Raw genomic sequence first — 57671 nt, 5'->3', positions numbered from 1 at the left:
GTCTCCTTCGCATCGGTGTAGGTAGAGTGTGGGTCAAGCTTCTCCAACATACCTTTAATAGCATCCTCCACCAGCTTCTGCTCATTCACAGAATCGACATAGAAGTTCGTGATTGCTAACTCTGCCAACTGCAACTTCCGTAATGGAGACTCTTTTATCTGCTGAGCAGACAAAGGTAAAAAGGTAAAAAGGTAAAAAAGTAAAAGATAAATATACTTTCTCATATCCTAATTTTATATTTTAATAGTTTTGTTATATGCTTGAAGAAAGCGATAAAAAGAACCTTTAAAGACTACTTTTTGCTCTTCAATTTTATTGATATTATTGACAGATGTACCGACAATCGTACAGACATCATTTGAAAATGCTATCCCTTTTATCGACTTTCTTTATTATTCTTCCACATCAGGAAGGTCTTCTTCGATAACGAGGTTGTCAATAATGAAGTTCTGGCGTTCCATTGTGTTCTTACCCATATAATACTCCAAGAGCTTAGCTACCTGGTCATTCTTATGTAAGGTAACTTGTTCCAGACGCATATCAGGACCGATGAAATGGGCAAATTCGTCAGGTGATATTTCACCAAGACCTTTGAATCGGGTGATTTCCGGGTCTGGACCAAGCTCAGTGATAGCAGCTATACGCTCCTCCTCTGAATAGCAGTAACGTGTAATAAAATCGTTCTTCTTCTCCCCTTTCACGCGACGTGCATCAGCCTCAGCAATCACTTCCTTGTTCTTAATCTTTGTGCGACGATTTCGAACACGGAACAATGGTGTCTGAAGGACATATACGTGTCCCTTCTTAATCAGCTCAGGGAAGAACTGTAAGAAGAAAGTTATAATCAGCAAACGGATATGCATACCGTCAACATCGGCATCCGTTGCAACAATCACCTTGTTATAACGCAGAGAGTCAAGTCCATCTTCAATGTCAAGTGCAGCCTGAAGGAGGTTAAACTCCTCATTCTCATACACAACCTTCTTCGTCAATCCGAAGCAATTCAGCGGCTTTCCACGCAATGAGAAGACAGCCTGTGTGTTCACGTCACGACTCTTCGTGATGCTTCCGCTGGCTGAATCGCCCTCCGTAATAAAGATAGAACTCTCCTCTTTTCGGTTGTCCTTAACGTCACAATAGTGTACACGACAGTCACGCAACTTGCGGTTATGTAGGTTCGCTTTCTTCGCTCGCTCGCGTGCCAGTTTCGTAACACCAGCCATCGCCTTACGCTCCCGTTCGGTCTCCTTGATTTTATTCTCAAGTATATCCGTAAAGTCTTCTTTATGTATATGGAGATAGTTATCAACATTTGTCTTGATGAAGTCGCCTACATACTTATTAATTGACTCGCCATCAGGTGACATCTGTGTAGAACCCAGCTTAATCTTTGTCTGTGATTCAAAGACTGGTTCCTCAACGTTTACAGCGATGGCAGCCACCAATCCATTACGAATATCACCATATTCATACTTCCCAAAGAACTCTTTTATTGTCTTTGCAATATGCTCTTTGAAAGCTGTTTGATGCGTTCCGCCCTGTGTTGTGTGCTGACCATTCACGAAAGAGTAGTACTCTTCACCATACTGATTGGTATGTGTAAATGCTATCTCTATATCCTCTCCCTTCATGTGAACGATAGGATACAATGGATCAACGGTCATATTATCCGTCAGGAGGTCTTTCAAACCATGACGACTAAGAATACGACGGCCATTGTACATTATCGTCAAGCCCGTATTGAGATAGGTATAGTTGCGAAGCATTTCCTCCACGATATCATCATGGAAACTATAATGCTTGAAGAGCGTTGCATCTGGCTCAAAGTAGATATAGGTACCATTCTCATCGTCAGACTTCTTTGTTTTATCACTCTGAAGATTGCCTTTCTCAAACGAGAGTTCACGCACCTTCCCATCACGGAAACTCTTCACTTCAAAATGAGAACTTAGTGCATTAACAGCTTTCACACCGACACCATTCAATCCAACGCTCTTCTTAAAAGCTTTAGAATCATACTTACCACCCGTATTCAGTACTGACACTGCTTCAACAAGCTTACCTTGCGGAATACCACGACCATAGTCGCGCACACTAACACGAAGATTTTCTTCCACATCAATCTCGATGCGGTCACCAGCATTCATCTTGAACTCATCGATAGAGTTATCAATCACCTCCTTTAAGAGTACATATATACCATCTTCCGGCAACTTTCCATCACCTAAACGACCAATATACATACCGGGACGGGTACGTACATGCTCCATATCCGAAAGGTGTCGGATATTATCGTCGGTGTAAGATACGGGTGTCGGCTGTTGGGTGTTGGGTGTTGATGAATTGTCCATGTGTTGGGTGGTGAGTGTTGGGTGTTAATGAATTGTTAATATGGTGGGTGGTGACGGGGGTGTGATGATACTAATTGAAAGATATCATATGTGTTCTTTCTTTACTACTATAGCGACCAAATCCTTCTGCAATATTAAACATAACTGATGTAGAGGCACGCTGTAATTGACTTGTCAATGCGTATCTTTCTTCTTTAGGAAATGATTTTAAGGCTTCATTGACATTAATAGCCAACTGCTTAGCGTCCTTATAAACATCTAAACGCCTATAATAAAACAATTCCATAGCAACATCCTTTTACATTCAAATGGTCTTTAAGTGTCTTAACGTTAGATGTTAATATAGAAGAAACACGTGAAAATATAGAAAGAACACATGATAAAACTATTCATCAACACCCAACATTCAACACCCATCACCCAATAGCTTTCCTATAGCACCTACGCTTCTTGTGCATAGTTGGGTCTAATGGTCCCCACTGGCTCTGTACGCTTTCGTTTGTTTCCATCTCAACATGCGTTTCACCCCACTTAAATCCATACTTCACATAACGTGGAATAAGGTCAGCAAAAACAAGAGAGTTGGCTCCCTTTGAACGATACTCTGGTAGGACACCAATAAGGAGGAGATCTACAACCTCCGTCTTATGGAACTTTATTGCACGAAGTAAATGCCACCATCCGAATGGGAAAAGACGTCCACGATGACATTTCTGCAAAGCACGTGTCAATGATGGGATTGTAATAGCAAGACCAACTAACTGGTTATCCTTGTTGCCATCCTCAATAACCGTAATAAGGTCAAGGTCAGCAAATGGGAAGTACATCTTGACATACTGGTCTATCTGACGTTCACTCAGTTCAGAGAAGCCATAAAGATGAGAGTAAGTAACATTGATTAAATCAAAGAGTTTCTTACCATAACCACCCTCGAAGACTTCCTTCTTGGTCAACTTACGCGCATGGAGATTATATCGTTTCTCCACCATCTCTGCAATTTTTGTGTATTTCTCTGGAGCTGCCTCTGGAACATCAAGACGGTATTCTACATAGTCATTATCCTTCTCCCAGCCACCAAGTTTCTCCATGTGCTTTGGATAATAATCGTAGTTGTAGATAGTTGCCATTGTACCGAGCTGATCAAAGCCCCATGTCAACATACCTTCTGGGTCCATATCTGTGAAACCAAGTGGACCAACAACAGAGGTCATACCCTTCTCTCTGCCGTAGTCTTCAACAGCCTTCAACAGAGCTTTTGAAACTTCTATATCGTCAATAAAGTCTATCCAACCGAAGCGAACATCCTTCTTGTCCCACTTTTCGTTTGCTTTATTATTGATGATGGCAGCCACGCGCCCCACCACCTTCCCCTCCTTCAAGGCAAGGAAATACTCAGCTTCGCAGAAGTCAAATGCTGCATTCTTATTTCTTGACAGCGTATTTAACTCATCACTATAAAGGTTAGGGGCATCATATTGATTACCCTCATAGAGATCATAATGAAACTCTATAAAAGCCTTAAGATCTTTCTTCGTTTCTACCTTCTTAATTTGAATTGAAGACATTTATTATTATTTATTTCGTTATTTTTCTAATCTTAAACGTGCAAAAGTACTAAAAAAAAGATAGAATGACAAATTTAGGATATAATTTGTTGATAATCTTGCATTCAACTCGTAAGATAGAGGCATGATACACATCCTCAACACACTTCGTGCTCATGCTCCGCACCATCTGTGCTAAGCCTCCGCACCATTCGTGTTCATGCTCCGCACCATTCGTGCTAAGCCTCCGCACTATTCATGCTTATCATAAGCTGTATTTGCTCACATCGCTAGCTGCATCAGTAGTTATGCTTTGCACGATTCCATACTAGTATTCATGGTTGACAAAAAGAAGACTTCATTATTCCCGACTTTGCAATAAGGAATAATGAAGTCTTCAGAATCTCGAAAGTTCAATAACGAGTATTGATTATCTCACAATAAATTTCTTACCATTTCGTAAATAGATACCTGGAGCAAGCTGGGTGTCAGCTGGCATGCGAACGCCCTGTAAATTATAAACCGCATCGTCAGTGATTGTAATGTTCCATATCGTTTCAACGCTTGCTGTCGGATCCTCTACATAGAGCATTGGATAAATACCGGCGGCAGAAGCTGGCTTATAAGCACCTAACGTCTTATAATCAGTATCATACTGAAGCACATGACCAGTAGAAGAAGTAATCGTGAAAGTACCATCAGCATTTGGTTCGAAAGTCCATTCAACAGCCTTATCTTTAGTCATAAACTGAACAGTTTTGTACTCATCTTTCTGCCCGAAGTATTTGCCGTTAGCATCTTTAATATAGAATCCTGTTATTCCCTGTTCCAAAGTGAGAACAGACTGGTTATCAGCATCTCTCACTTTACCATTATCATCAGTAATGTTCTTTGTTGGCAGATAGCCATACTTCTTGTTCTTCACTGTAGATGCTGCAAGAAAACTGCTACCAGTATTGACAACAAGGACATAACGCTTATCAGCAACAGGTGCTATTGTTGTCTTCACGAAGATTGTTCCTTGTGGTGTCACTTGTGGATTGTCTGGCGTCACAGGCTCTTCAGGAACAATCACACTAGTATAACGATTATCATCAGAAGCCGTAGTGATAGCATTATAAGGGTCAAACGCAACATCCATACTGTCACCCCAAACATATTCTGCAAGTTCAGGATAGTCGATAAAGAGGTTACGATTGTGCTGAATCCTATAAATAGCTTCGTTGCGTTTGATTTCAATTTGATCTACACGATCTTTCTTATTCCATTGTAGATATAATTTATAAGCCCACTGTTTAAGCGTTGGCCATTCCTTATTCTCAAGACTTTGCAAACCATCTTTTTCCCACTTAAGGTCCTGATAAGTGGTAGCCATATACATATAGCTACGTGAGAACTCACCTTTGAAAGCATCGCCTGGTTCCCACATCCTTGTAAGCTGACCATCAGCATAGCCATCACCTACCTTATCATAGCCTTCGCCTGCTAGCTCTTTTACATTAACGACGACACCCATTGGGTAATTGCTTTTAGAGCTATTAGCCTTTTCATCAGAAGGATAGAGGTTATAAAGGTCACACCATGCATCGTTTTTCGTCTTTCCCCACCAACTTTTCGGGAAAGAGTGTTCAATATTCATACCTGCAATGGACTTGCCTGTATTCGTACTTTCAAAATAGAATTTTTTATCGCTATAACGATTGTAGCACTCATTCGTTTGCGGATTACGATCAGAATACCAGAAGCCCCACCAAGTGCCATGTCCACCTCCACCGTATGGTAAGACATCCTTCTTGCTCATCAGCTTGTGTAAAGCAGTTTTTAACTGTTCTTTCTTCAATCCTGTTAACGAAGAAGCATACTGTGCTAGTGTCTTTCGATCAATAGCATTAGCAGATGTTGTTACACTAATCAACGCAGTCGCAATGACTATCTTAAAATACCTGTTCATTGTTTTAATAGGTTTTTATCGGTAAATATATATCATATATTATTGTTTAAAAGTCATCATGCTTATTGTCAAACAATGTCTGACCAGTCGTTTTCTGTGAGCTAAAGACATTGTGTAAAATGCACAACCATGTGTTTGCAACATTTAATCAAAAATAATGAAATCAATAAGGTGATGACGTTGTTTTCTTACAAACGATGAGAAGATGATTGTTTTCTGCATCTGTCGTTGCAAAGAGGTAAACATCTCCTCCTTCCTTTATCTTCAATCGTTTACGCAAATCGGCAACACTCATCGGGAAGTTGCGTACAGCAAGATTGGCCTTGTCTATCCATGAAAGGGTGCGTCGTAGATCCTTCTTATTAAATGATGAAACGGCTGTTATTTCAAACCATCGACCTGGAAGACTTTCAATAGCCTCATCAGAGACAAAAAGATGAGAATTCAGACTTAAGGCTGATATAGGATAACGCGCTGTGAGCAGTGCGAAGCAACCCGCCTTCATCAATGAAGCATTAGGCTCATAGAGGTACTGACCGCTCGTAGGAAGAGTTGAGCCGATGCGCTGTGATATGTTTAAAGTCTCATTCAGAGAATAAGAAACCATACTATCATCATTCACGCAAAACACTTGTAAGGCTTTTTCGTCAGTTGTTTTATCCCCTGTCGCACAAACTGACTTCTGCAAAACAAGCAGTAACTCCTTACATTCATTGCGTACAGAAACGATATGTACCTCACGGACCACATTGCCCAAACCATTGAGTTCGTCAACAGCACGATGCCAATCAAGCATTGGTGAGAGTTTAATAACCACCGTGTCAGCCTTTATTAAGAGTTCATCTTCCAAAGCCAAGACGTCAGGTGTACAATCACTTATCAGTATCGTCTTACCTCCTTGCTCGTTACGACGCGCAGGATCGAGGAAAAGAACTGACACTTGGTTGAGTTGACGGAGATAAGCCGTACCATCACCATTAACCACTTCAGCTTGTGATAAGCCTAAGGCATGGAAGTTATGACGTGCTAACGCACATAAGTTCTCTTGCTGTTCTACATAGATTGCACGTTTGAAACCCTGCGCCATAAAGGAGAAATCAACGCCAAAGCCACCCGTGAGGTCGCAAAGACAAGAAGAAGCCGATGTCCCTGTTCCAACGAGGCGTGTAACAAGTCGTGCCTTGTATTCCGCTGTCGGCTCACTTGAGCACTGCTCCATCGATAGATGAGGTGGATAGATGATATCCTCGTTTGCCGCCCACGATGGCAGTTTCGTGCGTGCTATCTGCCATCCAGCGATTTGATTGAGCAAGAAAGGCATGTCAATATCCGGATAGCGGTGGGATTGGAGGGCAAGAAGCCTCACCCCCGCCCCCTCTCCGATTGGAGAGGGGAGTGAAATGTTATGTTTGCTTAGGACGTCCCGCACATATCTTGGCAGTGGTAGTTCCGAATGACTTATATCGTTTTTTTGCTTCATCTAATCCTATTGTTGTATTACCTTAATAGTCCTTAGAATATTATTCTTATCATGCTAATACTGTAGCAAAGTCGGTAATCACTCCCCTCTCCATTCGGAGAGGGGGCGGGAGTGAGGCTTTTTCTCACCTTACCACCTTCAATTTCTTCTTTGCCCAAGCACGCGTACAAAGGTTGAAATGCCACCACTCCGTACGTAAAGGCATGAATCCTGCGGCACGCATCACCTCACGAAGTAGTCGGCGGTTGGCTAATGCCTCACGAGAGATAAGATGACGGGAGACGAGTTCTGACTCCTTATCAATATGACTGGCTATTCCCATGTGATCAACCTTCACACCCATTGGGATCGTATCAATAATACAACGTGTTGCGCCATCGCGCCATGTAGCTTCATTCCATGATGCCTTGCAGATACTGATATCTACCGCCATTCCATAGTTGTGCATACCACCTCCGTGGGTAGGATTGGAAACATAGAAGTACTTTGGCGTATCTTTTACAGCGTCCCACATCGTTTGCTGCACACTCATCGGTCGTGTAGCATCAAAGATGCAAAGACTCAAGTCGGGACGACGACGCTTCAACTCCGCCTGCGCCTTACGTAAGGCCTCAGCACAAACAGGCAATACATAGGCATCACGTAAGTCATGATAGAGTACACGATTGCAGAAGTTATCCGCGCGAGCATACATCAAAGCCACCTTGATTGAAGGAACCACTTGCTTAAGATTCACCAGTCCTTGCTGTTCCATTGACCGAGCAGCAGCCTGCCAACGAGCCACTGTCGTCTGTGCTTGTCCACTACTAGCACATAACAAACCTGCAAAGAGCATTAAAAAGATTTGTTTCATTCCTCTTGTTTATTAGAAATCCTACGATTAGCAACGAAGTGCAGCTATTTCCGTTGTCACTTCTTTGTCAATCAGAAAGCATATTGCTACTTACTAAAAACGAACAAGGGCAGACACTGTCTTCCTCTCACGCTTTCTTAAGGTTCTGAAAGAAAACACAGACTCTGCCTTTGCCTTCTAAAACACTACATCCGAGTAGGTAGCTTATCACATCTAGGTGACGTAGCCTTCATCTCTGTTGTGTCAATAATTTATTTATTTAATGCAGCCTTCTTCTGCTTTACATAATCACCAAATACGCGATCAACCTCAGCTCGCTGTTCATTGTTGAGTGTATCGTTAGCATGAATCAGTCCACGATAGTAAGTCTTAATGGCCTTATTTAACGCCGCCTTATCCGCAGAATTCTTCTCAAAGATACCATCAAGATCCTTATAAAGGGCTGGCTTCATCCTATTCATAAAGGCAAGTTTACCTGTAGCAGGAGCCTCAGCCTCAGCTGAGAGACTATCCGCCTGCTCTGTAGGAGCTACTTTCACAGTGTCTTCTGGTGCTGTCTCAGCATCCGACTTGAAGAGAGATGTCACATCCACCTTTCCAATCTGATTGACCAACGTACCGCCGTAATTATAGATTAAAACGCCAACGATACCCAAAACAACAACTAACAAAGCTACCATTACAGCACCTTTACCAATCTTTGGCATCTTAAATGATGTTCCTTCATTATTTAAATCAGCCAAGAATTCATCGATGTTTGAATAACGGTCGCTACGCTTAAAGGCACAACAACGCTTGATAATTTCACTATAAGCCAATGTAAGTCCCATGACCTTCATGATGGTGCCGAGTGAATAGATATCTGCCGTACCATCAGCTGCCATCGTCTCATCCTTCAACTCTGGTGCCATAAAACGAGTTGTGTCAGGAGTTATCTTCACATCTTCAGGTGAGAGAGCACTGAAATCTATCAGCTTCACATAATTACCTTGCGTTGTAACGAGGATGTTAGAGGGTTTCAAATAACGGTGTGCGATACCCTGACTATGCGCATAACGCAATGCATCAGCAATCTGATTAATGATTGCGATCTTCTCATCATCTGTATGCGACTCCTTGAGATAAGCCTGTAAGGTGCGGCCTTCGACATACTCCTCCTCAATACAAAGTCTGTAACCATCAACCTCAACCAGCCCTTGATAGCGTACAATACCAGAGTGATTGAGTCGTTGACACTGCTTAAACTCACGCTTCAAAGCATTACGAAGCAGCTGACGCTCACGATATTCCTCCTTAAGTGCCTTCAAAACAACCGTTTGGTCGCCTTTACGACACTTCACAATCATACAATATCCATGTGATGGAATAACCTGATAATCAGTATAACTTGCCTTTACTGGTGCATCTGCAGTCTGTACAGACTCGTTAGTGGGGACTTTGTTTTCACTCATTAATAATCGTAGGTTTAATTAACATGCATGTTTGGTGTACAAAAGTAGTAAAAAAAAACGAGACTATAGAGAAAAGAAACACTTAAAATAGATTCTTACGAAGTTTGGACTGATAACCTTATAGAATTAGAAGAGAAACATAGAACAAGTCACAAGGTAATTTTCAATTCGTTTGTTGTCATTTTACTTTCCACACAGACATTATAAATTTTTGTTACACTAAGACTCATGAAAGGTGATACCAAGACAAACTCAACTGGCAGTAAGCACTTTATCGAGATGCCGATAATCTTAAGCAATACACCAACTTTACAACAATTAAATAATGCAAAAAAGAACAAATACCTTGCAATTTTCAACCTTAATTTATAACTTTGAAATCCAATCTATATCAAACACGTTGACAATTCTTTATAAAAGAAAATACAATTGTAATATCGTGACAAGGTCACATATAACCTAAACAAGAACTCATCACCTTTAAACATTAAGCTCATGAAAAAGAGTCTTTTCGTAGCATTGCTCATATAGCAGTAGCATCCGTATCTTCAAAAGGTACATAGGAAATAAACAACTCATGTTGTAAAAAATCATATATCGACACGAATAAAACGACTACAGAAGAAATAAAAAAGAAGATACGAACAATCGATAAATCATAAAACCTATTTATATCAAGACCTGCTCTTGAATTATTCATTAACAAACCATTCAAATGAAGAAAAACATCATTCTACATATCCTCATCGTCTGCACAACATGCCTATCTGCTCAGACGCTGGATTTCTCTCAATTAAAAGGGAGATGGGATTCAACCAAAACAGTTCAATATGAACCTGCACAGTATCAAGTGGTTTATGAGTACAAGTATGCAAAAGACGCAAAGTATCCTGATGCAAAACGTACGGCAACCACAATCTTAAGAATAGGACAGCAGCATAATATGTTCATCGACTATGGACAACTCACTTTTGATTCTATTTCCGCATCTATTGCCAAAGGAAAATCTCAAGTAACTTCATCGGGTCCTAAACTTCTCGTAGCATTGAAGAACAAAGGCTTACGAGAACTAATCCTGCTGAATAGAGCGGCTAAAAAAGAGTTTATTCAATGCAATACAGGAGGTATTCAAAAATATCAATACGAGGAAGGTATCCCTCAACTGGAATGGGAACTACTACAAGGGGATAGTACAATTGCTGGATATCGATGTCAGAAAGCCAAGACAAGACTCTTCGGGCGTAATTACATAGCTTGGTATGCACCTGAAGTAGAACTGCCGTATGGTCCCTATAAATTTAACGGACTACCGGGTCTTATCTTTCAAGTACAAGACACTGAGAACAATTTTATCTTCACTTTGACAGGATTACAGAAAGTGAAGGGATATGCTCCTATTTATATGCACGATAAAAGTGACGTGATAAAGAGTTCCCGAAAAGCTGTCAGACAAATGTATAAGAACTATTGTGCTGATCCAGTAAAAGCCTTGACGGGCGACGGAAGTATTAGCGTGTCAGCCGATGTTGCAGCAACAGTTAACGCAAAGCCTTATAACCCAATAGAATTGGAATAAGCTCTTGCGACGAATACTCCTTTTACTCTGTTTCTTTACCAGTTGCTTCGCCCTCTTTGCACAGCAGGAGGGAGCATTGGTAAACCTGATGATTGAGGTCAGGGACTCTGCCAGCCTCCAACCATTAGCGGATGTGATGTGCCGTGTGGTGAACTCAAAGGGGAAGTTACTGAGCTATAAGATTGCTGACGAAAAGGGACATCTCAGTCTTACAGCGCACAATGAGGATATCTTGACTTTCACACTCATAGGCTATGGGAAGCGGAAAATCAACGTTCATGACATCCGTCAGCAAGCCAAGCAGCCAACCGTCATCTTACTTTCTCCAAAGCAAGTTGAACTAAAAGAAGTTGTCGTAAAGCTCTCCCCTATAAGGGAGCAAGGTGACACATTGGTATATAACGTTAGTTCTTTTCTTCAGAAAGGCGACCGACACCTTGAAGATATCCTTAAGAAACTACCAGGAGTCAAGGTCGCAGAGAATGGTTCAGTATCTTATCAGGGACGTGCCATCAACAGATTTTATATTGAAGGACAGGACCTGATGGGAAACAACTATAATCAAGCAACACGTAATATGCCCATCACTGCAGTACGTAACGTTGAAGTATTGGAGAATCACCAACCTGTAAAGATGCTACGGGGGCGTAAGCCATCAGAGTCGGCAGCTCTGAACATTCGCCTTGATAAGAACTATAAAGCACGTCCCTTTGGTGAGATAGCAGGCGGCTTAGGTATCAAACCAACTGTTTGGGACAATCAACTCTTTCTTACACAAGTGATGAAACACTCGCAAATACTTGTTTCAGCAAAGATGACCAACACAGGGAAAGACCTTTCCGAAGAAACCAGAGAACATATTGAGGTCAATAACCTAGATGCCTACGAGCCACTTCCACAAGGTGTCCTGTCTGAAGACATCAGCCAAGAGGCTCTCCCACAAGAAAGATATCTGCAAAATAAGTCGTACAGTGCAGGCCTTAATAATATCGTTACATTATCGAAAGATGCAACACTACGTAGTAACGTACTTCTCTATGAGGACCACGCAGGATACCATCAATCAACCGCTAACTATTATGGAGGACTAACCCCTACCACGTTAGAAACCACAGAAGGAACGAAGTTGCGCACATTACGCATCGTCCCTACTCTGAAATACGAAGAAAATGGCACAGAAAGATTTATTTCAAACGAATTAAAATATTCTTTTGAACAACAAATCATAGAAAATGAAGTTGTTACGAATGGCATCGGAATTACAGAACGAAGCCGCATCATACCATCTTTTATAAAGAATTATCTGTCTTCTTCTTTCAAATTAGGAAAGACTATGTTGCAAATCAACTCTCTCTTACGATACGCTAATCGGAGAGAAGAGCTCACAACAACCGCTGATTCCCTTCTATTATACAATAGTACAGAGAACTTAGCAACACATTCAATGATGACTCGAAATGTTCTCACGACATCAATTCCTATGTTTGGAAATGATTTAGACTTATCCTTACAAGCTTATTACAAGAACAATTCCTACAACTACCAAGAGGATATATGGCATCGCACCTTCAAGTTACAAGGTGAACCTGGTTACACTTGGAAATACTATAAACAAAGTTACGTGACCTTCGGACTTCCCTTTGAATGGACAAAAGTCAGCCTTTCAACAAAGGATAAAAGACTATCCGCCCGTGACTTCGTAACTTTCAAACCTTACTTCAACTTACAACAAGTATTGACAAGTAATCTGTCCTTAAATATTTCTTCCTCCATCTCAGCTAACGACAATGCGCTTGACTTCTATGCTCTAAAACCTTTAAGAGAAGGATACAGAGACTTACAGATTACAGGAAACGACATCTATAAGTCAACCCACATGCACGCCTCCTTCCATCTTCGTTATCGCAACATTGCAACAATGCTCTTTGCAAACCTGTCCTTTGCTTATTCGGACACGAAGCGAGAGGCTTATAGTCATTATGAATACAATGATTCTATGACAATAATGACATGGGTAAAAGGCAAGAATCACCGATACAACACGGCTGTGAATGCGATGGTTGATAAGACTTTTATCCCCATAGGACTATCCTTAAAGCTGGATGCGACGTATAACAGAAGTAGTTACCTTGTTTCACAATCGGGCATTATGGTCAACAACTATTCCCATCATGCTTCAGGGACGCTGACTACAAGTTTCCAAAAGTTGTCATGGTTGCGGTTATCCGCAGCGTTTACGGCTAATTATTTCTGGGAGAGGAGTCAAATTATGAGGCTAAGTGTTCTTTCTTCCTATACAACGAACATCGCTCTTTACGTCTTCCCTACCAAGAAGATGGAGCTGAAGATGAAATTTTATAACCTCACCAATGAGATTACAGACGGACATTATCATACTTGCGGATTGTTGGATGGTGATTTCAACTATAAGATTAACAATGTATGGGAACTAGGGCTATCAGGTACTAACCTGCTAAACAGTAAGTCATATACGATTACACAGAACATGGGCATCAACATTTTCAACACATCCCTACCCTTACGAGGACGGGAAATAATCCTCCGTTTACAATTGAGGTTATAAAAAGGGATTATGAAGTTTAGTATCGTTGACTTTGTCCGATTTTTTCACATATAGATTTTGTAATGACCATCAATTGGCTTGGCTCTATAACGAATCGTGTGGGTAATTCGTCATAGAGCCTAAAATATTGTCAAAAAGTATAGCCTTCAACGAAACACAACTCCAAATTGACCTTCGTTTTAATACGCTTAACGCACATTAAATCCCTACCCTTCCATATACAGCGATGGTGTTAATCCTCCGCACATGTGGTGCATACCATCCGCACCACATGTGCTAAGCATCCGCACCACATGTGCTGAGCACCCGCACCACTCGTGCGGAATATCAACACACAACCCACACGATTCGTTATAGAACCAATGTGGTTCTTCCAGAATTTGGAGTGATATCATTTAATATCTGATTATCAATAACTTTTGTGAGTTCTGTTCTTCCAAATCCCTTTGTTTACTGAATATTAAAGAATATAAAGTGCTAAAATAAAGGCTACAAAATCTACACTTATCTTACATGGGTTATTCACACAACAAAAAGCTTATATTTAAGGGTTTACAATACTTTTTTATCAACAAGGAAGCCTGAAAAGTATAATACCATCACTCCAAATTCCGGAAGACCCATAAATGTTTCATAAGGCAGATTTAATTATTCAATAAAATGTGCTACAAAGATAAGAAAAATAGTTAGATATGTAGAAATATTACATTGCAAGTTCTTTTAATACCACTTCCTGCTCTCTATAAAAGCTTTTTTCGTCTGCATCGGTCACGGGAGTAACCTCCTTTAAACTTGCTGCGAGGTTCTGCATCTCCCACGTAATGGAATAACCCAACTGCTTACGCATGGCAATACATTTGTCTAATTCATAGCGTGCACGTGCTTTATCCTTACTGAACAACAAGTAAGCAAGAGTGAAACGCATACGTTGTCGGAACTTTTCCTCTCGTTGTGCGGAGATAGCTTTACAAAGAAGTGCTATCTTATAACGCTCGTCATCAACGAGTTCGGATAGTTCATGGAAAATGTAGGATTGTCGGTGCTTCTTTATCAGGTGCACGTAAATATTGATGGCCTTATCCTTTTTGCCCATGATTCGATAAATCATCGCTTTGTAACGTTGGTTCTGCATATTGTAAGGACTATGCTTCAGAGCTTCAGCCAGCAAGGGAGCCGCTTTCAAAGCGATTTCAACCGTAGGCTTACTCTCCACCTCCTTAAACACTTTTCCTACAATACGCATACCTATAGAAGGGATGGGATGTCCGTCACCTTGCTCTATGGTCCAATCTTCATCGGTCAACCGGGTAATACCCCATTGTGTGATAAAGTCGAGCATAGAGAATCCTGGATGGTGGTCGAAGACCAATAGGGCAGCACGCATTAAGGCACTCTGTCCCTTGAGATCCGTGTCGTCCATTGTAGTATAGAGTCGCAACAAACTCCTGAATATCTTATAAGCTTCCTCCAATTGTCGTTGCTGATAGCGCAGTTTCATCATGTCCACACCAACCCAGAACATTGCAATAGTCGTGTAATGCCCTTTATGGACAGCATACATAGGCAAGATAGCTGCATAGGCCTCCTCTGTTCGTCCTTCCTTACGAAGCTTAAAGATATCTCTTATCTCCATCTTTCCAAAATTAAAGAAAGCAGACGCCAAAGCCGAAACAATAGGTTCGTCTTTTAGCGTCTGCTTTTTATTTAATAATTTTCCTTTTCAACCTCAGTTATTACTGATTTGTGACCGTCAAACTTCCAGATGTATCAGGGTTTGGTTTACATGCCACATTATTATGTGTCTCGTATTCAAGAATAAAGAAGTTCATCCATGGACAGACATATCCTTCTTTGGAATTGATGCGAGCAAAAGCTTCATAGTTGGTATTGTCCTTTCTTCGAATCTGTAATCCGAGTCGCTTATAATCGAAGTAGTTAATGCCTTCACCCCAGAACTCTATTCGTTTCTGTACCATCAATTCTTTCATAAACTCCTCCATCGTGCTAGCATTAGCAGCATCATAGGAGTTATCAGTATAACGATAAGTGTTAATAAAGTCCTTCAGTGCCGTAACACCAGCTGCAACACCATCAAGGTGAGCTGTTGCCTCAAAATCAATAAACTTCATTTCCTCCATACGCATCAATGGAAGGCTGATGAATTGTCCTTCATAAGGATCAGAGATATTACCCTTTGCAGGACGGAATTTGATATTAGCATAAGCTGGCAACTGCTTCCAAGCCTCCTCATCAAAAAGCGTCAATTTTTCTTTCTTATTACCAATAGTGAGTGAGTCATATTTCTCATATCCCTCATGCGTACCCGCAGCATTAGGGTCAATCCAAGAGTAATGACGCCAGTCACCTTCCGGCATCTTGTTATATAGCGCACTACCAATCATACGTGTAGCACCATACGTACCAGCAAGACCCCAATTCGTTTCTGATGTCATACAACTGGTGAAGGTGAAATAAAGATAGCTGATTTGCTCACGGGTGGTATAACCCAGTTTCCACATCCATGCTTGGTTTTCCTTATTAAATCCGTCTTGTGTGTTATGCCATTGTGCTTCAGTGATAGGGCTATAACCATTGATAGCCTTGCGAGCATAGGTACGTGCCTTTTCATAGCACTCACGCGCTGTTGTAATTCCTAACTTGTCATACTCAATGCTTGCAGAATCTTCTGCAGCAATGGCTGCATTAAGGTCACTACTACTCTGGTCGAAGCGGCTTGCCATTTCGAGCCATAAACGAGCCTTGAGTCCATAAACAACACTAAGATTTGGCAAGGTCTTGTCAGCACGGGCATAATCAGCGAGATAATCCTCAGCATGGTTAAGATCAGTGAGGATGAAACGATACATTTTATAGAACGGAGCACGTGGGTTGTGACGTTGCATCTCCTTCGTAGTCTTCTCAGTAACGATAGGAACTGTCAGGCCCCAAATGCCATCTTTTGTCGCTTTATCATCCAAACTAGCTATGCCTGTCTTCTTAAATTCGAACAAACGAGCTATGTCAAGATAGGCCATAGCTCGATAAGCTAAGGCTATACCTAAATAGTTTTTAGAGGTAGTAGAAGCATTAGCAGGATCTACCACACTTGTCATATTGTTACAAGTAGCAATGAAATCATAGTAGAAACGATAGGTATAATAGGCTTTGGTGCGCATGCCGACACCACTCTCAACTGCGGTCCAATAACTATAATTACTACTATAAACAGGGAAGTCATCACCTAACACCTCTCTGTAGTACATCTGACAAGGATAACCCCAGTCGTTAAGTGGATTACCAGAACCCCAAGAGTCAAAGGTAATCATATAAGAGATAATACCATTGATCAATCCTTCTTGAGAGGATGGTATCTGCTTAACTTGATCAGAAGTCAAAACATCTGTTGGCGCTATGCTGTCCATACATGACACGAGGCCGAAGCTTGTTGCAATGATTGCTAACAATATGTTGCGAATTGATATTAAGTGTTTCATAATTATGTATGATTAATGTATGGAGAGGGTTAGAATGTTAATTTAATACCACCAGAGACTGTTCTCGTTGGGCTGTAAATAGTAGTGCTACTACTACCTGAGAAAGAACCACGCGGATCGAAGCCCTTACGCTTACTCCAGAAGTAAACGTTGTCAGCAGCTACATAGAGGCGTACATTTTCCAACCCTATTCTGCTTACCCAGAGCTTAGGAAGGGTATAACCGAGGTTGATATTCTGTAAGGTCAGATAGCTACCACTGGTAAGGAAACGGTCAGATTGAGAGGTGACACTTGGGTCATCATATTGCCAACGTGGGATATTGCTGTTTGGATTGTCTGCTGACCATGCTTTCAGAACGTCTTGATGGAGTGAAGTTCCTCCTAAAGTTCCTGAAGGCACATCCATTGTCCCAGCATAACCATAGTCGTATGACTTTCCTCCAAGTGAGTAAGCAAAGGAGATAGAGAAATCGAAACCATATGCATTGAACGTTGTTCCAAAACCACCATAGACATCTGGATGTGGACTACCACATGAATAGTAAGATGCATTACCATAGACATCAGTTGTCTTCAGTATTCCATCCGTATCTGTATAGTACCATAATGATTTTCCTTTATCTGATACACCGGCATAACGAGGTATATACCAATTGTAAATAGGAAGTCCCTCCGCATAGAGTTTATCGCCGCTACTATACCCAGGGTGTCCGTCAACTATGAGGTCAGCTTTGAGCGGATCTGCCAGTTTGATGATTTTATTCTTATAAGTAGTTGCGTTAACATTGACATCCCATGATATATTCTTCGTTTTTAGGACAGTCGCAGAGAGGTCGATCTCGACACCTTGGTTCACCATATCACCGATATTATCGTACATTCCCTTGTAACCTGCAGAGTAAGGTGCGAAGACGAAGCATAGCATATCAGTTGTCTTCTTATAGAAGTATTCAACACTACCACGCAGACGGCTATTTAACAATTCAAAGTCGAAACCTGCATTGAAGTTATTGTTGGTCTCCCAAGTAATGTTAGGGTTACCCTTTTCAGACAATACCAAGCCCACCTTGTTATTCGTATTCACGATGCTATAGGTATCAATATAGTGGAAATCACCAATCTTGTCGTTTCCTTGCTGACCGAAAGAAGCCTTCAGTTTCAACATATTCAACCAATGGTAAGGCTTCATGAACTTCTCCTTCGTGATAGTCCATGCACCTCCGAAAGAATAGAAGTTACCCCAACGATGGTCTGGATCGAAGCAACTAGAAGCGTCACGACGATAAGAAAGACTACCAAAATACTTCTGGTCATAGTCATACTGACCACGGAAAAAGAAGCCTTCAGATTCATATTCGCTATTATCAGTCTCGCCAGTGCTGTCCATCTTTATAGCACCAGACAGCGTCTGATTGGTGAAGTAGGATGCCATACCAATCTTATTTCCCCACAGGTTTTCATAACGATAACGATAGAACTCATGACCAAAGAGCAATTCCATGTGATGATGGCCGAAGTCATGGTTGTAATTAATGAGTTGTTGGAAGTTATAAGAGTAGGTCTGATCGCTTGTACGTGACACGAAACCCGTTGGGTAAGCCGTATGACTATATCCATAGAAAGGTTGTTTGGTTTCCGTTCCACGTGAGTTGTTGGTTGTAACAGTTCCATTAAGCGTAATCTTCAGTCCTTCAAGTGGCATAATATTCGCATAACCATAGAGCGAATACATATTAACCTGAGAGCTATTTGTATTCAATGTATTCTCTTGCAGAGGGTTGATGTTTGAAAGGATAGGTCGTCTTAGTCCAATAACAGAACCATTACCATAATCGTACATCACTCCATTATCGTCCGTCATAATGTTGCCTTGACCATCACGGATAAAGGCTGGATATATTGGTGCCACGGCATTGAGCTGATAGAAAAGACCACTATCATCCGATGGAATAACATGGTATTTTGAACGAGCAAAGTTGATATTCGTACCCACCTTCAACCATTTCTTTGCCTCATAATCAGCTTTGGCACGTACGGTGATACGATCAAAGTCAGAGTTATAAACAACACCCTCATTACTCAGATAACCCAAAGAAAGATAATATTGCATCTTATCACTACCACCAGTGAGGTTAAGGTTGTACTCTTTACGCAATCCGGTACGGAAGCCAAGACCCTGCCAATCGTCTGGTAAAATAGTATATTGTTTACCATCATGTTCTATGACACGTCCCAATGTAGCATGTGGATTCATGCGACCATCTTCGCCAATCAGCTGTTCTCCATTTGGAACTGTAAATATTGGATAACCCAATCCACCTGCTGAACCTGGAGAGATGAGTTGTTCGTTGGCTGCAGCAACAGCTTGTGCAGGAGTAAGACCAAGACCATTCAACTGATAGTTGTAAAGTGCTTTGTAGTAGGTTTCATAATAGAGTTTAGGGTCCTTGATTGTTTCATAATCGCGCTTAATACGACTATTAGCACCCCATCTCATATCAACAGAGATACGTGCATTGCCCATTTGTGCATGTTTTGTCGTCACCATAATAACACCATTGGCTCCTCGTGCTCCGTAAAGTGCAGTTGAAGATGCATCTTTCAATACTGTCACAGAGGCAACATCGGCAGGATTAAGGTTATTCCATCCACCGTCGTAAGGTGCACCATCCACAATAATCAATGGACTTTGTCCGGCACTAATACTACTAAATCCACGTACACGGATAGATGGTGTTGAGCCAGGCTCTCCACTGTTGTCAACAATCTGCACACCAGCGGCCTCACCTTTCAAACTACTCATTACGTTATTGACTTGCTTATGCTCAATCTTCTTAGAATCAACAATAGCAGCAGAACCCGTAAACGCAGAACGCTTCTGTTCACCGAAGGCTGTCACAACGACCTCATCCAAGGCAGAGTTGTCATTAATCAAAGTAATCTTCATTGTTGGTTTAGCAACACCAACAAAAGTCTTCATACCGACATAAGAAACTTCCAACTTAGAACCCTCTTTGACTTTGTCAAGAGAGAAGTTTCCTTCTGTATCAGTTGCTGTTATCAGCTTGCTATCACCAATAACTTTCACAGTTGCACCAATGACGGTTTCTCCTGTTTCATCAACAACGACACCTTTAGCAGTAAATACTTGCTGAGCAAAGCTAACAAGCGCCGACAGCATAAAAAAGGTAGATAAAAAAAGTCTTTTCATATTCATAAGGATGGTCATAAAGTTTTTATCAAGTAAGGTTATATGTAATAGATATTTATGTCGCAAATATAATTAAAAGTTTCAAATAATCAAATAAAATCAGGATAATAATTTAAAAAACAACATTTACTTCCTCTTACATTTGTAAGTGTCGCAAACACAAGGATATAACCAGATTCATGTGTCATCCTTTTATATAGTTGTCTAAAAACTAGTAGTGTTACAAATATTTTCTCTTTTAACCCTATACATATAAAAGGAATATCATCTAGACAAACAGCAAATTGTTAGTAGGTCTTAAATTGAAACGTTATATGAGAAAATAACACTATCTTTGCCAAAGAAACAATAAATCAAAGTAATATGAAATATCTATTGGTATCAGACATCCACGGGTGTTTGCCAACACTGGAGAAGGTGCTACAATTCTATGATCGTGAGCATTGCGATATGCTTTGTGTGCTAGGAGACATACTGAATTATGGTCCACGCAACTCTATTCCTGAGGGAATAGATGCTAAGGGAATTGTGGAGGCACTGAACAAGCGTGCTAAAAACATTATAGCCATACGTGGAAATTGTGATGCAGAGGTTGACCAGATGTTGCTTGATTTCCCAATGATGTCAGACTATATAATGTTGGTAGATGAGGGGAAAAAACTTTTCTTGACGCACGGACATATTTATAATAAGTCATCAATGCCAAAAGGTGACATTGACGCAATTGTTTATGGCCATACGCATCTTTGGGAAATTACCCAGCAAGAGGATACGCTTGTCTGCAATCTTGGCTCTATTACCTTTCCAAAAGGTGGGAATGTACCAACCTTCATGACCTATGAGCATGGTGTCTTCACAGCTTATTCGCTTGACGGGACACCGCTGAAACAGGAGAGAATTTAAGGGGATTTATTGGGCTAATAAGCGTCAAATTAGCCCTTTCTTCCCAAAGAAAAGCTTCGATATCCCCGAAATATCCATCAACCACGTTATGCCATACGAGCCAGCAATGGCAAGAATAACGCTAACGACCATAAAAAAAATTCCCGTCGGTTCAGCCCGAAGTAGTAAAGCCTGATAGTATTTGGCTAGTATCGTGAAGATTGGGGAGAAAAGCAACAGTGGCAAAGTGTTACGCCCGATAAAGAGGAAGAGCTTCCGCAGCGATTGCGGAATCCCTAACTGATAAATCCATAACAGTGAACCAATGACTAAGAATACCAAACAGGCACCAGCAAAAGACGCCCTATCATAATGTGACGGGTCGATACACCAAACTAATAAAAGTCCTAATGTCCACCAGCGAGCAGGGAAAGCCAGACGGAAATTGCCCACTGCTTGACGCACTATTGCTCCTACAAGGAAGTAGGCAGCATTGGCTATAGAGAGTAGTCCACAGCCGTAAGAGAGCAACAAAAGAAACAAAGCAAGAAGGGTAAACCTACCTAATAGTACCTGATTTTCCAAACTCAGCATTTTGATAGGCAGTAATGGTTTCTCTTGTTTCAATACCGATGAAAAACGTCCTTCTGGTTTCTTGAATGCAATATAATAGCAGATACCACAAATCATTAATGTATGTAGGTACCAATAAGGTCCCATCGGATGCAGGAAGATATGATCAACGAGTACTCCTACTGTCAGTCGATCAATATGCTCACGAATCGGTAATAGTGATGCCATCATGGTATAGCCACTTTCCATTATAGTATAAGGGACGAATATCCAAAGCATTGTTTTCCAAAAGCTTTCCCACGACTTATTCACATTAAACAAATAACCAGACACCAAGAGGAAACCTGGCATGTGAAAGGTATATACTAAACGCTTAGCAACAGGATAGGCGTCACCGATATAAACCAAGTGGAAAGCAATCATCAACGTGATGAAGACGAACTTAAGAAAGTCAAGTTCGTCTATTCTTGGTTTGGGTTTATGCATCTGAATAATCATGACGACAAAGTTAGGCAATTAGAAAGATATTACAAAGATAAGCGTATCCAAAAAGCGTACAATCACTTTATTTTCCCATCAAGAACACTCGGCTAACTGCGGACAGATGTTAATAGATAAAGAATATACTTATCATCTCCAAGTTTAGAAGGACTTTTTATCATTTGCTTTTGTTTACCCATTCCCCTATCATTTACCTACCAAGCCGACATGAGTCGTTATAGAACCAATAAAAAATCCATTGCATCCGTTCCGTATGAACTTGTGCAATGGAGTCTTTTTAATCGAATAATCCTGGTTGAAAAGAATTATCTTGATAAACGTTTCGTCCAAGATGTTCGTAAGCAAGTCGTGTTGCGACACGTCCACGAGGAGTTCGTTTAATGAAACCTTCCATGATAAGGAATGGTTCATAAACCTCCTCCACCGTACCAGAATCCTCACCGATAGCAGTAGCAATGGTGGAGACGCCGACAGGTCCACCATGGAACTTATCAATGATTGTAAGCAAAATCTTGTTGTCTATCTCATCCAAACCATATTTATCTATGTTCAGCGACTGCAATGACATCGTTGCGATTTCAGGTGTGATAGTACCATTACCCTTCACCTGTGCGAAGTCGCGTACACGGCGGAGTAGAGAGTTACAGATACGTGGCGTACCACGTGAACGGCGTGCAATCTCGTCAGCCGCATCATTCACAATAGGAACTTTCAATAAGGCTGCTGAACGCTTGATGATACGATTTAATGTCTCAGGATCATAATATTCCAAATGGAGATTGATACCAAAGCGAGCACGGAGTGGGGCCGTTAGCAGTCCGCTTCGCGTCGTTGCACCAACGAGGGTGAATGGGTTGAGGTCAATTTGGATAGATCGTGCTGACGGACCTTTATCAATCATTATATCGATACGATAGTCTTCCATAGCAGAGTAAAGATACTCTTCTACGACAGGAGAAAGGCGATGTATCTCGTCAATGAATAAAACATCATTAGGCTCTAAGGACGTGAGGATACCTGCAAGGTCGCCTGGTTTGTCGAGCACTGGCCCTGACGTAATCTTAAAACCAACGCCCAATTCGTTGGCAATGATATTGCTCAAGGTCGTCTTACCCAATCCTGGAGGACCATGCAAGAGGGTGTGGTCGAGCGGTTCGCCACGAAATTTAGCAGCCTCAACAAAGACGCTGAGATTTTCAACAACCTTCTGCTGTCCACTGAAATCATCAAATTTCAGCGGTCGCAGGGCATTCTCGAAATCCTTCTCAACGGAGTTCAGCCTTTCTTCATGTATATCAAAATCTTCTGACATATAGCTAATTTATTGCAAAAGGTGCAAGTGCGTAAGGATGTAAACAAAGTGATGGAGCATTATCTATATATCCGTGAAAAGCAGTCCTTTATGGATACATTGTCTGTGCTTCCCTATGAATTGTCGTGTGAGGTTCATCTTCTACATCCTCAAGGAAAAATATTATTTTTTGCAAAGGTACTCTATTTTTTCTGTGCAAGTGCTTTGTTTCGAAAATTTTCTCTAAATTTGTAGCATCATTCACTCATATCCTTAAATATATGATTAACAAAATTAATAAGAAAGTCCTTTATCGGGAAATTTTAGACTATGTGATGATATCCGTGGGTATGTTGTCCTATGGTATCGGTTGGATGGTTTTCCTTCTTCCTAATCACATTGGCAATGGTGGCGTAGCGGGTTTCGCTTCCATTTTGAACTGGGGACAAGGTATTCCTGTCAGCACCACTTATTTCATCCTGAACGCTATTCTCCTAGCAATTGCTTTGAAAGTATTAGGTTTGAAGTTCTGTATCCGCACTATCTTTGGCGTAATGATGCTGACGATTATCACAAAGGTCATGGGTACCTGTTTCCCACATCCAGGACTCTTACATAATCAACCTTTTATGGCAACCATCATTGGTGCGGCATTTTGTGGCGTTGGCTTAGCTTTCGGACTATCTTATAATGGTAGCTCAGGTGGTTCGGATATCGTCGCAGCGATTGTCAATAAGTACCGTGACATCTCCCTTGGACGTGTTATCTTATTAGTCGATATGACCATTGTAACGGGTAGTTACCTTGTTCTTCATAGCTGGGAGATGGTGATTTATGGATATGTAAACTTGATTATCACCTCTTTTGTACTTGATCAGGTTATCAGCTCGAGATGCCGTTCAGTACAATTCCTCATCATTTCCGAGCATTACAAAGAGATTTGTGAAATGATATCAAAGGATCAGCCACACCGCAGTAGTACGATTATTGATGCAAAGGGATATTATTCTGGTAGTAACATCAAGATTGTTATTGTTGTGACACGTCAGCGTGAAGCGTCCTATGTTTATCGAATGATTGATGACATTGACCCAGATGCTTTCGTAACACAGAGCCAGGTTATGGGTGTGTTTGGTAAGGGCTTTGATAAGTTTAAGGTGAAGAAGAAATCTTCTAAGAATAAGCTAAATACAAATAAGCTCCCTACCGAATAAAAACAGAAATCCGGCTGACACCTAGTTGCGTGTCAGCCGGATTTTTGGTTATTAGGCTAATTGCCTAATAGCCTTATTTCATCTTCAGCGCAGCCTTGATGCCAGCCTCAACATCCTTCATATCAGCCGTTGGCTCGAAGCGATCGATGACGTGCCCCTGTCGGTCGATGAGGAACTTTGTGAAGTTCCATTTGATACTTGGGTCCTTGGCATAATCTGGATTCTCAGCACGGAACTTCTCATCAAGGAACTTACCAATTTTATTATTCACATCGAAGCCTTTGAAAGGCTGTTGTGCTTTCAGATAAGTATAAAGTGGTGACTCGTTACGTCCGTTGACAGTAACCTTTGCAAACTGTGGAAAAGTTATACCATAATTGCCTGTACAGAAAGCATGAATGTCGTGGAATGAGCCAGGAGCCTGTGCGCCAAACTGATTGCATGGGAAGTCAAGGATGACGAAGCCTTGATTCTTGTAAGTCTCATAGAGCTTTTGTAATTCCTCATACTGTGGCGTAAATCCACATTTTGTCGCTGTATTGACAATGAGGAGTACCTTACCCTTATAGTCTTTCAACTTGATGGTATGTTCATTGCCATCTTTTACACTAAACTTGTAAATGTTCTTCTGAGCCATAATTGGCAGTACCATAAGGGCTAAGAAGAGGAGTGAGAATAGTTTCTTCATTTGATTAATCAATGATAACCACATTTGTTTTTTGTGCTAAAAGTAGAAAGCACATAAACATTTTGTGGCTTATTCGTTTTGAGATGTTTATAAATCAGTGTATGCCTACACACTTTTTACAGATTGTTATAATCGTTTCATCAGTTCCTTCATACCTTCACTCGCACCCTTTTTGATATGAGTTAATCGTCCCGAAGCGTGTGCAGGCGTATCGTCTGGATCGATTAGATAAATAGGCGTTCTAGGTCGGGCATATTGCACAAGACCTGCAGCAGGATAGACGACCAGCGATGTCCCGATGATAACAAGGATGTCAGCTTGTGCCACTATCTCAGCAGCGGGCTCTATCATTGGGACTGATTCACCAAAAAAGACAATGAAAGGACGAAGCAGACTACCATCGCCGGCACATGCTCCAGGGGCAACATCGCAGTTGTCTTCAGTTAGTTGTTCTATGTATCGACTATCGTAGGGGTCCTTACTTGAACATACCTTCGTCAGTTCTCCATGAAGATGAATCACGTTTGCAGAACCAGCCTTCTCGTGGAGGTCATCAACATTCTGCGTAATCACCATTACCTCATAGTCATTCTCAAGCTCCTTGATCAGGCAATGCCCCTCATTAGGTTTGGCAGTAAATAGCTTTTTACGAAGGATATTGTAGAAGTTATTGACAAGTAATGGGTTCGTTACCCAGCCTTCGTGTGTAGCCACCTGCTCAACAGGATAATCTTCCCATAATCCATCATTGCCACGGAAAGTCTTGAAGCCACTCTCCACGGACATTCCAGCACCTGTTAAGAATACGATTTTCTTCATACGTTTTACATTAATGAGTTGCGAATGGAAGGAGATTGATGAAATAAGGTTTTTTATCCAAACATTTACGATTAATGTTTTGAATAAAAGCAATACTTTCTTTCAGACTTTTGGTATTGACTTCTGCCAATGACTTGCATCGTATTCCTCCATTCTCTATGACAAATTTAGTAATTTTAATTCGATTAATGCACAACTATACCTTAAAAATAGTATCTTTGCACATTAATTATTAATAATATTAAGAACGATAATGGACAAATTAAGCTACGCACTGGGAATCGGTATCGGTTCACAGCTCGCTGGAATGGGCGCAAAGGAATTGAATATTGACGACTTCGCACAGGCTATTAAGGATGTTATTTCTGGTTCAGAACTGAAAGTTGACAATGCAGAGGCACAGACTCTCGTACAAAACTTCTTCCAAGAGCAAGAGGCTAAGCAGCAGGCTGCTGCCGCTGAGGCTGGTAAGGCAGCAAAGGAAGCTGGTGAGACTTTCCTTGCAGAGAATGGTAAGAAGGAAGGCGTTGTAACCTTACCATCAGGCTTGCAGTATCAGGTATTGAAGGAAGGCAATGGTAAGAAGCCTTCTGCAACAGACCAGGTAGTATGTCACTATGAGGGAACCCTCATCGATGGTACAATCTTTGATAGCTCATACAAGCGTAACGAGCCAGCTACATTTGGCTTGAATCAGGTTATCCCAGGTTGGACAGAGGGCGTACAACTCATGCAGGAAGGTGCTAAATATCGCTTCTTCATCCCTTATAAGCTTGCTTATGGTGAGCGTGGTGCGGGTGCACAGATTCCTCCATTCGCTGCTCTTGTCTTCGACGTAGAGTTGATCGAGGTAAAATAAAGAAACAAGTGTAGGCGGTTTTAGATTGTGATAATCGTCTTTCATCGCCTACTTAAATAATATTGCTTTAGAAACTAAACAAATAAAATAATGAAGAAAACGTATTTATTAGCCGCTACGGCTATTGTAGCTGCAGGCTTCACAGCTTGTGGCAATTCAGCTCCAAAGGAGGATTTGAAGTCTGATGTTGACTCTTTGAGCTATGCTTTCGGTATCGATCAGGGTCAGAGTGTAAAGCAGTATCTCCAGCAGATGCAGATTGATACAGCATACATCGATGAGTTTATCAAGGGTATGAACGACGGTGCACAGAACGCTGATGACAAGAAGCGTGCTGCTTACAATGCAGGTATCGGCGTAGGTATGCAGATGAACATGATTATCAAGAATCAGATCAATCGCCAGATCTTCGGTGAAGACTCTACAAAGACTATTTCTTTGAACAACTTCCTCTCTGGTTTCGCTGCAAGTGCAAAGGGTAAAGGTCAGAAGATGACCGTTGAGAAGGCTCGTGAGGTTGAGCAGAAGACTTCAAAGACCATTCAGATGAAGGCTGCTGAGAAGACTTATGGTGCAAACAAGAAGAAGAGTGATGCTTACATGGCAGCTAACGCTAAGAAGCCAGGCGTGAAGACACTCGGTCAGGGCGTACAGGTGAAGGAGTTAAAGGCTGGCTCTGGCGCTACTCCAAAGGCTTCTGACGTTGTTAAGATTAACTATGTAGGTAAGACTATCGAAGGTAAAGTTTTCGATCAGCGTAATGATGCAACAATGCCTGTAAGTGGTGTTATCCCAGGTTTCACAGAGGCTTTGTCAAAGATGCCTGTTGGTGCTAAGTGGGAAATTACTATCCCTTACACTGCAGGTTATGGTGCTGAGCAGCCAAGTCCTGATATCAAGCCATTCTCAACACTCGTATTTACTGTTGAGTTGCTCGGTATTGAAAAGGCTCCACAGGGCACGCCAGCTATGCCTCAGGGTCATCCAGGTAAGTAATTATTGAGGCTTAATAAAGGTTCGATGGGTCTTCCTTTCTTATTTGGAAGAGCATCAATTGCAATTCACTTTCACGATGATTGAAGATTTCTTTTCATGAACGAAAATTCTTTTTATCGTGAATAAAAATATTTATTCTCATGAAGATAATTTTTTATTTTCATGAGAATAATTCAATATTGATACGCTTATCTTATAAGAAAGGAAGACACATACATACTTCTAAGTATTTATAAAGCATTGAATCTAAAGCCTTATTTGATTAGAAAAACCATTCTTTTAAAAACGACAAAACAATGAAGAAACTTATCATATTGGCACTGCTCGTTGCAGCAGGTTCTGTCTTCAACACTGCAAGCGCACAAAACAAGAAGAAAGAAAAGAAAGGAAAGCAGCATACAGAGTGTAAGGAAGAATGTACAATGACACCTGTTTCATTGAGCACACCATCCGATACGTTGAGTTATGCTGCAGGTATGGCTATAACTCGTGGTTTGAATGAATACCTTGCCAATCAGTTTGGTGTGAAAGAAGCACAGATGCCTGACTTCCTCAAAGGCTTGCGTGAGGGTATTAAGAATCGTAAGGACTCTGCCTTTGCTGCTTATGTAGCAGGATTAGTTATCAGCTCACAGATTGAAAAGACAATGTTGCCTAATATCAAAGCTAAGTTTGAGGGCACAACAGCTTCAATCAATCCAGACTTGCTCTACAAAGGCTTTATTGCTGCTTTAGCAAAGGATTCTACTCTTCTTAAGCCAGCAGCTGCAGAACAAATCTTCGAGAAGAAGGAATTAGAGTTGAAAGCCAAGAAAGAGGCTGAATTAAAGGCAAAAAATGAAGCTTACTTGGAGGAGAACAAGAAGAAGCAGGGAGTTGTAACACTTCCTGATGGTCTTCAGTATCGCATCCTAAAGAAAGGCGACGGCGCTTTACCAAAGGCAACTGACCGCATTCAGGTTGTTTATGAGGGAAAGACTGTTGACGGAAATGTTTTCGATGCAACTTCACGTCATGGCGTAGAGTTTGATACCTTCAATGTTGGTGGGCTTATCAAGGGTTGGACAGAAGCATTGCAGATGATGCCTGTTGGTTCAAAGTGGGAGATTGTTATTCCACAGCATCTCGCCTATGGTGAGCGTGGCGCAGGTCGTGACATCGGTCCTTTCTCAACACTTATCTTCACACTTGAGCTGAAAGGAATCGAGGCTGCACCTGAGAAGGAGACAAAGGTTGTTGATGCAGCAAAGCTTGTACCTGCCAAAAAGGCTCCAGCAAAGAAAACAAAGAGCAATATAAAAAAGTAAGCTAAAAGCCGTAAAATACTGTTCTTTTGCTTAAAATAAAAACAAAATGCGCTCAAGTGGCGCATTTTTTATGTCATTTTGTTGCTTGTTCCATATTAATTCTCTACTTTTGCTTGGCTTCAAACGAAGACATAAAATTATAGACTTAGTCAAGAACATCAACGATAGAAAATGGAAAAAGTAGATCATTTAGACAAGAAGATCTTGGGTATCCTCTCACAGAATGCTCGCATGCCTTTCAAGGATGTGGCTACCCAATGTGGTGTGTCGCGTGCTGCAATACATCAACGTGTACAACATCTTATTGAAAATGGTGTCATTACAGGCAGTGGCTTCTATGTTAATCCAAAAAGTCTAGGTTATACCACCTGCACATACATCGGTCTGAACCTTGAGCGTGCGTCAATGTATAAGAAGGTAGTAGAACGCATCAGTAGCATACCAGAGGTCGTAGAGTGCCATTTTACGACAGGCCCTTACACTATGCTTGTGAAGCTATATGCAAAAGACAATGAGCAATTGATGGATCTTCTCAATAATCAACTACAAGGTATTCCAGGTGTCGTTTCAACCGAGACGCTTATCTCTCTTGAACAGAGTATTAAGCGTGAGATACCTATTTCGGAAGAATAGGTCAAGAATTATTTGTTAATAATCAACGACAAACAAACATCTCAAAAAAGAACAAGAATGCAATACAATCTTCAATCGCATCTCAATGAGGTATATGCAACCTTCCCTGAAGCAAAACGTAAGCCTATCATCGGTATCACTACGAACTTTATCGATGGCGATGCTGCGATAAGAGACGTCTATTATAAACAGGTAGTGGCAGCGGGTGGAGTCCCAATGCTTATCCCTCCCATAGCTGATAAGGATGTCCTTATCAATACCCTCGACCATATCGATGGTCTGATTCTTACAGGTGGCGCTGATATTAACCCACTTTGGGCAGGCGAAGAGCCATCAACAAAACTTCATAATATCAATGCTGAGCGTGATTTAGCAGAACTCATGATTATCCGCTTAGCCTTTAATCGTCAGTTGCCCATCCTCGGTATCTGCCGTGGTATGCAGACATTAGCTGTTGCCTTAGAAGGAAAGGTGCAGCAAGATATTTATGAAGATTATATAAGAACAGATGAAACTGTTGGAAAGAAGCTGAGTAAAGACAAGACAATAACGACCTTTCATGGGGCTACACTGAAGCATTCTCAGGATGCTCATCGTAGTGAAGTAACCCACAGCGTGACTATTACGAAGTCATCCGTCCTCTACGCACTCTATAAGGAGGAGCGTATATTGGTCAACAGCTTCCACCATCAAGCAGTAAAAGACACTGGACAGCATTTCCGGGTAACGGCTCTTTCGCCTGATGGCGTTATAGAAGCCATGGAGAGTAGTGAGTTCAAACCTATCATGGGTGTACAATGGCATCCAGAATGCATGAATGAAGAAGGTGGGAAAATCTTCCAGTGGTTAGTTGGTCAATCTAATAATTTCTATCTTGCTAAACAGGTACAACAGCGTATATTAACACTTGACACACACTGCGACACACCGATGTTCTTCCCACAGGGTGTTAAGTTCGACCAACGTGACCCACGTATCCTTTACGATCTCCATAAGATGACGGAAGGCAGACAGGATGCAGTGATGATGGCTGCTTATCTGCCACAACCCAAAATTGGTGAATCGTTCTCGTCAAAGATTGACGTTGAAGGTTTGAAACGCTTTAATCCGCATCTTGCTGAGACATTAGATCATCTTACGCCTACAGTATATGCCGACCTTATCTTCGACAAAATCGAGGAAATTGTTAAGCAGAACCAACGTTATCTCAGTATTGCCCGCACCCCATCCGACCTTTATGAGGACAAGCGCAAGGGACGTAAGAGCATCATGTTCGCTATTGAGAATGGTCTTGCCTTAGAACATAAACTTGAAAATATCAAGCACTTTGCACAACGTGGTGTTACCTATATCACCCTCTGTCACAACGGAGACAACGATATATGTGACTCAGCACGAGGCTGCAGCACACATGGTGGTGTGAGTAAGTTTGGCGAAGAGGTTATCAATGAAATGAATCGTAATGGCATTATGGTTGACTTAAGCCATGGTAGCGAAAAGAGTTTCTATGACGCATTGGAACTGAGCAAGATGCCTATCGTATGTAGTCATTCTAATAGTAAAGCACTCTGTGACGTTCCTCGCAACCTTACTGACGAGCAAATGCATGCGCTGGCAAAGAAAGGCGGTGTAGCACATATCACCATGTACCAAGGCTTCTTGAAGAAGAGCGGTGAGGCTACGATTATGGATGCGCTTGCTCATTTGGAACATGCAATCAACGTTATGGGTATTGACCACGTTGGTATTGGTACCGATTTTGATGGTGATGGAACTATCCGTGGTATGGCTGATGCCAGCGAAATGATTAACTTCACCCTTCATCTTTTGCGTCGCAAGTATAGCGAAAGGGATATTGAGAAGATTTGGGGTGGCAACTGGCTACGTGTAATGGCACAGGTACAGAGCGTAAGGAAGTAGTTTCCGATTATCTTATAGTATAACACAAATTATTATCAACAATGAAAAATAATATGAAACTCTTTGTCGGTTGTCTCTTGGCAGTGTCCTTAACAACCATAGCCTATGGTTGTAAGGGGAAAGCAAGTAACACAGATAATGCTGCTGACACAGTGGCAACAGTAAAGCCAGTCGGTCCTACGTTTAATGTTGACTCTGCATACGCTTTTACAGCAGCACAATGTGACTTCGGGCCACGCGTGATGAATTCGACAGCACATGATAAATGCGGTAAGTGGATCATTGATAAATTTAAACAGTACGGCTGTGAGGTACAGGAGCAGAAAGCAGACCTTAAGGGTTATGATGGTACGCTATTAAAGTCAATGAACATCATTGCACGCTTTAATCCTAAGGCAGAGAAACGCATCTTAATCTGCGCACATTGGGATAGTCGTCCTTGGGCGGATAACGATCCTGACTCAACGAATCATAAGAAGCCTGTCATGGCTGCTAATGATGGCGCCAGCGGTGTGGCAGTAATGCTCGAGATAGCCCGTCAGCTGCAGGCTGACAAGAAGTTGAATATAGGTGTCGATTTCGTTTGCTTTGATGCAGAAGACTGGGGAGTACCACGTTGGGAGACACGCTATCCGAATGCTGACGACTCGTGGGCATTGGGTGCACAATACTATGCAAAAAACTTCCCAACGCCTGTAAAGCCTGAATTTGGTATATTGTTGGATATGGTAGGTGGCGAAGGAGCACAATTCTATCGTGAAGGAATGTCCGTACAGTTTGCACCCGATATCGTCAACCGTGTATGGGAAGCTGCTAAGGATGCTGGATATGGTTCTTACTTCCCTGATGAAATTGGTGGAATGATTACTGACGATCATGTGCCAGTCAACCAGTTTGCAGCGATTCCTACCATTGACATCATTCCTTACTATCCTGATTGTCAGCAAAGCACTTTCGGGCCAACATGGCATACCATTCATGACACGATGGAGCATATCGATAAGAACACGTTACAAGCCGTTGGTCAGACCGTCATACAGGTCTTGTACACACAACAAAAATAATTACTGAAGGCAAATCAAAACCTTCTATCACAGCTATTTTTTAGCCTCATCTCCCCTACCACTCTCATGAGTGATGAAGAGATGAGGCTTTATTTTTGCTTTATGACGACAAAACAAGGGATAGACGCCCAACTTTGAATCTGTAAAAGAAGGTGGAGGAAATAGTTACAGAGAAAGTTAATCATAAAAAAACTTCCAACATTCGGAAAGAAAAGTATTCTCAAAGAAAAAAGATATTACTACATAAAAAACACACAAGTTTTATTCTAATTTGCTATCACTTTTAACATTTAAAGTATCTCATTGTAAAACAACAAGTTAGCTTCAACATAAGAATGACAGGAAATCAAGTTTAGAGAGGTATAAAGAAGAAACGGGACACTTCAGAAGATTACATTATCACCTAACATTCACCCCCCAACACAAGCAACCATCAACCCCCAACACCCATCACAGGTAACAGGTGATAAAAACCGCCAGCCATAGCCCCTGACTTCATCATTGCGTCACCCCTAAAACTTCCAAAAAATCAAAAATGGGTTTTAGTAACCGTTGTGTTAGTGTCAGCATCATTGTTTTGGTGATGGTTTTGTCGTTCAAAGGTAGTCTGAGCCTTATGGTTGTGATGGTGTTCGCAATTTTTAGTACACTATCCACGCTCATGTCTAAGTTTAGTAAATTGACAATTCGTTCGATTTCCTTATACACTTTATAAGCAATGAAGCATAAGCATACATGTGCTTCAATGCGGCGTTCCGTGAAGTGAAAAATAGGGCGCGTCTCCAATGTCCCTTTTGATATGCGAAAAGCTCGTTCAACCATCCATAGTCCTCTATATTGAGCGACTACTTCAGAAGAAGGAAGTTTGATGTTAGTGACATATCCTTTCAATCCATCCCACTTCTCATCCTCTTTAATTTTGTCCTCGTCGATACTTACTCGAACATCGTTTTCTATTTTCAGAAACTTAGCATACCCCCGCTTGTTGAGTTTCTCCTTGGTAATCTTTCCTGAGGCATAGCTTGCTTTGAGCCTTTCCACTCCCTTCATCCTATTGAATGTATCTTTAGCAGCACGCTTGGAACTATAGGTCACGATAAGCCTGTCACCATTGTCGAGCAGTCGCTCATGGTACAAACCATCCTCGTGCGGAAGAGACTTCATCCATGATTGTACCTCGCCTTTCATCTTCTTAATCCTACTACCTACAATGAATTGATACCCTTCGCTCCTCAATAGGTCTATGTTACGACTAATCATGAAACCTGAATCTGCAACCACAACGAAGTCATCAATCTTGAAACGCTGCTTGAAGTCATCAATCATCGGTATCATGGTGTAGTTCTCACATTGTGCTCCATTGAAGATGGAGTATGATAGGGGATAGCCGTTCTCACAGACAAGCAGGCCAAGGATAATCTGAGTCTCTGATGTTTTGCCGTCCTTGGAAAAACCAAGAGAGCGTAAGACGTCCTCTCGAAAACTTTCAAAATAAAGTGACGTGACATCATAGAATAACATCTCAATGCGACCGACAAGCACGGAGAATGTGTGTTCCACGCTTATGCGTTGCGCCGTCTCTTGCTGGGTGTTGTAGAGTTTGTCAAGGTAGCGATAAATCTTATTCAGCGACACGTCTTCATCAAAGTGTGACTTCAGATACTCTACTGTTGCCATCTTGCTTAGAGGTTGGCACAGCCTCGCAACCACCAACTGCCGTAGCACTTCATCCTCTATTTGGTTGAAGCCTATTGAGTCGTACACCTTATCTATTATCAGCTTCGCACCATTCAGGAGTATAGAATCAATGTTGTCTAGCATTGATTTTGCCGTATCCATCTCTTACTTTTTGTCCTCTGGTCCGTCAAAGTCTATCTCCTGTATACCTAAATATCTATTGATCCATCGTCTTCCTTGTAAACAAAGTATATCTATCTCGCTTTCATCACGAGCAATTCCGACGGTATGCAGTTCCTTAAACTTACCTCCGTGCTTATCAACAACCACTATACTAGTAGTACCTGAACGATTTTTCTTTTTGCGGACAAACATACTACAAATATAGCAAAAAATCCCCGTGCGTCACCATAAGTCACCCTTTAAAACAGATAACTGACTAATTTTCAGGTGCCACTATTTTTGAACAGCAAAAAGTGATGAAGTCAGGAAAAGGTGCTTAATAGGACTTCAAAAGGGCGTTAGTAAGGGCATCTTTTGCAAGCCATTTAGGCGTCTTTTTAAAGCCAAAAGAGCATGTTTTGGTTTTGAACTGCATGAAAATAGTTTACATGTATTGGTTGAAAAGGAATAAGTGGTGTTGTCTTAAAACAGTGTATAAGCCTTTACTCTCATTCTGAATACTAATCCTTTTGTAACCAGTCTACAATCTTTCGGCAGAGAAGAATGGGAAAACAATAAGGGCTGAAACCCAAAGTAGGATTTCAGCCCTTTTGTCTCTTACGTGTGGGTGTCTACTAAAGTAGAATGAACCGCTTATTATTCGCCACTCATCTCCTTTAATAGAGTGAGTGCTTTGTTCTCGTTTTCTTCCATAATCTCACGTTCTCCAGGACCCTTGTCATTGATACCACAGAGGTGAAGGATACCATGAATGATAACCCGATTAAGCTCGTCCTCATACGACTTCTTGAAAAGTTCGGCATTAGAGCGGACTATGTCAAGTGAGATAACAAGGTCGCCATTAAGCACATCATCTTCATCATAGTCGAAAGTAATGATGTCCGTGTAGTAATCATGTCCAAGATACTCGTTGTTTACTTCGAGAATCTTCTCATCATCTACGAACATACAACACTTATCTCACTGGTAGCAAAATCTTTCTTATTTCTTGTGACAATGATATCAGCATTTGCATTAAGAGCAGCAAAGTATTGCATTGCATCTTCAAAATCATTCCAATTAGCAGTGAGCGCAGAATCTATCGCAGGTGCTCCCATGCCGATAATTTCAAAGTAATCTCTAATAGCAGAGAATGTTGCTATAAAGCCCCTATTTCCTAAGGATTTTCTTTCGATATAACAAGCATTTACAACTGATAGGTCACTCAACAAAAGTTCGTCTCCATTGTTAATAACCATACTTGCCACTTTCAGTGCATTCTGTGTGAACTCACCTCTTGCCTCAAGAAGATCTATGAGGATATTGGTATCTAAGAAGATTCTCATAAGTGTTTTGTTCTTAGATAATCTTCTTTTGCTTGTTTCCAGCTTTCTAAATGACTGTTTGGCAGTTTACCAGCGATGGATTGAAGCAACTCTATTGCTTTTTTCCTTTTCTCTGGTGTGTTTAAGTCTGGCTTTTTATACTTCTCTGTATGAGAGTTGATTTGACTTATAGTCCATCCCATCTTTTGTGCTAACATCTCCAAGAAGGCGTTGTCTGCACTTGGAATATTTATGGTCCTATTCATAATTATACCTCCTTATTTTATGCAAAAGTACTCTATTTCTATTATATAACCAAAAAAGCTGGTGGATTATTTTCCACCAGCTATTCCTTGAATATCCTGTAGAGAGATATTACCAAGTAGGTTGATAATTGTTATCTCGTTGCGTTCTATGGAGAGTAGGGCAAACTCTTTCTTTCCATTCGGGTAATGCCGCTCGTAGATAGTAGTATGTTCGCCCCCCTCATTGACTTGCATTACAATCGAATACTTTTGTTGATTGAAGATACTTTGGGCAGACTTCTTGATAGAAGGAATTAGTGAAGGACGTTCGCAGGAGAGTATCTGCAGATAGTCGAGACGGCCTGCAACCTTGCTGATATCCTTGTTACCTGCTTTCACATTGCCCATCATTCGCATCATATTACGCGATATGTAGACAGTGGAGACACCATCTGTTTCGCTGTATTTATCGAACAATGCCTTTTGAGCGAATGCCGTTATACAGGCTATCATAGTCATACAAAGCGTTAAAATAATTCTCTTCATAATCTAATCCCTTGTTTTATTAGTGATGTTCTCGGTAGCGTCAATACCCTTATTGAGCGTCTTTGAGAATTTCATCAGTGCTTTTGACGTTTCGGCGTAAGCGTCTTTAGCGTTAGTATAGGTATCCTGTTCAGTTTGTGGAGACTTATTCTCGTTTTGGTAAACGATAGCTCCAGTAGCAAAGAGAAGCAACAAGCTGGCTGCTATCCCTACTATCCAGCGCAGGTTAATATGCCTTATCGCACGACGATTAGTGACTTCTAAGGTGTTCCACTGGTTAATCTGTCGACTGAGTCGCTCTTCCATCCCTGCTGGTGTAGGGCATTCTGATGACTGAAGAGCCGTGAAGAAGATGCTTTCATCCTTCAAACTGGCATCAATGTCATTGCCATTGAAGTAAGTACGCAGCGTGTTCTCCTCCTCTTCGGTGGTCAGTCCATCGTAGTATTGGGCAAGCAAGCGCTTAATGTCTTCAGTCTTTGTCATACTTCATTGTTTTTATCTGTTCTCTAATCTTCTTACGGGCACGGCTGAGAATACTTCTTATATTCACCTCTGTAAGCCCTGTTTCGATGCTGATTTCCTCAAAACTGCGGTCTTCAACATCACGCATTAACATGATTCTTCCTTGCGGCTCGGGCAAATGGGAAATCAACTGTCTTACTCGTTGGTATTCGTCGGCAGCCTCTAACTGTCTACTGATATTCTGCGAGGAAGTAACCTGTAAACTTCCCACATCTTTGTCGACTTCTTGTAGATGCTCTGTTCTCATTCTGTCATAGAATAGTCGGCGCAGCACCGTGATGCTATAAGCCTCAGGATTATCAATCCTTTCAATCTTATCACGCTGCATCCAGAGTTTTAGGAAGGTCTCTTGTACCATATCCTCAGCAGCTTGCGTGTTGCTCATCAGCCTATATGCCACCGAAAAGAGTTTCCGATGGCAGGGTAGGAATAGCTGTTTAAAATCGCTTGCTTGCATAGGCAGATGTGCGCTTTAGACAATAATCGGCTATGATGTAAGGTTGTCAGTCCTATAACTTATAGCTTTTCAGATTCTTCTTGTTGGTACTTTCTTTCACAACAGAGTCGACATCGTTAGGACTTATCTTACCTTTAATCCGTACAATGGCGCCATCTTGTTTGTCAATAGCAAGGATGAGCACTTCACGAATGCACCCTTTCTTTTCTTTGAGGTAAACATAATTAGTCTCACCTGCCTGCTTATTGTAGATGATTGGCGTATATCCCTTAGGATGGAAGGTCTGAACCGTGTTTCTAAAACGACTTTTTACAATCGAATCGCAGTCGTCAAAGACAAGTATACGAAAGGAAGATACGGCTTTCAGAGCCTTGGAATCGTCCGAATGGCTTTTAGCAAGCACCTTCAAGAACGACATTAAGGCAGGTGTTATATGAAGGTGAATAACGTTTTTCTCGTGCCTATATTGCTCAATCAGCCCTTTTACGCTCTGCGCTGAGGCTGATAATGTACAGAGAGCAAGGATGCCTATGATGATAAACCGTTTCATAATGTGTCTTTGTTTACTTGGTCTGTGACTTTACGATATCATCAATGTTAGAAGGATTGATATGTCCTACGATATTGATGAGTGAGCAGTCTTCTTTGTCCATAGCGAAGACAACAAGGCTCTGCACTTCCTTCTCGTTGCCTTTAATGAAGATTCTGACCTTTTCGCCGTCCTCATTTGCCTTCACCATAGGCTCATATCCCTGTGATTCCAACTTACTGATACGGTTGTATAAGTTGTCTTTTAGCCTTTGATCAGCCTTCTCAAAAGTTAAAATTTGCAGTCCGTCGATTTGCTCAGCGAGTGCATTAGCAGTCTCGTCATCGGCAGCCTTCAATCCAAGCTTTATGAGAGTCTTAGGCAAGTTGACGTAAGTGACGTTATTTCCACTCTTAAACTCTTTGAAAATAGACCCTATCTCATCATTCTTAGGTTGTGTGATGAGACTCGTTGGGTTGGCTTTTACGGTACAGCTTGAGCATAGAATAGCTACAGCGAATGCGATAGAAAAGATTGTTGTTCTCATTGTCTTGATAATTAATTAGGTTGGTGATTCAGTTTTCGTTCACATCTATAGAGACGGAAGATAGGAAAGGTTTGTGGCAAAGAAATGTCTTTTTTTTCAGTATTATCTACTTTTATGGTATTAAGATCCTATGCTAAAAGATGATAACAACCGCCAGCCATAGCCCTAATTACCCCTTTCATTTCTAGTGTAAAGAGGAGTCCTGTGAGCCTTGAGATAGGAATATTCGCTTGAATCGACAAGAGATTAATCTGCAAGTCATTGTTTTTAGCGAGCACGCGAACGATAGCTTCCTCTTCTGAAGACAAATCAGGGAAAAGCGTTCGTTCAATTCCTCGTTGTTGTGCCTGCCCCAATTTGATATCCTCATCCCATCCCATCGTCTTCACAAAGTCTGTAGCTGATGTGATGAGGGCTGCCCCATTGTCACGAATAAGGTTATTACAGCCCTCGCTATAATCCGAATGAACAGAGCCAGGGAAGGCAAATACTTCTCGTCCATAGCTACGAGCGATACTGCAGGTGATAAGTCCTCCACCCTTCGCAGCCGATTCTACGAGGATTGTTGCATCTGCACAACCTGCCACGATACGGTTGCGCTGTACGAAGTTGCGGGCAACGGGCTGCGTATGCGTGGTATATTCCGACAGCAATCCACCTTGTTCAATCATTTTTAGGGCCGTATCTCTGTGTCCACGTGGATAGATATCATCAAGGCCGTGTGCCAATACACCGATGGTTTCAAAGCCATTCTCTAAGGCTGATCGATGTGCATGGATGTCCACACCGTATGCTAATCCGCTGAAGATGAGTACATCAGGGCAAAGAGCTTTCAGTTCTCTGACAAACGAACGGATAATATCTTGCCCGTAGGTGGTGCAGTGTCGTGTGCCGATAATATTGATAACGTGTCGATTGTTGAGGTCAGCATTACCGAGATAATAGAGTTGGATAGGTGCATCTGGGCACTCTTTGAGCCGTTGCGGATAGCGTTCATCATTCATACAGATAGGCTCAATGTGATGCAGACGGTCGTATTCTAATTCTTGTTCAGCCCATTCTCTCAGGCTATCAATGTCTTTCAAGGCTTGTATGAGATGCGTTGAGGCTTCAGGAAGAATCTCTCTGATGTCTCTTTTATGTTCTATGACAGCCGTAGCAGAGCCTGCTCGCTTGTAAAGTTCAGCCAATTCGCTGAGGTTAAAGCGAGTAAGTCGGGTCAGTAGGATTGAGTTTAAGGCTTCCATGGTGTAGGTAATGGTAGGTAGTGGCTCCCTACCTCCCCCGAAAGAGGGGAAGACTTTGGGAGTAAATAAATTTTTACAATACTCTTGCAAACGCTTCATCGTATTCCTTGCTACTGCCCAATCTACCATTGATGAGCGTCACAAGGTCTACATCTGCATGGAAACAGAGGCGTTCATCACTGGCACGGAAGAGGTCGTGAGAGAACACCCAGCGCAGTCCGTTCTTCTTTAATGACATACGTGAGATAATCTCATCGTCACATGTAAACGGCACTTTATAAGTGAGTTGCATACGTGCTACAACAGCATCAACGCCCTTTGCGTGTAGTTCAGAGAAACTAACACCCAATGATTTGAGGAATCTATGGCGTGTATGCTCGGTGTAATGCAGATAGTTTGCATTGTTAACGATACCTTGGATGTCGCACTCATAGTCGCGAACATCTAGTCTTGTCTCAAAAATGTATTTCTTCTTTTCCATAATCTATTTTGTTTTTAGGCTTTTATTGGGCTTATTAGGTCTATTAGCCTTATATGCCCCATTAGCCTAATTATCCCAATTCTCTTAACCCTTTAATGATGAGTTCCCCCTTCAGATACTCATAACCTATCCTACAGCGGAGGCAATCTTTTCGGTCACAATACGCTTTTTTAAGCTGTATGAGTGCCTGTGAATCGCCCGCAGTTTCTACCATTAACCCCACTTCCTTCCACATCCTTACGATGTGATTATCCTCTGCTTTTAATGCTTCGAGGAAGTCGAAGGCACGTTCACAGTACTTCTCTGCGTTCTTGTGTTTGCCGTATGCGAAGAGGATCGGTGCAACAGTGTTGATAATCTGCAGATTTAACGATGCTGCTGAAAGTTTCTTCTCACTCTTTATACTATCTTCTCCAAAGACATAATGCGTCTCCCAGTAGTGTGTCACCTGTGTTGCCAACAGTTCTCTGACCTGCTTAACGCTCTCACACTCCAATAACTGTGACAATCCTGCCCGCTGTTCATAGTAGAGTCGAGCAAGTTGTGCGATACGGATATGCGGAAAGTTCTGTGGTCGTAAGCGGAGGAACCGCCATTGATTAGCGTCCATCGCTTGTAGTCCAAACTTATGTGCTAAGTACTGATATTCACTTTTCAACTCTGTGAAATAGCTGTCGTTCAGTGACTGCTGTTGATATCTTTCGGGGATAGCTGCTGTATCTAACAATCCAGCTTGCCCCAAGAAGAAGGCTTCAATCTGCATGAGATTGTCCCGATGATGAGCCACACTCTGCAAAGGAATCAACTTAGCCCATGTCTCGAAAGCGTCTCCATTGATGCCGAAACCATAGTTGCGGGCAAGTGTTACGAAGTAGGCTGCTTCCCAAGAGCCGTCACAATCCTTCACTCGTTGGGCTATCGCCTCTGTCTTCTGTTCCAACCTTTCTGTCTGTAAGGCACTCATCCACGAATGAATCATTAGTTTTGACAGACTTGGAATGATACGATAACAAGCAGGATATTCGTCAGTTGTGAGCAGTTCTTCGTAATGTTCTCGCACAGCCGTTGGCACTTGCAGTCGCATCTGTGGCGGATAATCGCCCCTTCGTGTCTTAACATCAACGTCGATAGACTCAGCCACGTGAAGGATAACATTGTTATAGTTTGGGTCGCGATCGTGTCGGTGTAGAAACCAGTCAGACGCACGGTCGTGTATCTCCACATTACCCACCCACAATGTTCCGCCAATCTTTACTTTCGCATTGAAGAAGTCAGGGCCAGCGTTGTGATTATGTAACCCAGGGTCAATGACCTCCACCTCCTGTCCGTCAGTGGTTTTAAGCCCTGTCAACGGAAACAGCTTGTGTTTCCATACGTAATGGATGAGTTGTTCCATAAAAGATTCTTGGTTTGTATCAGTACGCAAATATACAAAGTTTTTAAGAAAAATAGAAGTCTTATCTATGTATTTTTCTTATGATTATGCACCATAGTTTCACTCATCTTCGCACTTCGCACTATTGGTGTTAAGCCCCAGCACGATGCGTGTTTACCATTAGCACCATACGTGCGGGGCGTCAACACGATGATTGAAAATGGCAAGTGAGGAAGAAACTTATCTGTTGTTTTATCAGTAAAAGGCAACTCCCAACTTGTCTATACCTTATTTAAAAATACGTAAACTTATTTTGTTTTATGCCGTAAATCAGCTACCTTTGCAATGTTTTAATTCAGATTAATTATGAAAATAGCATTGATAGGCTACGGCAAGATGGGGCATATGATAGAACAGATAGCCCTTGAGCGTGGCCACGAAATCGTAAGTATTATTGATGTTGACAATATAGAGGACTTCGATTCTCCTGCCTTTGCATCGGCTGATGTAGCCATTGAATTTACAAATCCTACGGCTGCCTTTGCTAATTATCAGCGTGCTTTTGCGCATAATGTGAAAGTTGTCAGTGGCTCTACGGGCTGGATGCAAGAGCATAAGGCTGAGGTTGAGCGTATGTGTACCGAAGGAGGGCAGACTTTGTTCTGGGCAAGTAACTTCTCTATTGGCGTTGCTATTTTCTCAGCTGTCAACCGTTATTTGGCAAAGATAATGAATGGTTTCCCACAGTATAACGTTGAGATGGAGGAAGTACACCATGTTCACAAACTTGATGCACCATCAGGAACAGCCATAACCCTTGCAGAAGAGATTCTTAACAACCTTGACCGCAAAGATAAGTGGGTGAAGGGCTTCCAGCACGCAGCTGATGGTACGGAGTCGGGTAGCAATGAGGTTGCAGCCAACGAGTTGCCTATCGCGTCTATCCGTCGCGACGAAGTGCCCGGTATTCATAGCATCAGTTATGACTCTGAGGCTGATAAGATCACCATTACTCACGATGCTCACAGCCGTAAGGGCTTTGCCCTCGGTGCAGTCTTGGCAGCTGAATATACCAAAGACCATACTGGCTTGCTTACAACGAGCGATTTATTTAAGTTTTAATCTTGGGTGTTGAGTGCTGGGTGTTGGGTGTTGATGATTACTGATAGTTTTCAAAACTAAAAGTTATTTATCATGCACAATCATATATCTCATTATCCAGTATTTGAACTTCCAACATTTCATCACCACCCATCACTCACCATCCACCACCTATCACCATCATGATTGATAAAGAAAAAGCAGCCCTGAATCCAAAGAAGCAATGGGCAAAGTTTATTTGTGTTCTTGTACTCTACCTCCTTTTCCTGTTCTGGGTAAAGAGTTGGTGGGGATTGTTAGTAGTTCCATTTATCTTTGATGTGTATATCACAAAGAAGATTCGTTGGCAGTGGTGGAAGGATTCTGAAGGACCTATCCGCTTCATTATGGGATGGGTAGATGCACTGGTCTTCGCATTGGTAGCAGTGTATTTCATCAATCTTTTCTTCTTCCAGAACTACGTTATTCCTTCTTCTTCGCTTGAGAAGTCGCTCCTTACGGGCGATTACCTCTTTGTGTCGAAGGTAAGCTATGGTCCTCGTATTCCTGAGACACCATTGACAATGCCGCTGACACAGCACACCTTGCCTATTATTAATACTAAGAGTTACATCTCTTGGCCACATTGGGACTACCGTCGTGTGAAGGGTTTGGGTAAGGTACAGCTCAATGATATCGTTGTATTCAACTTCCCTGCAGGTGATACGATCATGAGTGAACCTGCTTATCAGGGCAATGATTACTATTATGATGTCTATACAATGGGTACGAACTTCCTTGCACAACAGAACCCAAATATCAATCTGTCAGCGATGAATACACTCCAACAGCGTGCTTTCTTCGATAAGGCATACGCTACGGGTAGAGCTTATATTGTGAGAAATATAGGTACCTACGGAGCGTTGGAATGGCGTCCTACTGACCGTCGTGAGAACTATGTGAAGCGTTGTGTAGGTCTTCCTGGACAGACCTTGCAGATTAAGGACAAGATTGTTTATGTCGACGGAAAGGCAAATAAGGAGCCAGAGAAAGTCGAATATACCTATTTTATAAAGTTTAAAAACATCTCCGTTTCTGATTTCATTGGAGAACGTTATGACGAACTTCGTAAGGATTTAGAAATCAGTGATGAGGATGTACAGACGCTCAGTCGTCTGAAAGGATATGACTTGAGCCAAGGTAACGTGCTTAATAAGGATATTCTGTCTTATGATGGTTATATGCCATTGACCAAGAGAGCGGTTGCTGAGCTGAAGCGTCAGGGTATTGTACAGTCTATCCGTCCTGTAACAGACAAGGATCTCTACTCTGGGCTTATCTATCCGCTCAATGGTTTTACTGGCTGGACACGCGATAACTATGGTCCTATTTGGATTCCAGCAAAGGGCAAGTCGATTAAGTTGACATTAGAGAACCTCCCTGTTTATGAGCGTTGTATCAAGGTTTATGAGGGCAACGACTTACAGGTTAAGAACGGAAAGATATATATTAATGGTAAGCCAGCTAATAGTTATACCTTTAAGATGGACTACTATTGGATGATGGGTGACAACCGTCACAACTCTGCCGACAGTCGTTTCTGGGGCTTTGTACCAGAGGATCACGTTGTAGGTAAGCCTATCTTTATCTGGTGGTCAAGCGATCCAGATCGTAAGGGCTTTGGTGGAATCCGCTGGCACAGACTGTTTAACTGGGTGGATAATATAAAGTAGGTTCCAACAACCTCCCCAAGCCCCTCCGAAGGAGGGGATGTGAGATTAGTAAAGTTGGGAGAGGTAGGGGAGAAAAATTCCCATACTTTTCTGAAGGAGGGGATGTGCGCATTACCAATCTCTGGTAAGTATTCCACATCCTCTCCTTTTTATTATCTTATAATCGTATATTTATCGTCATCAACAAAGTTTATGGCATATCTTGATAATAGTAACATCGGTAACTTAACACCCCCTCCTTCGGAGGGGCTTGGGGAGGTCTTGCTCTCCTCTGCTTACTTTGCGCCTATTCAATGGTATCAGAAGTTGAACCGCTATGACAGCTGTCTGATAGAGCAACATGATAACTTTGTTAAGCAGACTTACCGCAATCGTTGTGTAATCGCTTCTGCAAATGGTCCACAAACCCTCTCTATTCCTGTCGAGAAGTTTGAGACTTTGAAGTGTCCGATGAAGGATGTGCGTATCAGCGACCATGACAATTGGCGTCACCAGCACTGGAATGCGCTGTTGTCGTCTTATGGTGAGAGTCCGTTCTTTGAGTATTATGAGGATGATATACGCCCGTTCTTTGAGCGGAAATGGAAGTATCTCTATGATTTCAATTGGGAGATAACTCTGAAAATGTGCGAACTCATCGATATTATGCCCTGTATGCGTCGCACAGATACCTATCAGAAGGATGTTGCCGATGGAACCGATGATTTCAGAGAGGTAATTCGTCCGAAACATCCAGGTGTCGATACCGACTTCGTTCCTCGTCGTTACTATCAAGTTTATCAACAGAAGTTTGGCTTCCTGCCCAACCTTAGTATTCTTGACTTGCTTTTTAATGAGGGTAATGAGAGTGTACTATACTTATAAGAGACCATAAATGCAGTGTCTTTTAGGCTGTAATAATCCTCTATTATTTATCTTCTCAATTCATTAAAAGGTATGTCTTGCGAATTATTTCCATGAAAAAAAGAAATTATTTACGTGAAAAGAAATATTTATTTTCATGAAGAAAAATATTTATTTTCATGAAAATAATTTGAAAAAGGCGTAGAGCTGTTATAAGACAACAACTCTACGCCTTTTTTATTTAGCCTTTTCAGCGTTTTACTTTGTACCTTCTTAAAACAAAATAGAAGGGAGATAGGATTACAATTGTCCAGCCTCAACCTGCAATACAATGCGCTCTACAAGTCTGTCTGCTCCATTTGGCTCGTAGCGTTTCTTCAAACTACTACCGAAAGCCCAAGCAAAGGCTTGATAGAAACCTGCTCGCACAGGACCGAGGAAAGCTTGTACAAGTTCGTATGAAGTTGAATTACACTCACGATCGATGAGCTTGATAAGCAGTTTTCCTTGCGTGAAGGTCAGTTTTTTCATACGTGGCTTATAGGTGTTCCAGATTTCTTTCTCCACCTTCTTCATGTGTTCGTCACGCTCTTTCTTAGTAGGAATCGTCTCAAGATAAGCACCCGTTTCGAGAATAATCTGGTTACACTCCTTGGCTATTGGCAATACCTTTTTGATGTTATAAACCAATCGATAGTAGGCTGTTTCTTGTGCCTTATTCTTGAATTCCAGAGGCGGAAAGACATAAATCTTGTTTGTTTTCACATATTGAATGCTATCAGCTCCTACCTTCGCTTTCCCTATATGAACCATAGGTACAAACGTAGGAGAGTCCATATCTACCATACGATCTTCGGGATTGATATGGTCTTGGGCTGTTGCAGCTGTAGAAAGCAACAGAAGTGTTCCAAGTGTGAAAAGCAATCGTTTACTCATAACTGATTCATTACCCAGTTCTTTCGGTGGGTGCAGTTTACCTTCTGCAAAAGTAGCGATTATTTCTGAAGTGTGTTAAGAAATTCATAATAATTTGTCATTTCCCACTATTTATCGCCTTTATAACCAATGTTTTTACTGATAAAAGCAATCATTTTGAGACAACTCAGTGCTATTTGACAGAGTTGATAAAGTATAGTTTTTGTCATCTTCATAAGGTCTTAGCATATAGCTTTACTTGTCATAATGTCACCTTAGTTCCGCCTATATTCACGATAACTATATCTTTGGCTTGCGATATGATACTAAAGAAAGTTAAACGCCTTGTTTTTGTTTATGGTATTTGTAAAATCTATCAATATTTTTTCTACTTTTGTGATACAAACCATTACGTAGAACATAACGCTCACGGAATAGGCTTATAGCCTTAGTTTTAGCAGGGTTACTTCGGTTTTTCCAGCTATATGAAGTTTGGTGAGTGTGACTGTGGGTTGAGTCAGCCCATTTTATTATTTGAGTTTATCCTTAAAAAAGAACGAAATAAAACATATATCAAGATGAAGAAGACGCTGTTGTGTACCTGTTTGCTTGCTCTTTCTCTTGGTGCAAACGCACAGGACAACCACGGTTATGGTATCAATGATAGTCGGTTTAAGTCGCTTGCTGAAGAGGTAGCGCACCTAAAGAAAAGCAATGATATGTTTAATGTCTACATCAACTATGCTGCTAATGCGCAGGTAGTATCGGATGCAGACCACCAGTGGAGTACAGGTTTCACGAATAAGCACCTCCGTTTAGAAGTCAAAGGTAACCTAACCGATAAGCTCTACTATCGTTTGTGTCATCGTCTGAACAATACAACAGAGGCGAGAAGTGAGGATAATCTTGCTAAGGCAACCGATATCATGATGATTGGTTATAAGTTCTCTGATAAGTTCCGCCTTGAAGCTGGAAAGGTTTGTCAGAGTCTTGGCGGTTTTGAAGTGGATGAAAATCCTGTCTATATCTATCAGTTCTCTGATATGACGGGCTCTATGGATTGTTATATGGCAGGTGTTACAGCCGTATATAAGCCTGTTCCGTCACAGGAGTTTGTACTTGGTATTACCAATTCTCACAACGAAAAGTTCAGTGAGGTATATGGTAATAATGCCGTATCCATCGAGGGTGATGGCACATATAGCAGACTGTTGGAGAAGCCACGTAACCCACTTGCTTACTGTCTGAACTGGAATGGAAGTTTTCTGAACGACAGATTGCATACACGTTGGTCATGGGGAATACAAGGAGAGGCGAAACATAAGTATAGTCGTATTCTCATCTTAGGACAGAAACTACAGTTAGACAGACTGCAATGTTACTTTGATTACATGGCTCAAAACGATGGAATCGACCGTTTGGGCATAGCGACAAACGAATTGGGGAGTTCATTCTCTGGATATACTGGTAATGTATGGATGAGTGATATACATTATAATTCCTTCGTAACAAAGCTCAACTGGCAGTTTGTCTCACGCTGGAATCTGATGCTGAAAGGAATGTATGAGACAGCAAGTGTCACAAAGATTGACCGCTTCAAGGACTTCCGCAAGAGCTATGGCTATGTGGGTAGTGTGGAGTATTACCCTGTCAAGAGTCAAGACCTCCGTGTCTTCTTAGCCTATGTGGGTAAGAAAGTAACCTATAAGGATGGTGTAGGCTTGGATAAGTACAATACTAATCGCATCGAATTGGGCTTTATGTACAGAATCAAGGCCTATTAAAACAAGAAAAGAAAAGAGATAGGAAAGATACTGAAAGGTATTCTTATCAATAAAAGAAACAATCCATTCTCTTCCCGTTAGTGAAAGAGAACAACGCTAACTTTATCAAAATCAAATCATGGAAGAAAAGAAATTTCGTGTAGAAAGCGACCTCTTAGGTGAACTTCAAGTTCCAGAAGAGGCTTATTATGGTGTGCAGACTCAGCGTGCTATCAACAACTATCACATCTCGCGTAAGCGTATGTGTGATTATCCAGACTATGTTGTTGCGATTGCTTACGTCAAATTGGCTGCCGTAGAAACTAACCGTCAGCTCGGTGAAATCAGTGACGAGGTGGCTGATGCGATGGCTCAGGCATGCCGTGAGTTGATTGATGGCAAGATGCACGAGAACTTTGTGACCGATATGGTACAAGGAGGTGCGGGCACATCTGTCAACATGAATGCCAATGAAGTAATTGCTAACCGTGCTTGTGAGATTATGGGTCACAAGAAAGGTGAGTTCCAGTACTGTTCTCCTAACGACCATGCTAACTGTGGTCAGTCAACGAATGATGTCTATCCAACTACTATTCGTCTGACAATGATCCTTCTAAACAAGAAACTTGTGGCTTCTTTGAGCGAACTCATTGCTGCTTTCCGCAGAAAGGGTGAGGAGTTTAAGCACGTCATCAAGATGGGTCGTACACAGCTTCAGGATGCTGTTCCTATGACAAGCGGTCAGGAGTTCAATGCCTTTGCCAATACTTTGGAGGAGGAGATAGCGAACCTTAATCGTAATGCAGCTCTCTTGCACGAAATTAATATGGGTGGTACTGCTATCGGAACGGGTCTGAACGCTGCTCCTGGTTTCCCAAGGATTTGTGCAGAGAAACTCAGCGAATTGACAGGAATGGAGTTCGTTGCAGGTGCTGACCTTGTTGAGGCTACCCCTGACACAGGTGCTTATGTAAGCTATTCAAGTGCTTTGAAGCGTCTGGCTGTTAAGCTTTCTAAGATTTGTAATGACCTTCGTTTGTTGGCTTCTGGTCCTCGTTGCGGTCTGAATGAAATCAATCTGCCACCAATGGCACCGGGTTCAAGTATTATGCCGGGTAAGGTGAACCCAGTTATTCCAGAAGTAACCAACCAGACTTGCTTTAAGGTTATCGGTAATGACACTACCATTATGATTGCTGCAGAGGCTGGACAATTGCAGTTGAACGTGATGGAGCCTATCATCACAGAGTGCCTAATTGAGGATCTTACTTGGTTGCCAAATGCAATGGATACCTTACGTGAGAAATGTATCGATGGTATCACAGTGAATAAGGAGCGTTGTCTTGATATGGTTAAGCACTCTATTGGTATCGTAACAGCACTTAACCCTTACATCGGTTATAAGAACAGCACGAAGATTGCCAAGGAAGCACTTGCAACAGGTGGCTCTGTTTACGACCTAGTACTCGAGCATAAGATTCTCTCAAAGGAGAAACTTGATGCTATCCTATCACCTGAACACATGCTTAAACAAGAGGAGCGAATCAAGTAAATAACTTCTTTATGGGATTGTAGATTACACCTACACCCAATATTTATATTGAAGATGCTGTATCCTTACTCAGGTTACAGCATCTTCTTTATAATCAGAGCCTCATCCCTTCTTCTGCAGCGAGAAGGAGTACTGGGAACAATAAGTTTGTAAAGAGGGCAAGCAACAAAACAAATAACTTGTTTACCCGTTAACTTGTTTACTTGTTTACTCGTCAACTGACACAAAAAAAACCATAACTCTTTATATCGAGTTATGGGATTTCTATTTAAGAATAAGCTTGACAGCAACCTAAATGACTACTATCAATTGCTTATGATTAATCAGCAAACTTTGCCTTGATGAACTCACGGTTCAAACGAGCGATGTTAGCAATCTTCTCATTCTTAGGACAAACAGCCTCGCAAGCACGGGTGTTGGTACAGTTACCGAAGCCAACCTCGTCCATCTTAGCAACCATTGCCTTAGCACGCTTAGCAGCCTCAGGCTTACCCTGTGGCAAGAGAGCCAACTGGCTTACCTTAGATGAAACGAAGAGCATAGCAGAACCATTCTTACATGCAGCAACACAAGCACCACAACCGATACATGTTGCACAGTCCATAGCCTCATCAGCATTGTCCTTAGAGATAAGAATAGCGTTAGCATCCTGTGCCTGACCAGTACGGATTGATGTGTAACCACCAGCCTGAATAATCTTATCGAATGCTGTACGGTCTACCATACAGTCCTTGATTACTGGGAAACCAGCTGAACGCCATGGCTCAACAGTGATAACATCACCATCGTTGAAACGACGCATATAAAGCTGACAGGTTGTTGCACCACGCTCAGTCTTACCATGTGGAGTACCATTGATATAGAGTGAACACATACCGCAAATACCCTCGCGGCAGTCGTGGTCAAAGACGAAAGGCTCATCACCAGCCTCAATAAGTTCCTCGTTGAGGATATCGAGCATCTCAAGGAATGAGGTATCATCTGGGATGTTCTTCATCTCATGTGTATCGAAATGACCCTGATCCTGTGGACCGTTCTGCTTCCAATACTTAATTGTGAATGATATATTTCTTGCCATTGTGTTATGTTTTAGTTGACAAGTAAACAAGTTGTAAAGTAAACAAGTTATTTGTTCAGAGTCTTAATCAATGATGTCAACATTCTGATTATACCTTGGGTTTTATCGCATAGTTGCTGTGCAAGTTCTGTCGAGATATACCCTAAGTCTTTCGATAGAATCAATTGAGTTTCTAACTCACACGCAGAACCTAATGCTATACTAAGGAATCTCTCAGTTTCACGAGTATGGATTCTGCCATAGCCTTCTGCTATGTTCGAGGGAATTGATACAACGGCTCTACGCATTTGGGAAGCTAATCCAAATAGTTCTTCCCGTGGATATGTCTTTGTTGCCTTATATACTTCTAAGACAAGTTCCATTGCTTTCTGCCAGACGATCAAATCCTTGTGAGTATTCATCGACCTTGTTTGTATTACATCTTGTATATTGTCAGTATTATACTAATGGAATATGTTTAAGGCAGAACAAGCTAACAACTTGTCAACTTGTCCTCCCGTCAACTCGTCAACTAGTTTTTATAATTACGTGTTTGTACCTTGATTGCCTCATACTCGAGAGGTTCCTTGATAAGCTCTGGAGTCTTGGTGTCATCACCCTGATACTCCCAGCAGCCAACATAGAAGAAGTTCTCGTCGTCACGCTTAGCCTCACCTTCCTCAGTCTGGTGCTCCTCACGGAAGTGACCACCACAACTCTCCTCACGATGCAATGCATCATAAGCTACGAGCTCACCCATAAGGATGAAGTCACGGAGGTGAATTGCCTTGTCAAGCTCGACGTTCAAGCCTTCCTTCTTACCAGGAATAAAGAGGTTAGTGTTGAATTCCTCACGAAGAGCCTTCAACTGCTTGAGACCTTCCTGGAGACCTTCCTTGGTACGACCCATACCTACATACTCCCACATGATGTGTCCGAGCTCCTTGTGGAGTGAGTCAACAGAACGCTTACCTTGGATACCCATCAAACGATCTGTTTCTGCCATAACAGCCTTCTCAGCCTCATCAAACTCAGGACGATCGGTTGGAACCTTTGCCCAGAGAGCTTGATCAGAGAGATAGTTCTGAATAGTATATGGCAATACGAAGTAACCATCAGCAAGACCCTGCATCAAAGCAGAAGCACCAAGACGGTTAGCACCATGGTCAGAGAAGTTACACTCACCAATTGCAAACAGACCTGGAACGGTTGTCATCAGCTCATAGTCAACCCAGATACCACCCATTGTGTAGTGTATAGCAGGGAAGATCATCATTGGATTGTAATACTTCACGCCGTTAATCTCATTAGCAAGCTCGCCTGGGTTAACGTCTGTAATCTCCTCATACATATCAAAGAGGTTACCATAGCGCTGCAGAATGGTATCAATACCGAGACGGTTGATTGACTCAGAGAAGTCGAGGAACACAGCAAGACCCGTGTTGTTAACACCGAAACCGTGGTCACAACGCTCCTTAGCAGCACGTGAAGCCACGTCACGAGGTACGAGGTTACCGAATGCTGGATAACGACGCTCCAAGTAATAGTCACGATCTTCCTCAGGAATATCAGAACCCTTCTTTGTTCCAGCCTGCAATGCCTTAGCATCTTCGAGCTTCTTAGGAACCCAGATACGGCCATCATTACGCAGAGACTCTGACATAAGGGTCAGCTTTGACTGCTTGTCGCCGTGTACAGGGATACAAGTTGGGTGAATCTGAACGTAAGATGGGTTAGCCATATAAGCACCCTTACGGTAGCACTGGATAGCTGCTGTACAGTTACAACCCATAGCATTGGTTGAAAGGAAGTATGCGTTACCATAACCACCAGTAGCGATAACAACAGCATTAGCTGTGAAACGCTCCAGCTTACCAGTCACAAGGTTCTTAGCAATGATACCACGAGCGTGACCGTCAACGATAACTACGTCCTCCATCTCATAACGAGTATAGAGCTTAACCTTACCAGTAGCAACCTGTGCACTCAATGAAGAGTAAGCACCAAGCAACAACTGCTGACCGGTCTGACCCTTTGCATAGAAAGTACGGCTTACCTGTGCACCACCGAAAGAACGGTTAGCAAGCATACCACCATACTCACGTGCGAATGGAACACCCTGTGCAACACACTGATCGATGATGTCGTTTGACACCTCAGCCAAACGATAAACGTTAGCCTCACGAGCACGGTAGTCACCACCCTTTACTGTATCGTAGAACAGACGGTAAACTGAGTCACCATCATTCTGATAGTTCTTTGCAGCATTGATACCACCCTGTGCAGCGATAGAGTGTGCACGACGTGGTGAGTCCTGGATGCAGAAGTTATATACGTTGAAGCCCATCTCACCGAGAGAAGCGGCAGCACTGGCACCAGCCAGACCTGTTCCGACAACGATAACATCTAGTTTCAGTTTATTCTTTGGGTTAACCAAACGCTGATGAGCCTTATAGTTGGTCCATTTCTCAGCTACTGGTCCTTCTGGTATTCTGGAATTTAATGTCTTAGTCATGATTGTTTTTGAATTAAATTTTCAACTTAGATACTTAATTATGCAGCACAGCAAAGGCTTGGTGCACAACCGAATGCAAATGCAAGAACTACAACAAGGAAGCCAAGCATCAACAATGTAACATAGATGTTACCAATAGTCTTCCAACGGTTGAACCATACCTTACCGTTGATACCAACTGTCTGCATAGCACTCCAGAAACCGTGAGAGAGGTGGAACCACAATGCTGCAAGCCAGATAACGTAGAGAACTACGTAAACAGGATTAGAGAATGTGTACTTAATGTAAGCAAAACCATCAGCTGGATGGAAAGGTACATCGATATGAGTAAGCTCTGCAAACATCATGTTGTACCAGAAGTTGAAGAGGTGAAGTCCAAGACCGAGCAGCACGATAATACCGAGAACAAGCATATTCTGGCTTGCCCACTCTACCGTTGCAGGCTTCTCTGTAACAGCATAACGATTGTCACCACGTGCACGGCGGTTCTGCGCTGTAAGGATGAACGCATAAACGATGTGACAAACTGCCAATGCGCCAAGACCTGCAGTAGCTGCTACTGCATACCAGTTGGCACCCAACAGCTCACAAATCATGTTGTAAGCTTCTCCTGAGAAGAGCGCAACAAGATTCATACAGCAGTGGAACGTCATGAATAGGATCAGGGCCATGCCAGTCACTGACATAATCACCTTTCTACCAATAGATGAATTGATTAACCACATAAATGTTTTGTTTTTAAATATTTAAATTGTTAGAATTATTATTCCAAAATAGGCTAATCTGACGAAAAGGCTAACTAATATCTTTCCATCAGAATTATCTTTCTCATTTTTGATACCAAGATGTCGGTATATGCACTGACATAATGCGATGCAAAAATACTATATTTTAATGATTTATCAAAGTATTTTAAACAAAATATCCGGTATTTAGACTTAAAATAAGGAGGCCTAACCTATCCTAACAAATGAGGATAGTTTTAGAAGACACACAAACCGTAAAAGATAAACAAAAACTTTCGGAGTTGTATAGTAATTTTAAGTCATAAGTGAAGTGGCAAAAAAAGATTAGTACTGCGTGCTAAACAATTCTCATATTAGTTAGACATTAAGTATATTACTATTTATCATTAAGTCCCTTTCTAACCATCTTAAGTCGATGTATTGTTACTCAGCACATGCCGTGCGATTGGTAAGGACCAATGGTGCGGAAGGCTAAATATCTTGCTGTATGTTACAGAAGTGGAGACAACTTGTTGTTAGAAAGTACCGAAAACGAAGTCAACCTATCTAAAATCTATCCAACGTTTGTTTATTTAAAAACTATTATCTACATTTGCAGCAATATCAATGTTACTTTACAAGAACTGCAACAAAACAGCTACTATTCGCAAACAAAGGTGACGAAAAGCATTTATAGAATTCAAACATTCACAGAATTCTAATGAATGAATGTATCAACATTAAAGAATTAAGCAATGAAAAAGATTATTTTAAGCTTATTACTTGTATTGTCCTGCATAGCTGCCAAAGCACAAGATAACAACTTGGACTACAAGAGCAGACCAGCTTTTTTGAGGTCAATATTCAACAACTGTAAAAGCGAGATAGAGCTATCTATGGATGCTTATGCCAACCTCCATATCGTTGCGGGTAAGACAATCGCCATCAAGGGGAAAGCTCCAGAAGCATACTTCATGATTGAACCTGACGAAGATGACGTATGCGACAAGTCCTATAAGGTTTACAACGCTCATTTTAACGGCGTAAGCGTACAATACAGTACCTATGCTTATGCAGACGTATTAGGTCTGACTATCAATAAAGAAGATTATCATATAAACGAATATGATGGTGCATGTGATTCGCATATCAAAAACTTAAGGCATCAATATAAGAAGACTAAGACCGGAGAAATCCTAACGTTGACTTGCACCAAAGACATTCCTTTGTTTAGTGACAATTCCAATCGAAGGGTTATCTTGAAGACAGGTTCAGTGTTAACCTTTAACGTAAAGAAATGAATTCAGTCTTAATCGTCTTATTTCTCAGTTTATCATTCACTCGAACATATCACAATCAATGAGGGTGTGTCAAAATGGACACATCCTCTTTTTACCCCCCCCCTTTACCTTGTCTACCATATAAATCATTATTTACTATAGCTATGCTGCTAATTTCATATAAAATGATTTATTGGTCTTTAAATAGCCTATATAAACTTGTATAGAGCATCTGAAGGTGACTAAAAGTACCTCCATAATGGCTTTTAGTTCCTTGAGATTAGTTTTTCTGCACATTTTTCCTATGTTAAAGGCAATGGCAAAGAATGCAAAGTCCATGTTGACCTTGTCTTTCCCAAAATGCCTAAACCTCTTGTAGGCTTTATTATATTTTGTTTGTCCAAAAACAGCTTCAGGTTCTATGCACCTTCGTCCTCGATGCTTGATGCCTTCTTCCGAGGTCAGTAGTTCCCGTGCCTTTTGTTTATAGTGCTGTAGTTGGTGGTTTACTTCTATAATTCTGTTCCCTCTTGCCTTAAAACATGAGCCTCTCAACGGACAACCATCACAGTGTTCTGCCTGATAACGTACGCTGTAAGTAACGAATCCATTAGAGGTTAGGGAACGCTTCATACCTATACGCCTCATGTGCTGTCCCATAGGGCAGACGTAGAAATCCTGTTCCTTATTATAATAAAGGCTTGCGGGACTGAATGGGTTAGGTGTGTAGCGTGGACGCTGCTCTTTATGGAAGTAGTTATACTTCACATAGGCTTCCATATTATGTACGTCCATGAACAGATAATTCTCCTCGGAGCCATACCCTGAATCGGCTACGACTGTCTTGGCATAACGATGATAGCGTGATTTGAAAGACTCCAAGAAAGAAGGTAGTGTGAGTGTATCGGTACGATTGGCATAGAGTGCAAAGTCGGTGATAAACTGGTTCTCCGTTGCTATCTGCAGATTATATCCAGGCTTAGTCTGTCCGTTCCGCATAGCGTCCTCCTTCATGTGCATAAACGTGGCATCAGGGTCGGTCTTGCTGTAGGAGTTTCTCTCTCCCATAATCTCAAGGTGTTGGTCATACTCCTGGAGTTTATTACGTTTCTTCTCAAGTTCTTTAAGCTGTTTTTTCTTGGTTCTAACAGCCTGCTTCTCTTCTTTTGTCTTAGGTTTAGGGATTGATTCCAAAGACTTGTTCAATTCCTCGGATATCTCATCAAGCAGAGCTGCAGTGAACTCAATACCTTCTTTCTTAGCGGCATTATCCTGCGCAATGACATCGTCAACCTGAAGCAAGAGTGTGCGTATTTGTTCCTGCAACTTGGTGCGGTTCTTTTCCACGGTTCTCTTCCAAACGAAGGTATACTTGTTAGCTTTCGATTCTATTTTTGTGCCGTCAATATATTCAACGTCAAGACTTATCAAACCTTTGGCTGCAAGTACTAATACGACTTGTGTGAATATATTGTTGATTTCCTTTTTCACACGATTACGAAAACGATTGATGGTAATAAAATCAGGCTGCTCATATCCTGCCAGATAGATGAAATGAATGTCACGCTTGAGAAGTGACTCTATACGACGGCAGGAATAGATATTATTCATATAGGCGTAAAGAATCACCTTAAGCATCATTTGTGGATGATAAGGCTTGCGACCACTGGGCTTATAAAGTTTGTAGACATTATCCAACATAAGATTATCCACCAAGGCGTCTAAAAGACGAACAGGGGCATCTTCTGCGATATCCTTATCGATTCTTTGAGGAAAAAGAATCATTTTCTTGTGTATGTAAGAACGAAAGTGTATCTTTGTCATAATGAGATTTTTTTAATGCCTAAAG

At 41.7% G+C, this 57671-nt stretch carries 47 protein-coding genes and 2 pseudogenes (1 of these 49 running past the window's edge); 16 read left to right on the top strand and 33 right to left on the bottom strand.

The annotated features are described in order from the left end of the window. From J4856_RS05705 to J4856_RS05670, 8 genes are all read right to left on the bottom strand, one after another. Window positions 1-224: the 5' portion of a S41 family peptidase gene (locus J4856_RS05705; RefSeq protein WP_025839714.1), read on the bottom strand. It extends 1345 nt beyond the left edge of the window; the window shows 224 of its 1569 coding nt (coding positions 1-224); its start codon is at window positions 222-224; the stop codon falls past the left edge of the window. Window positions 225-392: 168 nt separating this feature from the next. Further along, on the bottom strand, window positions 393-2351 hold the full coding sequence (locus J4856_RS05700) for a DNA topoisomerase IV subunit B (RefSeq protein ID WP_025839713.1): 1959 nt from the start codon (window positions 2349-2351) through the stop codon (window positions 393-395). A 70-nt stretch (window positions 2352-2421) separates the two neighbouring features. Then, on the bottom strand, window positions 2422-2637 hold the full coding sequence (locus J4856_RS05695) for a four helix bundle protein (RefSeq protein ID WP_025839712.1): 216 nt from the start codon (window positions 2635-2637) through the stop codon (window positions 2422-2424). Window positions 2638-2767: 130 nt separating this feature from the next. After that, window positions 2768-3916: a hypothetical protein gene (locus J4856_RS05690; protein ID WP_025839711.1), complete on the bottom strand. Its 1149-nt coding sequence runs from the start codon at window positions 3914-3916 to the stop codon at window positions 2768-2770. A gap of 409 nt (window positions 3917-4325) precedes the next feature. Continuing rightward, window positions 4326-5846, bottom strand: a complete 1521-nt coding sequence (locus J4856_RS05685) for an endonuclease I family protein (RefSeq protein ID WP_065367647.1) — start codon at window positions 5844-5846, stop codon at window positions 4326-4328. Window positions 5847-6009: 163 nt separating this feature from the next. Beyond that, a complete protein-coding gene (locus tag J4856_RS05680) occupies window positions 6010-7326 on the bottom strand; it encodes a THUMP-like domain-containing protein (protein ID WP_025839710.1) in 1317 nt (438 codons plus the stop codon). Between the two features lie 124 nt (window positions 7327-7450). Further along, the gene (locus J4856_RS05675) at window positions 7451-8179 is read right to left on the bottom strand and encodes a M15 family metallopeptidase (protein ID WP_065367648.1); all 729 of its coding nucleotides are present in this window, start codon (window positions 8177-8179) and stop codon (window positions 7451-7453) included. Between the two features lie 251 nt (window positions 8180-8430). Beyond that, on the bottom strand, window positions 8431-9630 hold the full coding sequence (locus J4856_RS05670; protein ID WP_025839709.1) for a serine/threonine-protein kinase: 1200 nt from the start codon (window positions 9628-9630) through the stop codon (window positions 8431-8433). Window positions 9631-10345: 715 nt separating this feature from the next. On the opposite strand from J4856_RS05670, the gene J4856_RS05665 reads away from it, so the two are divergent. Both J4856_RS05665 and J4856_RS05660 read left to right on the top strand, forming a co-directional pair. Continuing rightward, on the top strand, window positions 10346-11206 hold the full coding sequence (locus J4856_RS05665; RefSeq protein ID WP_025839708.1) for a GLPGLI family protein: 861 nt from the start codon (window positions 10346-10348) through the stop codon (window positions 11204-11206). Window positions 11207-11210: 4 nt separating this feature from the next. Continuing rightward, window positions 11211-13790 carry a hypothetical protein gene (locus tag J4856_RS05660; RefSeq protein ID WP_234967254.1) on the top strand — a complete coding sequence of 860 codons (2580 nt, stop codon included), beginning with the start codon at window positions 11211-11213 and terminating at the stop codon, window positions 13788-13790. A gap of 703 nt (window positions 13791-14493) precedes the next feature. Here J4856_RS05660 and J4856_RS05655 read toward each other — a convergent pair. The 3 genes from J4856_RS05655 to J4856_RS05645 form a co-directional block, all read right to left on the bottom strand. Further along, a complete protein-coding gene (locus J4856_RS05655) occupies window positions 14494-15423 on the bottom strand; it encodes a DUF7017 domain-containing protein (RefSeq protein WP_025838943.1) in 930 nt (309 codons plus the stop codon). A gap of 100 nt (window positions 15424-15523) precedes the next feature. Next, window positions 15524-17284 carry a RagB/SusD family nutrient uptake outer membrane protein gene (locus J4856_RS05650; RefSeq protein ID WP_025838941.1) on the bottom strand — a complete coding sequence of 587 codons (1761 nt, stop codon included), beginning with the start codon at window positions 17282-17284 and terminating at the stop codon, window positions 15524-15526. Window positions 17285-17313: 29 nt separating this feature from the next. After that, window positions 17314-20502 (bottom strand): SusC/RagA family TonB-linked outer membrane protein, encoded by a 3189-nt coding sequence (locus tag J4856_RS05645; protein ID WP_025838940.1) that lies wholly within the window; start codon window positions 20500-20502, stop codon window positions 17314-17316. Between the two features lie 357 nt (window positions 20503-20859). On the opposite strand from J4856_RS05645, the gene yfcE reads away from it, so the two are divergent. Continuing rightward, window positions 20860-21399 (top strand): phosphodiesterase, encoded by a 540-nt coding sequence (gene yfcE / locus J4856_RS05640; protein ID WP_025838937.1) that lies wholly within the window; start codon window positions 20860-20862, stop codon window positions 21397-21399. 24 nt (window positions 21400-21423) lie between these two features. Here yfcE and J4856_RS05635 read toward each other — a convergent pair whose 3' ends face one another. Together J4856_RS05635 and ruvB are read right to left on the bottom strand one after the other, a co-directional pair. Beyond that, the gene (locus J4856_RS05635; protein ID WP_025838934.1) at window positions 21424-22449 is read right to left on the bottom strand and encodes an acyltransferase family protein; all 1026 of its coding nucleotides are present in this window, start codon (window positions 22447-22449) and stop codon (window positions 21424-21426) included. 280 nt (window positions 22450-22729) lie between these two features. Beyond that, window positions 22730-23764: a Holliday junction branch migration DNA helicase RuvB gene (ruvB, locus tag J4856_RS05630; RefSeq protein ID WP_025838933.1), complete on the bottom strand. Its 1035-nt coding sequence runs from the start codon at window positions 23762-23764 to the stop codon at window positions 22730-22732. Window positions 23765-24024: 260 nt separating this feature from the next. Between ruvB and J4856_RS05625 the strand changes: the two genes are divergently transcribed. Beyond that, window positions 24025-24957: a YitT family protein gene (locus J4856_RS05625; protein WP_025838931.1), complete on the top strand. Its 933-nt coding sequence runs from the start codon at window positions 24025-24027 to the stop codon at window positions 24955-24957. 73 nt (window positions 24958-25030) lie between these two features. On the opposite strand, the gene J4856_RS05620 is transcribed toward J4856_RS05625, so the two are convergent. Both J4856_RS05620 and J4856_RS05615 read right to left on the bottom strand, forming a co-directional pair. After that, the gene (locus tag J4856_RS05620) at window positions 25031-25645 is read right to left on the bottom strand and encodes a glutathione peroxidase (RefSeq protein ID WP_025838929.1); all 615 of its coding nucleotides are present in this window, start codon (window positions 25643-25645) and stop codon (window positions 25031-25033) included. A gap of 126 nt (window positions 25646-25771) precedes the next feature. Continuing rightward, window positions 25772-26464, bottom strand: a complete 693-nt coding sequence (locus J4856_RS05615) for a Sir2 family NAD-dependent protein deacetylase (RefSeq protein ID WP_025838927.1) — start codon at window positions 26462-26464, stop codon at window positions 25772-25774. 253 nt (window positions 26465-26717) lie between these two features. Between J4856_RS05615 and bamJ (J4856_RS05610) the strand changes: the two genes are divergently transcribed. The 6 genes from bamJ (J4856_RS05610) to J4856_RS05585 all read left to right on the top strand — a co-directional run bounded on the left by bamJ (J4856_RS05610) (window position 26718) and on the right by J4856_RS05585 (window position 33243). Next, window positions 26718-27323 (top strand): BamJ family beta-barrel-assembly machinery protein, encoded by a 606-nt coding sequence (gene bamJ / locus J4856_RS05610; protein WP_025838926.1) that lies wholly within the window; start codon window positions 26718-26720, stop codon window positions 27321-27323. 90 nt (window positions 27324-27413) lie between these two features. Beyond that, window positions 27414-28319 (top strand): FKBP-type peptidyl-prolyl cis-trans isomerase, encoded by a 906-nt coding sequence (locus J4856_RS05605; RefSeq protein ID WP_025838924.1) that lies wholly within the window; start codon window positions 27414-27416, stop codon window positions 28317-28319. 296 nt (window positions 28320-28615) lie between these two features. Beyond that, window positions 28616-29626, top strand: coding sequence for a BamJ family beta-barrel-assembly machinery protein (gene bamJ / locus J4856_RS05600; RefSeq protein ID WP_025838922.1), 1011 nt, complete (start codon window positions 28616-28618; stop codon window positions 29624-29626). Between the two features lie 171 nt (window positions 29627-29797). Next, a complete protein-coding gene (locus J4856_RS05595; protein ID WP_025838921.1) occupies window positions 29798-30259 on the top strand; it encodes an Lrp/AsnC family transcriptional regulator in 462 nt (153 codons plus the stop codon). 57 nt (window positions 30260-30316) lie between these two features. Next, entirely contained in the window at window positions 30317-32179 is a 1863-nt protein-coding gene (locus tag J4856_RS05590) for a membrane dipeptidase (RefSeq protein ID WP_025838919.1), read from the top strand. 41 nt (window positions 32180-32220) lie between these two features. Further along, window positions 32221-33243, top strand: coding sequence for a M28 family peptidase (locus J4856_RS05585; RefSeq protein WP_065367649.1), 1023 nt, complete (start codon window positions 32221-32223; stop codon window positions 33241-33243). Window positions 33244-33741: 498 nt separating this feature from the next. Here J4856_RS05585 and J4856_RS05580 read toward each other — a convergent pair. From J4856_RS05580 to J4856_RS05525, 12 genes and pseudogenes are all read right to left on the bottom strand, one after another. After that, window positions 33742-35295: pseudogene (locus tag J4856_RS05580) on the bottom strand (IS1634 family transposase). Between the two features lie 444 nt (window positions 35296-35739). Next, a pseudogene (gene ybeY, locus J4856_RS05575) lies at window positions 35740-36051 on the bottom strand (rRNA maturation RNase YbeY); the annotation flags it as partial. Further along, window positions 36042-36428: a type II toxin-antitoxin system VapC family toxin gene (locus J4856_RS05570; RefSeq protein WP_081764323.1), complete on the bottom strand. Its 387-nt coding sequence runs from the start codon at window positions 36426-36428 to the stop codon at window positions 36042-36044. The gene J4856_RS05570 and the pseudogene ybeY, both read right to left, overlap by 10 nt. Then, on the bottom strand, window positions 36425-36673 hold the full coding sequence (locus J4856_RS05565; RefSeq protein ID WP_025838917.1) for a hypothetical protein: 249 nt from the start codon (window positions 36671-36673) through the stop codon (window positions 36425-36427). Before J4856_RS05565 ends, J4856_RS05570 begins: the two co-directional genes overlap by 4 nt. 66 nt (window positions 36674-36739) lie before the next feature. Further along, complete coding sequence (locus J4856_RS05560; RefSeq protein ID WP_025838914.1) at window positions 36740-37198, bottom strand: DUF4252 domain-containing protein; 459 nt, start codon at window positions 37196-37198, stop codon at window positions 36740-36742. 3 nt (window positions 37199-37201) lie between these two features. Further along, a complete protein-coding gene (locus J4856_RS05555; protein ID WP_025838912.1) occupies window positions 37202-37684 on the bottom strand; it encodes a hypothetical protein in 483 nt (160 codons plus the stop codon). After that, window positions 37671-38180: an RNA polymerase sigma factor gene (locus J4856_RS05550; protein WP_025838910.1), complete on the bottom strand. Its 510-nt coding sequence runs from the start codon at window positions 38178-38180 to the stop codon at window positions 37671-37673. Before J4856_RS05550 ends, J4856_RS05555 begins: the two co-directional genes overlap by 14 nt. Before the next feature lie 52 nt (window positions 38181-38232). Then, the gene (locus tag J4856_RS05545; RefSeq protein ID WP_025838908.1) at window positions 38233-38730 is read right to left on the bottom strand and encodes a DUF4252 domain-containing protein; all 498 of its coding nucleotides are present in this window, start codon (window positions 38728-38730) and stop codon (window positions 38233-38235) included. Window positions 38731-38743: 13 nt separating this feature from the next. Further along, window positions 38744-39256: a DUF4252 domain-containing protein gene (locus J4856_RS05540; protein WP_025838906.1), complete on the bottom strand. Its 513-nt coding sequence runs from the start codon at window positions 39254-39256 to the stop codon at window positions 38744-38746. A 128-nt stretch (window positions 39257-39384) separates the two neighbouring features. Next, window positions 39385-40503 (bottom strand): DNA-processing protein DprA, encoded by a 1119-nt coding sequence (dprA, locus tag J4856_RS05535; protein ID WP_025838903.1) that lies wholly within the window; start codon window positions 40501-40503, stop codon window positions 39385-39387. A 73-nt stretch (window positions 40504-40576) separates the two neighbouring features. Next, window positions 40577-40984, bottom strand: a complete 408-nt coding sequence (locus J4856_RS05530) for an acyl-CoA thioesterase (protein ID WP_025838902.1) — start codon at window positions 40982-40984, stop codon at window positions 40577-40579. A gap of 70 nt (window positions 40985-41054) precedes the next feature. Next, a complete protein-coding gene (locus J4856_RS05525) occupies window positions 41055-42380 on the bottom strand; it encodes a DUF2851 family protein (protein ID WP_025838901.1) in 1326 nt (441 codons plus the stop codon). A gap of 345 nt (window positions 42381-42725) precedes the next feature. Here J4856_RS05525 and dapB point away from each other — a divergent pair, with 345 nt between their 5' ends. From dapB to J4856_RS05510, 3 genes are all read left to right on the top strand, one after another. Beyond that, on the top strand, window positions 42726-43481 hold the full coding sequence (gene dapB / locus J4856_RS05520) for a 4-hydroxy-tetrahydrodipicolinate reductase (RefSeq protein ID WP_025838900.1): 756 nt from the start codon (window positions 42726-42728) through the stop codon (window positions 43479-43481). Between the two features lie 161 nt (window positions 43482-43642). Continuing rightward, complete coding sequence (gene lepB / locus J4856_RS05515) at window positions 43643-45172, top strand: signal peptidase I (RefSeq protein WP_025838898.1); 1530 nt, start codon at window positions 43643-43645, stop codon at window positions 45170-45172. 192 nt (window positions 45173-45364) lie between these two features. After that, complete coding sequence (locus tag J4856_RS05510; protein ID WP_025838896.1) at window positions 45365-46036, top strand: WbqC family protein; 672 nt, start codon at window positions 45365-45367, stop codon at window positions 46034-46036. Between the two features lie 279 nt (window positions 46037-46315). Here the strand turns inward: J4856_RS05510 and J4856_RS05505 are convergent, their stop codons facing one another. Further along, the gene (locus J4856_RS05505; RefSeq protein ID WP_065367650.1) at window positions 46316-46951 is read right to left on the bottom strand and encodes a DUF4294 domain-containing protein; all 636 of its coding nucleotides are present in this window, start codon (window positions 46949-46951) and stop codon (window positions 46316-46318) included. 557 nt (window positions 46952-47508) lie between these two features. On the opposite strand from J4856_RS05505, the gene J4856_RS05500 reads away from it, so the two are divergent. Then, complete coding sequence (locus J4856_RS05500; RefSeq protein ID WP_025838894.1) at window positions 47509-48714, top strand: porin; 1206 nt, start codon at window positions 47509-47511, stop codon at window positions 48712-48714. Window positions 48715-48832: 118 nt separating this feature from the next. Then, entirely contained in the window at window positions 48833-50245 is a 1413-nt protein-coding gene (gene aspA, locus J4856_RS05495; RefSeq protein WP_072904669.1) for an aspartate ammonia-lyase, read from the top strand. Window positions 50246-50564: 319 nt separating this feature from the next. On the opposite strand, the gene J4856_RS05490 is transcribed toward aspA, so the two are convergent. The 4 genes from J4856_RS05490 to J4856_RS05475 all read right to left on the bottom strand — a co-directional run bounded on the left by J4856_RS05490 (window position 50565) and on the right by J4856_RS05475 (window position 54542). Beyond that, a complete protein-coding gene (locus J4856_RS05490) occupies window positions 50565-51323 on the bottom strand; it encodes a succinate dehydrogenase/fumarate reductase iron-sulfur subunit (RefSeq protein WP_025838892.1) in 759 nt (252 codons plus the stop codon). Between the two features lie 47 nt (window positions 51324-51370). Then, the gene (locus J4856_RS05485) at window positions 51371-51724 is read right to left on the bottom strand and encodes a four helix bundle protein (protein WP_004358894.1); all 354 of its coding nucleotides are present in this window, start codon (window positions 51722-51724) and stop codon (window positions 51371-51373) included. Between the two features lie 110 nt (window positions 51725-51834). Then, window positions 51835-53817, bottom strand: coding sequence for a fumarate reductase/succinate dehydrogenase flavoprotein subunit (locus tag J4856_RS05480; protein WP_025838889.1), 1983 nt, complete (start codon window positions 53815-53817; stop codon window positions 51835-51837). A gap of 38 nt (window positions 53818-53855) precedes the next feature. Next, window positions 53856-54542, bottom strand: coding sequence for a fumarate reductase (locus J4856_RS05475; protein WP_025838887.1), 687 nt, complete (start codon window positions 54540-54542; stop codon window positions 53856-53858). A 755-nt stretch (window positions 54543-55297) separates the two neighbouring features. Between J4856_RS05475 and J4856_RS05470 the strand changes: the two genes are divergently transcribed. Further along, window positions 55298-55843: a hypothetical protein gene (locus tag J4856_RS05470; protein ID WP_234967246.1), complete on the top strand. Its 546-nt coding sequence runs from the start codon at window positions 55298-55300 to the stop codon at window positions 55841-55843. A gap of 141 nt (window positions 55844-55984) precedes the next feature. Here J4856_RS05470 and J4856_RS05465 read toward each other — a convergent pair whose 3' ends face one another. Continuing rightward, window positions 55985-57646, bottom strand: coding sequence for an IS1182 family transposase (locus J4856_RS05465; protein ID WP_065367651.1), 1662 nt, complete (start codon window positions 57644-57646; stop codon window positions 55985-55987). Between the last annotated feature and the right edge of the window lie 25 nt (window positions 57647-57671).

It is taken from the genome of Prevotella scopos JCM 17725, assembly GCF_018127785.1.
Taxonomy (GTDB): domain Bacteria; phylum Bacteroidota; class Bacteroidia; order Bacteroidales; family Bacteroidaceae; genus Prevotella; species Prevotella scopos.
Note: the sequence above shows the minus strand (reverse complement) of the source record. Positions and strands in the feature narration are given on the sequence as shown.

Bases quoted from the DNA above. Each gene is read 5' to 3' on its own strand.
- J4856_RS05665 (WP_025839708.1), top strand. From the start codon at position 10,346: ATGAAGAAAAACATCATTCTACATATCCTCATCGTCTGCACAACATGC.
- aspA (WP_072904669.1), top strand. From the start codon at position 48,833: ATGGAAGAAAAGAAATTTCGTGTAGAAAGCGACCTCTTAGGTGAACTT.
- J4856_RS05605 (WP_025838924.1), top strand. From the start codon at position 27,414: ATGAAGAAAACGTATTTATTAGCCGCTACGGCTATTGTAGCTGCAGGC.
- J4856_RS05510 (WP_025838896.1), top strand. From the start codon at position 45,365: ATGGCATATCTTGATAATAGTAACATCGGTAACTTAACACCCCCTCCT.
- J4856_RS05500 (WP_025838894.1), top strand. From the start codon at position 47,509: ATGAAGAAGACGCTGTTGTGTACCTGTTTGCTTGCTCTTTCTCTTGGT.
- J4856_RS05585 (WP_065367649.1), top strand. From the start codon at position 32,221: ATGAAAAATAATATGAAACTCTTTGTCGGTTGTCTCTTGGCAGTGTCC.
- J4856_RS05490 (WP_025838892.1), bottom strand. From the start codon at position 51,323: ATGGCAAGAAATATATCATTCACAATTAAGTATTGGAAGCAGAACGGT.
- J4856_RS05560 (WP_025838914.1), bottom strand. From the start codon at position 37,198: ATGAAGAGAATTATTTTAACGCTTTGTATGACTATGATAGCCTGTATA.
- lepB (WP_025838898.1), top strand. From the start codon at position 43,643: ATGATTGATAAAGAAAAAGCAGCCCTGAATCCAAAGAAGCAATGGGCA.
- J4856_RS05680 (WP_025839710.1), bottom strand. From the start codon at position 7,326: ATGAAGCAAAAAAACGATATAAGTCATTCGGAACTACCACTGCCAAGA.
- J4856_RS05590 (WP_025838919.1), top strand. From the start codon at position 30,317: ATGCAATACAATCTTCAATCGCATCTCAATGAGGTATATGCAACCTTC.
- J4856_RS05550 (WP_025838910.1), bottom strand. From the start codon at position 38,180: ATGCAAGCAAGCGATTTTAAACAGCTATTCCTACCCTGCCATCGGAAA.
- J4856_RS05570 (WP_081764323.1), bottom strand. From the start codon at position 36,428: ATGAGAATCTTCTTAGATACCAATATCCTCATAGATCTTCTTGAGGCA.
- J4856_RS05700 (WP_025839713.1), bottom strand. From the start codon at position 2,351: ATGGACAATTCATCAACACCCAACACCCAACAGCCGACACCCGTATCT.
- J4856_RS05465 (WP_065367651.1), bottom strand. From the start codon at position 57,646: ATGACAAAGATACACTTTCGTTCTTACATACACAAGAAAATGATTCTT.
- J4856_RS05625 (WP_025838931.1), top strand. From the start codon at position 24,025: ATGATTAACAAAATTAATAAGAAAGTCCTTTATCGGGAAATTTTAGAC.
- J4856_RS05530 (WP_025838902.1), bottom strand. From the start codon at position 40,984: ATGGAAAAGAAGAAATACATTTTTGAGACAAGACTAGATGTTCGCGAC.
- J4856_RS05540 (WP_025838906.1), bottom strand. From the start codon at position 39,256: ATGAGAACAACAATCTTTTCTATCGCATTCGCTGTAGCTATTCTATGC.
- bamJ (WP_025838922.1), top strand. From the start codon at position 28,616: ATGAAGAAACTTATCATATTGGCACTGCTCGTTGCAGCAGGTTCTGTC.
- bamJ (WP_025838926.1), top strand. From the start codon at position 26,718: ATGGACAAATTAAGCTACGCACTGGGAATCGGTATCGGTTCACAGCTC.
- J4856_RS05615 (WP_025838927.1), bottom strand. From the start codon at position 26,464: ATGAAGAAAATCGTATTCTTAACAGGTGCTGGAATGTCCGTGGAGAGT.
- J4856_RS05695 (WP_025839712.1), bottom strand. From the start codon at position 2,637: ATGGAATTGTTTTATTATAGGCGTTTAGATGTTTATAAGGACGCTAAG.
- J4856_RS05470 (WP_234967246.1), top strand. From the start codon at position 55,298: ATGAAAAAGATTATTTTAAGCTTATTACTTGTATTGTCCTGCATAGCT.
- J4856_RS05650 (WP_025838941.1), bottom strand. From the start codon at position 17,284: ATGAAACACTTAATATCAATTCGCAACATATTGTTAGCAATCATTGCA.
- ruvB (WP_025838933.1), bottom strand. From the start codon at position 23,764: ATGTCAGAAGATTTTGATATACATGAAGAAAGGCTGAACTCCGTTGAG.
- J4856_RS05645 (WP_025838940.1), bottom strand. From the start codon at position 20,502: ATGAATATGAAAAGACTTTTTTTATCTACCTTTTTTATGCTGTCGGCG.
- J4856_RS05565 (WP_025838917.1), bottom strand. From the start codon at position 36,673: ATGAATAGGACCATAAATATTCCAAGTGCAGACAACGCCTTCTTGGAG.
- J4856_RS05480 (WP_025838889.1), bottom strand. From the start codon at position 53,817: ATGACTAAGACATTAAATTCCAGAATACCAGAAGGACCAGTAGCTGAG.
- J4856_RS05545 (WP_025838908.1), bottom strand. From the start codon at position 38,730: ATGAAACGGTTTATCATCATAGGCATCCTTGCTCTCTGTACATTATCA.
- dapB (WP_025838900.1), top strand. From the start codon at position 42,726: ATGAAAATAGCATTGATAGGCTACGGCAAGATGGGGCATATGATAGAA.
- J4856_RS05635 (WP_025838934.1), bottom strand. From the start codon at position 22,449: ATGATTATTCAGATGCATAAACCCAAACCAAGAATAGACGAACTTGAC.
- J4856_RS05685 (WP_065367647.1), bottom strand. From the start codon at position 5,846: ATGAACAGGTATTTTAAGATAGTCATTGCGACTGCGTTGATTAGTGTA.
- J4856_RS05675 (WP_065367648.1), bottom strand. From the start codon at position 8,179: ATGAAACAAATCTTTTTAATGCTCTTTGCAGGTTTGTTATGTGCTAGT.
- J4856_RS05595 (WP_025838921.1), top strand. From the start codon at position 29,798: ATGGAAAAAGTAGATCATTTAGACAAGAAGATCTTGGGTATCCTCTCA.
- yfcE (WP_025838937.1), top strand. From the start codon at position 20,860: ATGAAATATCTATTGGTATCAGACATCCACGGGTGTTTGCCAACACTG.
- J4856_RS05690 (WP_025839711.1), bottom strand. From the start codon at position 3,916: ATGTCTTCAATTCAAATTAAGAAGGTAGAAACGAAGAAAGATCTTAAG.
- J4856_RS05655 (WP_025838943.1), bottom strand. From the start codon at position 15,423: ATGGAGATAAGAGATATCTTTAAGCTTCGTAAGGAAGGACGAACAGAG.
- J4856_RS05525 (WP_025838901.1), bottom strand. From the start codon at position 42,380: ATGGAACAACTCATCCATTACGTATGGAAACACAAGCTGTTTCCGTTG.
- J4856_RS05485 (WP_004358894.1), bottom strand. From the start codon at position 51,724: ATGAATACTCACAAGGATTTGATCGTCTGGCAGAAAGCAATGGAACTT.
- dprA (WP_025838903.1), bottom strand. From the start codon at position 40,503: ATGGAAGCCTTAAACTCAATCCTACTGACCCGACTTACTCGCTTTAAC.
- J4856_RS05670 (WP_025839709.1), bottom strand. From the start codon at position 9,630: ATGAGTGAAAACAAAGTCCCCACTAACGAGTCTGTACAGACTGCAGAT.
- J4856_RS05505 (WP_065367650.1), bottom strand. From the start codon at position 46,951: ATGAGTAAACGATTGCTTTTCACACTTGGAACACTTCTGTTGCTTTCT.
- J4856_RS05555 (WP_025838912.1), bottom strand. From the start codon at position 37,684: ATGACAAAGACTGAAGACATTAAGCGCTTGCTTGCCCAATACTACGAT.
- J4856_RS05620 (WP_025838929.1), bottom strand. From the start codon at position 25,645: ATGAAGAAACTATTCTCACTCCTCTTCTTAGCCCTTATGGTACTGCCA.
- J4856_RS05475 (WP_025838887.1), bottom strand. From the start codon at position 54,542: ATGTGGTTAATCAATTCATCTATTGGTAGAAAGGTGATTATGTCAGTG.